This window comes from Companilactobacillus halodurans, from assembly GCF_009600985.1.
GTDB lineage: Bacteria > Bacillota > Bacilli > Lactobacillales > Lactobacillaceae > Companilactobacillus > Companilactobacillus halodurans.
On sequence record NZ_VDFP01000002.1, the window covers coordinates 114,831 to 172,501 of the forward strand.

Annotated in this window: 65 protein-coding genes (2 of these 65 cut by a window edge); 49 read left to right on the forward strand and 16 right to left on the reverse strand. The window is 34.0% G+C overall.

The window, feature by feature from the left end; genetic code table 11:
• Positions 1–61, reverse strand: partial view of an alpha-L-fucosidase gene (locus FHL06_RS01885; RefSeq protein ID WP_153384555.1) — the 5' end (the start) only. 1,202 nt of this gene lie to the left of the window's left edge; 61 of the gene's 1,263 nt are visible here — the first part of the coding sequence; its start codon is at positions 59–61; its stop codon lies off the left edge, out of view.
• 48 nt (positions 62–109) lie between these two features.
• A complete protein-coding gene (locus FHL06_RS01890; RefSeq protein ID WP_153384556.1) occupies positions 110–823 on the reverse strand; it encodes a GntR family transcriptional regulator in 714 nt (237 codons plus the stop codon).
• Positions 824–966: 143 nt separating this feature from the next.
• Here FHL06_RS01890 and FHL06_RS01895 point away from each other — a divergent pair, with 143 nt between their 5' ends.
• From FHL06_RS01895 to FHL06_RS01930, 8 genes are all read left to right on the forward strand, one after another.
• Positions 967–1,371, forward strand: a complete 405-nt coding sequence (locus tag FHL06_RS01895) for a PTS sugar transporter subunit IIA (protein ID WP_153384557.1) — start codon at positions 967–969, stop codon at positions 1,369–1,371.
• Complete coding sequence (locus FHL06_RS01900; RefSeq protein WP_153384558.1) at positions 1,371–1,871, forward strand: PTS sugar transporter subunit IIB; 501 nt, start codon at positions 1,371–1,373, stop codon at positions 1,869–1,871. Before FHL06_RS01895 ends, FHL06_RS01900 begins: the two co-directional genes overlap by 1 nt.
• Positions 1,872–2,690 carry a PTS mannose/fructose/sorbose/N-acetylgalactosamine transporter subunit IIC gene (locus tag FHL06_RS01905; RefSeq protein ID WP_153384559.1) on the forward strand — a complete coding sequence of 273 codons (819 nt, stop codon included), beginning with the start codon at positions 1,872–1,874 and terminating at the stop codon, positions 2,688–2,690.
• Positions 2,680–3,477, forward strand: a complete 798-nt coding sequence (locus FHL06_RS01910; protein ID WP_238333939.1) for a PTS system mannose/fructose/sorbose family transporter subunit IID — start codon at positions 2,680–2,682, stop codon at positions 3,475–3,477. The genes FHL06_RS01905 and FHL06_RS01910 overlap by 11 nt, the downstream gene beginning before the upstream one ends.
• Before the next feature lie 17 nt (positions 3,478–3,494).
• Positions 3,495–4,196 carry an SIS domain-containing protein gene (locus tag FHL06_RS01915; protein ID WP_153384561.1) on the forward strand — a complete coding sequence of 234 codons (702 nt, stop codon included), beginning with the start codon at positions 3,495–3,497 and terminating at the stop codon, positions 4,194–4,196.
• 116 nt (positions 4,197–4,312) lie between these two features.
• Entirely contained in the window at positions 4,313–5,341 is a 1,029-nt protein-coding gene (locus FHL06_RS01920; RefSeq protein WP_153384562.1) for a serine hydrolase domain-containing protein, read from the forward strand.
• Positions 5,328–6,407 carry a dipeptide epimerase gene (locus FHL06_RS01925; RefSeq protein ID WP_153384563.1) on the forward strand — a complete coding sequence of 360 codons (1,080 nt, stop codon included), beginning with the start codon at positions 5,328–5,330 and terminating at the stop codon, positions 6,405–6,407. Before FHL06_RS01920 ends, FHL06_RS01925 begins: the two co-directional genes overlap by 14 nt.
• Positions 6,397–7,167, forward strand: a complete 771-nt coding sequence (locus FHL06_RS01930; protein ID WP_153384564.1) for a serine hydrolase — start codon at positions 6,397–6,399, stop codon at positions 7,165–7,167. The genes FHL06_RS01925 and FHL06_RS01930 overlap by 11 nt, the downstream gene beginning before the upstream one ends.
• Positions 7,168–7,215: 48 nt before the next feature.
• On the opposite strand, the gene FHL06_RS01935 is transcribed toward FHL06_RS01930, so the two are convergent.
• Positions 7,216–7,815: a KpsF/GutQ family sugar-phosphate isomerase gene (locus tag FHL06_RS01935; RefSeq protein ID WP_153384565.1), complete on the reverse strand. Its 600-nt coding sequence runs from the start codon at positions 7,813–7,815 to the stop codon at positions 7,216–7,218.
• Positions 7,816–8,100: 285 nt separating this feature from the next.
• Between FHL06_RS01935 and FHL06_RS01940 the strand changes: the two genes are divergently transcribed.
• The 6 genes from FHL06_RS01940 to FHL06_RS01965 all read left to right on the forward strand — a co-directional run bounded on the left by FHL06_RS01940 (position 8,101) and on the right by FHL06_RS01965 (position 13,785).
• Positions 8,101–8,568, forward strand: a complete 468-nt coding sequence (locus tag FHL06_RS01940; RefSeq protein ID WP_153384566.1) for a PTS sugar transporter subunit IIA — start codon at positions 8,101–8,103, stop codon at positions 8,566–8,568.
• Positions 8,569–8,586: 18 nt separating this feature from the next.
• Positions 8,587–8,874 (forward strand): PTS sugar transporter subunit IIB, encoded by a 288-nt coding sequence (locus FHL06_RS01945; protein ID WP_153384567.1) that lies wholly within the window; start codon positions 8,587–8,589, stop codon positions 8,872–8,874.
• Between the two features lie 39 nt (positions 8,875–8,913).
• A complete protein-coding gene (locus tag FHL06_RS01950) occupies positions 8,914–10,173 on the forward strand; it encodes a PTS ascorbate transporter subunit IIC (RefSeq protein ID WP_153384568.1) in 1,260 nt (419 codons plus the stop codon).
• A 22-nt stretch (positions 10,174–10,195) separates the two neighbouring features.
• On the forward strand, positions 10,196–11,095 hold the full coding sequence (dapA, locus tag FHL06_RS01955; protein WP_153384569.1) for a 4-hydroxy-tetrahydrodipicolinate synthase: 900 nt from the start codon (positions 10,196–10,198) through the stop codon (positions 11,093–11,095).
• Positions 11,096–11,098: 3 nt separating this feature from the next.
• The gene (locus tag FHL06_RS01960) at positions 11,099–11,731 is read left to right on the forward strand and encodes a beta/alpha barrel domain-containing protein (RefSeq protein WP_153384570.1); all 633 of its coding nucleotides are present in this window, start codon (positions 11,099–11,101) and stop codon (positions 11,729–11,731) included.
• An 86-nt stretch (positions 11,732–11,817) separates the two neighbouring features.
• Positions 11,818–13,785, forward strand: coding sequence for a BglG family transcription antiterminator (locus tag FHL06_RS01965; RefSeq protein ID WP_238333940.1), 1,968 nt, complete (start codon positions 11,818–11,820; stop codon positions 13,783–13,785).
• Positions 13,786–14,001: 216 nt separating this feature from the next.
• On the opposite strand, the gene FHL06_RS01970 is transcribed toward FHL06_RS01965, so the two are convergent.
• Both FHL06_RS01970 and FHL06_RS01975 read right to left on the reverse strand, forming a co-directional pair.
• Positions 14,002–14,538, reverse strand: coding sequence for a hypothetical protein (locus FHL06_RS01970; protein ID WP_153384571.1), 537 nt, complete (start codon positions 14,536–14,538; stop codon positions 14,002–14,004).
• Between the two features lie 131 nt (positions 14,539–14,669).
• Positions 14,670–15,431, reverse strand: a complete 762-nt coding sequence (locus tag FHL06_RS01975) for a potassium channel family protein (protein ID WP_153384572.1) — start codon at positions 15,429–15,431, stop codon at positions 14,670–14,672.
• Positions 15,432–15,561: 130 nt separating this feature from the next.
• On the opposite strand from FHL06_RS01975, the gene FHL06_RS01980 reads away from it, so the two are divergent.
• Positions 15,562–16,341, forward strand: coding sequence for a TraX family protein (locus tag FHL06_RS01980; RefSeq protein ID WP_153384573.1), 780 nt, complete (start codon positions 15,562–15,564; stop codon positions 16,339–16,341).
• Here FHL06_RS01980 and FHL06_RS01985 read toward each other — a convergent pair.
• Positions 16,338–16,634 (reverse strand): hypothetical protein, encoded by a 297-nt coding sequence (locus FHL06_RS01985; protein WP_153384574.1) that lies wholly within the window; start codon positions 16,632–16,634, stop codon positions 16,338–16,340. The genes FHL06_RS01980 and FHL06_RS01985 overlap by 4 nt on opposite strands.
• Before the next feature lie 136 nt (positions 16,635–16,770).
• Here FHL06_RS01985 and FHL06_RS01990 point away from each other — a divergent pair, with 136 nt between their 5' ends.
• A complete protein-coding gene (locus tag FHL06_RS01990; RefSeq protein WP_153384575.1) occupies positions 16,771–17,118 on the forward strand; it encodes a universal stress protein in 348 nt (115 codons plus the stop codon).
• A 36-nt stretch (positions 17,119–17,154) separates the two neighbouring features.
• On the opposite strand, the gene FHL06_RS01995 is transcribed toward FHL06_RS01990, so the two are convergent.
• Together FHL06_RS01995 and FHL06_RS02000 are read right to left on the reverse strand one after the other, a co-directional pair.
• Entirely contained in the window at positions 17,155–17,682 is a 528-nt protein-coding gene (locus FHL06_RS01995) for a phosphatidylglycerophosphatase A family protein (protein ID WP_153384576.1), read from the reverse strand.
• 21 nt (positions 17,683–17,703) lie between these two features.
• A complete protein-coding gene (locus FHL06_RS02000; protein ID WP_153384577.1) occupies positions 17,704–18,360 on the reverse strand; it encodes an HD domain-containing protein in 657 nt (218 codons plus the stop codon).
• A 170-nt stretch (positions 18,361–18,530) separates the two neighbouring features.
• On the opposite strand from FHL06_RS02000, the gene FHL06_RS02005 reads away from it, so the two are divergent.
• The 4 genes from FHL06_RS02005 (at position 18,531) to FHL06_RS02020 (ending at position 22,223) form a co-directional block, all read left to right on the forward strand.
• Positions 18,531–19,094 carry a peroxiredoxin gene (locus FHL06_RS02005; protein ID WP_153384578.1) on the forward strand — a complete coding sequence of 188 codons (564 nt, stop codon included), beginning with the start codon at positions 18,531–18,533 and terminating at the stop codon, positions 19,092–19,094.
• Between the two features lie 449 nt (positions 19,095–19,543).
• Entirely contained in the window at positions 19,544–20,293 is a 750-nt protein-coding gene (gene pnuC / locus FHL06_RS02010; RefSeq protein ID WP_153384579.1) for a nicotinamide riboside transporter PnuC, read from the forward strand.
• An 82-nt stretch (positions 20,294–20,375) separates the two neighbouring features.
• Complete coding sequence (locus FHL06_RS02015; protein ID WP_153384580.1) at positions 20,376–21,290, forward strand: alpha/beta hydrolase; 915 nt, start codon at positions 20,376–20,378, stop codon at positions 21,288–21,290.
• A gap of 195 nt (positions 21,291–21,485) precedes the next feature.
• Positions 21,486–22,223, forward strand: a complete 738-nt coding sequence (locus tag FHL06_RS02020) for a MerR family transcriptional regulator (protein ID WP_153384581.1) — start codon at positions 21,486–21,488, stop codon at positions 22,221–22,223.
• Between the two features lie 59 nt (positions 22,224–22,282).
• Here the strand turns inward: FHL06_RS02020 and FHL06_RS02025 are convergent, their stop codons facing one another.
• The 3 genes from FHL06_RS02025 to FHL06_RS02035 form a co-directional block, all read right to left on the reverse strand.
• Positions 22,283–23,515, reverse strand: a complete 1,233-nt coding sequence (locus FHL06_RS02025) for a GH25 family lysozyme (protein ID WP_153384582.1) — start codon at positions 23,513–23,515, stop codon at positions 22,283–22,285.
• 151 nt (positions 23,516–23,666) lie between these two features.
• On the reverse strand, positions 23,667–24,050 hold the full coding sequence (locus tag FHL06_RS02030) for a YxeA family protein (RefSeq protein ID WP_162000238.1): 384 nt from the start codon (positions 24,048–24,050) through the stop codon (positions 23,667–23,669).
• A gap of 123 nt (positions 24,051–24,173) precedes the next feature.
• Complete coding sequence (locus FHL06_RS02035; protein ID WP_153384584.1) at positions 24,174–24,509, reverse strand: hypothetical protein; 336 nt, start codon at positions 24,507–24,509, stop codon at positions 24,174–24,176.
• Between the two features lie 334 nt (positions 24,510–24,843).
• On the opposite strand from FHL06_RS02035, the gene FHL06_RS02040 reads away from it, so the two are divergent.
• From FHL06_RS02040 to FHL06_RS02110, 15 genes are all read left to right on the forward strand, one after another.
• A complete protein-coding gene (locus FHL06_RS02040; RefSeq protein WP_153384585.1) occupies positions 24,844–25,791 on the forward strand; it encodes a LacI family DNA-binding transcriptional regulator in 948 nt (315 codons plus the stop codon).
• A 93-nt stretch (positions 25,792–25,884) separates the two neighbouring features.
• A complete protein-coding gene (locus tag FHL06_RS14995) occupies positions 25,885–27,546 on the forward strand; it encodes an alpha-amylase family glycosyl hydrolase (protein WP_153384586.1) in 1,662 nt (553 codons plus the stop codon).
• A 12-nt stretch (positions 27,547–27,558) separates the two neighbouring features.
• Entirely contained in the window at positions 27,559–28,854 is a 1,296-nt protein-coding gene (locus FHL06_RS02050; RefSeq protein WP_153384587.1) for an alpha-amylase family glycosyl hydrolase, read from the forward strand.
• A gap of 168 nt (positions 28,855–29,022) precedes the next feature.
• Positions 29,023–30,333 carry an ABC transporter substrate-binding protein gene (locus FHL06_RS02055; protein WP_153384588.1) on the forward strand — a complete coding sequence of 437 codons (1,311 nt, stop codon included), beginning with the start codon at positions 29,023–29,025 and terminating at the stop codon, positions 30,331–30,333.
• A gap of 28 nt (positions 30,334–30,361) precedes the next feature.
• Entirely contained in the window at positions 30,362–31,222 is an 861-nt protein-coding gene (locus tag FHL06_RS02060) for a carbohydrate ABC transporter permease (RefSeq protein ID WP_153384589.1), read from the forward strand.
• Complete coding sequence (locus FHL06_RS02065) at positions 31,222–32,034, forward strand: carbohydrate ABC transporter permease (RefSeq protein WP_153384590.1); 813 nt, start codon at positions 31,222–31,224, stop codon at positions 32,032–32,034. The genes FHL06_RS02060 and FHL06_RS02065 overlap by 1 nt, the downstream gene beginning before the upstream one ends.
• A gap of 22 nt (positions 32,035–32,056) precedes the next feature.
• Entirely contained in the window at positions 32,057–32,713 is a 657-nt protein-coding gene (locus FHL06_RS02070) for a hypothetical protein (RefSeq protein ID WP_153384591.1), read from the forward strand.
• 88 nt (positions 32,714–32,801) lie between these two features.
• Positions 32,802–33,905 carry an ABC transporter ATP-binding protein gene (locus FHL06_RS02075; RefSeq protein ID WP_153384592.1) on the forward strand — a complete coding sequence of 368 codons (1,104 nt, stop codon included), beginning with the start codon at positions 32,802–32,804 and terminating at the stop codon, positions 33,903–33,905.
• Positions 33,906–33,971: 66 nt separating this feature from the next.
• On the forward strand, positions 33,972–36,215 hold the full coding sequence (locus FHL06_RS02080; RefSeq protein ID WP_153384593.1) for a glycoside hydrolase family 65 protein: 2,244 nt from the start codon (positions 33,972–33,974) through the stop codon (positions 36,213–36,215).
• Positions 36,216–36,282: 67 nt separating this feature from the next.
• The gene (gene pgmB, locus FHL06_RS02085) at positions 36,283–36,969 is read left to right on the forward strand and encodes a beta-phosphoglucomutase (RefSeq protein WP_153384594.1); all 687 of its coding nucleotides are present in this window, start codon (positions 36,283–36,285) and stop codon (positions 36,967–36,969) included.
• 44 nt (positions 36,970–37,013) lie between these two features.
• Positions 37,014–37,997 carry an aldose epimerase family protein gene (locus FHL06_RS02090; RefSeq protein WP_153384595.1) on the forward strand — a complete coding sequence of 328 codons (984 nt, stop codon included), beginning with the start codon at positions 37,014–37,016 and terminating at the stop codon, positions 37,995–37,997.
• A gap of 31 nt (positions 37,998–38,028) precedes the next feature.
• On the forward strand, positions 38,029–38,412 hold the full coding sequence (locus FHL06_RS02095) for a VOC family protein (protein WP_153384596.1): 384 nt from the start codon (positions 38,029–38,031) through the stop codon (positions 38,410–38,412).
• 220 nt (positions 38,413–38,632) lie between these two features.
• Positions 38,633–39,214: an LbetaH domain-containing protein gene (locus tag FHL06_RS02100; RefSeq protein ID WP_153384597.1), complete on the forward strand. Its 582-nt coding sequence runs from the start codon at positions 38,633–38,635 to the stop codon at positions 39,212–39,214.
• 21 nt (positions 39,215–39,235) lie between these two features.
• Complete coding sequence (locus tag FHL06_RS02105) at positions 39,236–39,835, forward strand: sugar O-acetyltransferase (RefSeq protein WP_153384598.1); 600 nt, start codon at positions 39,236–39,238, stop codon at positions 39,833–39,835.
• A gap of 1 nt (position 39,836) precedes the next feature.
• Positions 39,837–40,460 carry a putative quinol monooxygenase gene (locus tag FHL06_RS02110; protein WP_153384599.1) on the forward strand — a complete coding sequence of 208 codons (624 nt, stop codon included), beginning with the start codon at positions 39,837–39,839 and terminating at the stop codon, positions 40,458–40,460.
• A 64-nt stretch (positions 40,461–40,524) separates the two neighbouring features.
• Here the strand turns inward: FHL06_RS02110 and FHL06_RS02115 are convergent, their stop codons facing one another.
• Positions 40,525–40,812, reverse strand: coding sequence for a hypothetical protein (locus FHL06_RS02115; RefSeq protein WP_153384600.1), 288 nt, complete (start codon positions 40,810–40,812; stop codon positions 40,525–40,527).
• 413 nt (positions 40,813–41,225) lie between these two features.
• Here FHL06_RS02115 and FHL06_RS14625 point away from each other — a divergent pair, with 413 nt between their 5' ends.
• From FHL06_RS14625 to FHL06_RS02150, 9 genes are all read left to right on the forward strand, one after another.
• The gene (locus FHL06_RS14625; RefSeq protein ID WP_238333941.1) at positions 41,226–41,444 is read left to right on the forward strand and encodes a hypothetical protein; all 219 of its coding nucleotides are present in this window, start codon (positions 41,226–41,228) and stop codon (positions 41,442–41,444) included.
• 6 nt (positions 41,445–41,450) lie between these two features.
• Complete coding sequence (locus FHL06_RS15000; protein WP_337692518.1) at positions 41,451–42,860, forward strand: PTS transporter subunit EIIC; 1,410 nt, start codon at positions 41,451–41,453, stop codon at positions 42,858–42,860.
• Positions 42,860–43,339, forward strand: coding sequence for a PTS sugar transporter subunit IIA (locus tag FHL06_RS02125; protein WP_153384601.1), 480 nt, complete (start codon positions 42,860–42,862; stop codon positions 43,337–43,339). The genes FHL06_RS15000 and FHL06_RS02125 overlap by 1 nt, the downstream gene beginning before the upstream one ends.
• Positions 43,340–43,406: 67 nt before the next feature.
• The gene (locus tag FHL06_RS02130; RefSeq protein WP_153384602.1) at positions 43,407–43,865 is read left to right on the forward strand and encodes a helix-turn-helix domain-containing protein; all 459 of its coding nucleotides are present in this window, start codon (positions 43,407–43,409) and stop codon (positions 43,863–43,865) included.
• Positions 43,862–44,194, forward strand: coding sequence for an IS3 family transposase (locus FHL06_RS02135; RefSeq protein ID WP_153384603.1), 333 nt, complete (start codon positions 43,862–43,864; stop codon positions 44,192–44,194). The genes FHL06_RS02130 and FHL06_RS02135 overlap by 4 nt, the downstream gene beginning before the upstream one ends.
• A gap of 56 nt (positions 44,195–44,250) precedes the next feature.
• Entirely contained in the window at positions 44,251–45,024 is a 774-nt protein-coding gene (locus tag FHL06_RS02140) for a DeoR/GlpR family DNA-binding transcription regulator (RefSeq protein ID WP_153384604.1), read from the forward strand.
• A 157-nt stretch (positions 45,025–45,181) separates the two neighbouring features.
• The gene (locus FHL06_RS14890) at positions 45,182–45,307 is read left to right on the forward strand and encodes a hypothetical protein (protein WP_272950435.1); all 126 of its coding nucleotides are present in this window, start codon (positions 45,182–45,184) and stop codon (positions 45,305–45,307) included.
• Positions 45,308–45,397: 90 nt separating this feature from the next.
• Positions 45,398–46,204 carry an HAD family hydrolase gene (locus FHL06_RS02145; RefSeq protein WP_153384605.1) on the forward strand — a complete coding sequence of 269 codons (807 nt, stop codon included), beginning with the start codon at positions 45,398–45,400 and terminating at the stop codon, positions 46,202–46,204.
• Between the two features lie 96 nt (positions 46,205–46,300).
• Positions 46,301–47,044 carry an SDR family oxidoreductase gene (locus FHL06_RS02150; RefSeq protein WP_153384606.1) on the forward strand — a complete coding sequence of 248 codons (744 nt, stop codon included), beginning with the start codon at positions 46,301–46,303 and terminating at the stop codon, positions 47,042–47,044.
• 72 nt (positions 47,045–47,116) lie between these two features.
• Here the strand turns inward: FHL06_RS02150 and FHL06_RS02155 are convergent, their stop codons facing one another.
• The 3 genes from FHL06_RS02155 to FHL06_RS02165 all read right to left on the reverse strand — a co-directional run bounded on the left by FHL06_RS02155 (position 47,117) and on the right by FHL06_RS02165 (position 50,382).
• A complete protein-coding gene (locus FHL06_RS02155) occupies positions 47,117–48,634 on the reverse strand; it encodes a YfcC family protein (RefSeq protein ID WP_153384607.1) in 1,518 nt (505 codons plus the stop codon).
• A 17-nt stretch (positions 48,635–48,651) separates the two neighbouring features.
• Entirely contained in the window at positions 48,652–49,800 is a 1,149-nt protein-coding gene (locus FHL06_RS02160; protein ID WP_153384608.1) for an ArgE/DapE family deacylase, read from the reverse strand.
• A 174-nt stretch (positions 49,801–49,974) separates the two neighbouring features.
• Complete coding sequence (locus FHL06_RS02165; RefSeq protein WP_153384609.1) at positions 49,975–50,382, reverse strand: iron-sulfur cluster biosynthesis family protein; 408 nt, start codon at positions 50,380–50,382, stop codon at positions 49,975–49,977.
• 261 nt (positions 50,383–50,643) lie between these two features.
• Between FHL06_RS02165 and asnB the strand changes: the two genes are divergently transcribed.
• Together asnB and FHL06_RS15080 are read left to right on the forward strand one after the other, a co-directional pair.
• Positions 50,644–52,557 (forward strand): asparagine synthase (glutamine-hydrolyzing), encoded by a 1,914-nt coding sequence (gene asnB, locus FHL06_RS02170; RefSeq protein WP_153384610.1) that lies wholly within the window; start codon positions 50,644–50,646, stop codon positions 52,555–52,557.
• Complete coding sequence (locus tag FHL06_RS15080) at positions 52,541–52,837, forward strand: LasU family protein (RefSeq protein ID WP_153384611.1); 297 nt, start codon at positions 52,541–52,543, stop codon at positions 52,835–52,837. Before asnB ends, FHL06_RS15080 begins: the two co-directional genes overlap by 17 nt.
• 96 nt (positions 52,838–52,933) lie before the next feature.
• Here the strand turns inward: FHL06_RS15080 and FHL06_RS02180 are convergent, their stop codons facing one another.
• A complete protein-coding gene (locus tag FHL06_RS02180; RefSeq protein ID WP_153384612.1) occupies positions 52,934–53,341 on the reverse strand; it encodes an iron-sulfur cluster biosynthesis family protein in 408 nt (135 codons plus the stop codon).
• A gap of 266 nt (positions 53,342–53,607) precedes the next feature.
• Here FHL06_RS02180 and FHL06_RS02185 point away from each other — a divergent pair, with 266 nt between their 5' ends.
• From FHL06_RS02185 to FHL06_RS02195, 3 genes are all read left to right on the forward strand, one after another.
• On the forward strand, positions 53,608–54,561 hold the full coding sequence (locus tag FHL06_RS02185; protein WP_153384613.1) for a GH25 family lysozyme: 954 nt from the start codon (positions 53,608–53,610) through the stop codon (positions 54,559–54,561).
• A gap of 383 nt (positions 54,562–54,944) precedes the next feature.
• Entirely contained in the window at positions 54,945–55,787 is an 843-nt protein-coding gene (gene licT / locus FHL06_RS02190) for a BglG family transcription antiterminator LicT (RefSeq protein WP_153384614.1), read from the forward strand.
• Between the two features lie 189 nt (positions 55,788–55,976).
• A protein-coding gene (locus FHL06_RS02195) for a beta-glucoside-specific PTS transporter subunit IIABC (protein ID WP_153384615.1) crosses the window boundary here: on the forward strand, positions 55,977–57,671 show its 5' portion. The gene runs 195 nt beyond the window's last position; only the first 1,695 of its 1,890 coding nucleotides appear in the window; it begins with the start codon at positions 55,977–55,979; the stop codon falls past the right edge of the window.

A 57,671-nucleotide genomic window follows, 5' to 3' on the forward strand; every position in this document is an offset into this window, starting at 1 on the left:
CACCCATATTTTCATAGTTTCGTATTCTTTTGATTGGTATGATTTTTGGATAGCTATTCATAATTAACACTCTTTTCATGATATTTAAAAAATAATTTAAAATTGTATATTAACTATTAAAATTGCCTCTGGATAGTATTTGATAAAAGAATTCTGTGTTTTTATAATCTTTTATAAACTCTAAAATAGATCCGTCATTTAAGTATGTTGTTCTTTCTTGAAGGAAACAGTAATTTGATTTCTTTGATTTGTCAAAAGAATTTATTAAAAAATGTGATGGTAGTGTTGTAATAGTGTTTCGTTGTGTAAAAGGAAGAACATATGCATTAATATTGAAATCACTTTTATAGAGTTCATAGATAGAATAAAAATCTTGAATTTTATTTAAATGCTTTTTATTTACATAATATTCAGGTATATAGGATAAATTAACATCTGAAATTATGTCATCACCAACAAAATAGATTCGTATTATTTCATAATAAAAACCTGTTATGTTTAATTTTTTTTGAATCTCTGAGTCTGATTTCTTTTTTACTGAGAGTACTTTAATATTTCTTATTAATTTATTTCTTAGAGGAATATCGGAAACTTGTAATAGTTCATTGTGGTTTAATTTATTGACATACGTTCCTTTTCCTTGAAATCTTTCAATTTTACCAAGGTTAACCAATGTTTCCATTACTTTTACTGCGGTAGTTGAACTGACATTATAGATAGATTTAAGTTGAGATTCACTATAAAATTTATCGCCCTTTTTAAAAATACCAGAATTAATTTTCTCTATTAAATCGTTAGAAATTATTTTATATTTGGGTTCCATAAAATCACCTCCACCTCTTTAAGTAATGATAAGGATATTAAGGTGTTAAGTCAATAATTAGTGAAAGCGCTTGCAACTATTTATTCATGGGGTTATCCTATAGTTGTTTATAAGTTAACACGTTAAGTCAGAGGGTGATAGAAATGAATTATATAATTAGTTCTCACGGGGGATATGCGATTGCTGCTTTACATAGCTGTGAGATGATTACTGGTGATTTACCAAACTTTTATACTTATTCATTTAAAGGTCAAAATAATATAAATGATGTTAAAAAAGATTATGAAGATATCATAGATAGAAATAATTTGAATTATAAAAGTACAATCATTTTAACGGACATTAATTCTGGCACACCAAATAATGCAGCAATAATGTTGGCAGCAGAAAAAAAGATTAAATCCATTTATACAGGTTTTTCCCTTAGTGATTTGGTCTTTATTGCTATGGGGGAAGAAATAGATAAAGTTTTTGAATCAAAACTTGAAAATTCAGGAAAAATTAAGATACCCGAAATTGATGAAAATGAAGAAGAGGAAGAAGACTAATGTCAGAAATTGAAGATCTTGGGATAAAGAACATTAGAATAGATGAACGTCTGATTCATGGTCAAGTGGCTACTATGTGGACCAATAGTTTGAAAGCTAGTCGGATTATGGTAGTGGGTGATGATGTCGTTCATGATAGTATTCAAAAAATGGCACTTAAAACAGCTGTTCCTGCCGGAGTTAAGTTGAGTATTTTAAAAGCACAAAGTGCTGCGGAAAAAATATTAAGTGGTAAATATAAAGGTCAAAGAGTCTTTATGTTAGTAAAGTCTCCGAAATGGCTAAGAATTCTTGTTGATAATGGACTTCCTATTGAAAAAGTAAATGTAGGAAATATGTCATCACGAGAGGGAAGTAAACAAGTGAAGAAATCAGTTGCTGTTACACAAACTGATATTGATGATTTTAATTATCTTAATGATCATGGTATTGAATTAATAGCACAAATGGTTCCTTCAGAAGATCCTGTGAAATTTATGAAGTTATTGGAGGATAGATAAATGCATATAGCAATTTGGCAAATTATAGTACTAACACTTTTAGCTGGCTGGATGATTATTGATCAATTAACTTTAGCAATTATTGGAAATTATCCTCTTTTGGTTGGTCTTGTAACTGGAATTATTATGGGAGATTATAAGACAGGTTTAGCCGTTGGAGGAACATTACAATTAATGGTTTTAGGAGTTGGAACATATGGAGGAGCAAGTGTTCCAGATTTTATGACAGGTTCAATTATTGGTACGGCTTTCGCTGTTGCATCAGGTAAAGGTCTAAGTTTTGCAATTGGACTTGCAGTTCCAGTTGGATTACTTATGGTTCAGCTAGATGTCTTAGCAAGATTTACAAACACGTTTTTTCAACATCGAGTTGATAAAAAAATTGACGAAATGGATGTTAAGGGTGTTCAAAGAAATATTTTATACGGTGCTATACCATGGTCATTTTCAAGAGCAATTCCAGTTTTGATAATGCTTACATTAGGTAACAGTATTATTAAAGTCATTTTGAAAGATATGCCAAAGTGGTTAACTAATGGATTAAGTGTTGCTGGAGGAGTTTTACCAGTTGTTGGTATTGCAATTTTATTGAGATATTTACCAACAAAACAATTCGTTACGTATTTGATTGTTGGTTTCGTTCTCGCAGCTTATATTAAAGTTCCTATGCTTGGAGTTGCCTTGGTTGGATTAGCAATTGCAATAGCATATTACAAAAATATGGAAAAATTAAATGAAAAAAACGTTGTAGAAACTGGAAATAATGTAGATACCAAATCTAATGAGGTGGATGACGATGACGAAGAGTATGAAGATTGATAAACAAAAGGCTAAAGAATTACATCAGGCAAATCGTAGATGGCTATGGGGAAGCCAAATAGGTTGGAATTATGAAAGAATGATGGCTTCTGGATTTCTATTTGCAATCCTGCCTACATTAAAACGTCTTTACAAAGACCCTGATGATTTAAAAGAAATGATGAAAATCCATAATCAGTTTTATAATACTAATCCGTTTGTGGGACCTTTAATTGTTGGTATGGATATAGCTATTGAAGAGGACAAAGGTGTCAAGTCTAAAGATGCTGTTATGGGGTTAAAAACAGGATTGATGGGTCCATTTGCTGGAGTTGGAGATACCATTTTTGGTGTTATCATACCTACAATTTTTGGATCAATTGGTGCATATATGGGATTACAAGGAAATGTATTTGGCGCTTTCCTTTGGATTCTAATGAATTTAGTGGTTTTATTTATGCGTTATCCATTACTTAGATTAGGATATGTACAAGGTGCAAAATTAGTTGGAGAATTTGGTGATAAATTAAATATGTTAACAAATGCAGCCATTTTGTTAGGTGTTACCGTGGTTGGTGCATTAATACCAACTGTTGTTAAAGCAAACGTACCATTCATATATAAATCCGGAAAAGTTACTTTGAAAATGCAAAGTATGCTTAATCAAATCATGCCTAGTTTAGTTCCTGTAGCTTTGGTTGCTTTGGTATATTGGCTATTAGGAAAGAAAAATATTACATCTACTAAGATGATCATTTTTGTTTTGATTTTATCCATCGTATTAGGTGCATTTAAAATCTTGGGTTAATAATAAGGAGAAAAGCGATGCTAGAATTTTTTGATGAGGTAAGTAGACTTGCTCAAGTTTTAGAAAAAGATGAATCTGATCACATTCATCAAGCTGCACAAATTGTTGCTAAAAGTATAATGAGTGGTGGCATAACTCAAGCATTTGGTAGTGGCCATTCTTATGCAGCAGCTATAGAAGTTAGCGGTAGAGCAGGTGGTTTAATACCTTCTAAGATTATTCAAGACCCTGCAGGAGGATATTATGAGACTTGCGAAGGGGTTGGAAAGCATTTAATGCATAGAGTTGATTTGAAAAAGAATGATGTCTTATTTTTGATTTCAAATTCAGGTCGTAATCCAGAAATCCTTGAAATTGCTGATGAAGCAAAAAAAATAGGAACGAGCATAATCGTTGTTACTGCTTTAAAATCTTCTAAGATGTCTACATCAAGGTCGTCATTAGGAACTTTATTATATCAATATGGTGATGTAGTTCTTGATAATCATTCAAAATTTGGTGATGCAGCTTTAAATGTTCCAGGATTTGATTCTAAAGTATGTGGAACATCAACTGTATCCGCTACATTATTACTTCAGCAAGTAATTTTTGAAGCGATTAAATTAATGGTGAAAAAGGGATTTAATCCGCCAGTTTATAAAAGTGCGAATATTGATGGAGGACCTGAATACAACGAGAATTTGGAAAATAAATATGCAGATAGGATTTTTCATAGTTGATGAATTGTTTGATTCATTAACTATGATTATCTTAAGTGATTATTCACGTTATATTATTGAAAAATAAAAGAGGTGGTTCTTTAGAACTACCTCTTTTTGAAAAGGATTGATTTTAAATGATTAGGAATATTATTCCAATAGAATGCTTAATAAAAGATTCTGTTAATAAAGGCGAAATACCTGGAGCTTCATATTCACTAATATCCTCGGATGAGATTGAAAACCATTATATTGGTTATAAGACTTTAGATACAACTGGAGAAGCTCTTAGACCAGATATGTTATATGATTTAGCATCATTAACTAAAGTCGTGGGAACAACGACTAGAATTTTCCAATTATTGGATAGTAAAACTATCTTGTTAAATGATCCAATATCTAAATTCATTTCAGGTACATTATATCCAGATGTAACGGTGGAACAATTATTAATGCATAGTAGTGGATTGCCAGGTGATGTAGAAGGAAAACATTCAATGAATGAATCTCAGTTAATTTCCAAAATAAAGAATGAAAAATTAATTACAGAACCTGGTAGTGAAATTAGATATTCTGATCTTGGATACATATTACTTGGAAAAATTATTGAAAAAATTGACGGAGGACTTCAAAAAAGTTTTGAGAAAAATATTTTTGAGCCATTAAAAATGTTTCATACAATGTATAATCCCTTTCGTCTAAATCCTTCTAAAATCATTCCAACAGAGATTCAATCAAGTAGGGGTGGTGTCATTCAAGGAACTGTGAATGATTATAAAGCCTATTTAATGAATGGCATTAGTGGTCATGCTGGTTTGTTTTCTACACTTAATGACTTAAATAAATTTGTGATTATGTATTTAAATAATGGAATATATAATGGAAAACAAATTATTCCAAATTCGGCTTTTGATTTGATTGAAAATAATTATCAAGATGGTAGAACGTTAGGATGGAAATCATGGACTTCTAATAATTTTTATTTATGGCATACAGGTTTTACTGGAACATCAATAGCCCTTGATTTAAAGAATAAACGAGGCTTCGTGTGTCTAACAAATAGAATTTACCCTGATAGAAGTAAAAAAGATTGGATTAATACTAGAAGATTGGCAATTGGATTATTTTTTAATAAACAGGAAGCGATAATAAATGAACGTAATTAGTAAAATTAAGTGTGAGGTTATTCGTAAAAAATTAAAAAGTCCTTTTATAACTGCTCTTCATGAAGTAGACGAAATGCAAGCAGTAAAGGTCTATATTAAACTAAATAATGGTTTGATTGGCATCGGGACAGCAACACCGAATGAGAAAGTAACAGGTGACACTTTAAAAAGCACTTATTGTATTATGGAGGATATTATAAAACCCCAATTGCTAAAAAAATCAATTGACGAATGGAATAAACTATTATATTTATTACAAAACATAATTGCAAATAATACACCAGCTAAAGCCGCTTATGAAATTGCCTTGTATGATTTAAGAAGTAAGTTAGAAGGCGTATCTTTAACTTATATGCTCGGTAATGGGAAATATGAACCGATAACTACGGATTATACAATTAGCATTAAATCACATGATCAAGTTATAAGTGACGCTAAAAATAAAGTTAAAGAAGGATTTCATTTTCTAAAAATTAAACTAGGAAATGGTAATTTCAATAAGGATGTTCAAATACCAATGGATTTAGCAATCGATTTGCCAAATGATGTCTCATTTAGAATTGACATAAATCAGGCTTGGACTGTAAAGGAGACTTTGTATGCAATAAAAGAATGGACTAAATTTGGTTTAAATATTGATTTTGTTGAACAACCGGTTAATAAATTGGATGTATATGGAATGAAATTGATTACAGAGAAATCTTCTTATAATATCATGGCTGATGAAAGTGTATTTAGCCCTAGTGATGCTTTGTTAATGATACGTAATCATGCATGTGATTTGATAAATATCAAACTTATGAAAACAGGCGGTATAAGCCAAGCCCAAAAGATAAACGATATAGCTGAAGCTTCAGGAATTAAGTGTATGATTGGCTGTATGATTGAATGTCCTGAAAGTATATCTGCAGCCATATCATTTGCTTCTTCAAATGAAAATGTAATATATGCAGATTTAGATTCTGTAAATATGATTGATGAAAAAGAAGACTTTGGCTTTAGTATTAATAAAGATAAATTAATACCCTCAAAAAAAATTGGATTAGGTGGTACCAATGAGAAATAGTAATTATTTGGTAAAAGAAATTAATGATTTAAAAAGACCACGAGAAATTGATTATGCCATAAAAATTCAAAATTCTAATTCAAAAATTATCTTTGAATATAATAGTGATTTAACATTTAATGCTGCTAGTTTAATAAAAATCGTAATTGTTGATTATTTATTAAACAACAAGATAAATAAATCAAGTTTTTTTAATAAGGTACTGCCGATAACATCTCAGGATATTGTTGGTGGAGCCGGAGTACTTAGAGGATTGAGTATTGATAAATTAAAGGTAAGAGATCTTATTTATCTTATGTTAAGTATTTCAGATAATACTGCTACTAATGTGTTATTAAAACAATTACAATTGCAAAATCTTTCTGAATGGTCAAAAAATAAATTTAAAAATATCAGAATTGAAAGATTTATGATGAATAATTCCGTCGAGAATAACATTATTAATTTAAAAGAATTTATGAATGTTTGGACTGAAATATTGAATAGTAATGATGAATTAGGTTCAATTGTAAGAGATGCTCTTAGTCATTCACTAACAAGGAGTAAATTACCAGCTTTGATTTCTAAAAGTGGATTTATTGGTGAAATATATACTAAAACTGGAGAATTAACTCATGAGGAACATGATGTATCAAGGTTTGAATATGATGATGAATTTATTGATTGTGCAGTTCTAACGCATTTTAATTATGAAAGTCAAAGAATAGATTGTATACGTTTTATTCAAGAAATTGGTCTTATTATAAGTGAAATTTTTTGACCAATAATAAAAGGCATTCCAATGATGGAATGCCTTTTATTATGTAATTTATTTTGTACTTAACAATTTTTTTCCTAATGCTCCTCCTGGATGGAATGTAGCAAAATCGTCTTTTGAAAAACCTTTTAATTCTGACAATGTACAGGCAATTGCATCTCCTACAACTAATACTGCTGTGGAACTATTGGTAGGAGCTAAATTAAGCTTGTCAGCTTCTTTATTAACATGAATCGTAAGAGTTAAATCACATAATTTAGCTAATGTGGATTCCGGATTTCCTGTAAAGGCAATGGTCTTTGAACCAATAGTATTTAGTGATTTTATCGGAGCAATGATTTCTTTAGTTTCACCACTATTAGAAATTAGAATAACCGTGTCATTTTCTTCAATCATGCCAAGATCCCCGTGAACACTTTCAGTTGCATGAACAAAAAATGATGGAGTTCCTGTGCTTGAAAAAGTTGCTGCTAATTTTCTACCTATTAATCCGGATTTTCCAACTCCCATAAATATTAATTTTCCCTTTATATTTAAAAGTTCATCCACTATGGGGTCAAATTCGTTTTCGGATTTTTCATTAACATTGTTTAATGCTGCAATTTCTTCACCTATAAAATTATGTATTAATGATGAATATGAATTAGTCATTATTGTTCCTCCTTAGTTGAGTATCTAAGGTTATTATTATTTCATAATGATTTTTAAACAATAACAATTGATTCCTATTTGTGTAAAGAAATCAACAAACATTAAAAGTAAGCGGTTTCATAAAATCTACTTGTCTACAGCAAGAGGAGTTTTGGAAGTAAAATGTTGATTTACAATTGTATTATTTGTTGAAGCAATAACAAAATATGATAGCAATAGCAATTGAAGCGCTTACATAAATAAACATATAATAATTCATGTAAAAGAGATTAGGTGGTGTTGTCAATGATTGAAAAAATTATAAAACAAGATTTGATAAAATTGCATGTTAAAGCTGATGATTGGAAAGATGCAATAAGGTTATCGGCACAGCCATTATTAGATGATGATATTGTTACATCTAATTATGTAGATGAAATTATTAATTCCGTAAAAGAATATGGTCCATATTTTGTAATAGCACCACATGTAGCATTGGCACATGCACCTGGTAAAGCTGGGGCTAAAGAATTAGCAATGGGAATTACAGTTTTAGAACCCGCGATTAAATTCCATAATGAGGATAATGATCCGGTTTCTTATGTATTCACATTGAGTGCACCTGATAATAATTCTCATCTCAAAGCAATGCAAGAATTGGTTGGTTTATTAACAGATGAAAAATTTTATCAAGTATTATCTGATTCTAATGAATCCAGTGAGATTTTACAGTTTATTCAGGATTCGGTATTAAAAAATAAAGTCGAAAAATAAAGAGAGGAAGTATTTATTATGATTAAAGCTTTAGTAGCATGTCGTGCAGGAGTAGGTTCAAGTTTAATGTTAAAAATTAAGTTGAATGAAGTTATTGATGAACATAAATTGCCTGTTCAAGTTGAACACTCATCTTTGGATGGATTACCAAGTTTTAATGGACCAATTGTTATTGCCTTGAGTGACGTGGCACAAGAATTAAAGGATCAGGGAATCGACAAGGTTGTCGTTGGTATCAAGAACATTCTTGATAAAGATGAGATTTATACAAAATTATCCGAAGCATTAAAGCAAGTACAATCTTAATTTTTTAAATATTACAAAATTTGAGGGGAGTAAATTAATATGCACTTTATAGTTAGTTTATTATCAAATCCCGCTATTCTATTGGCAATAGTTTCTTTTATAGGATTGGTGGCACAGCATAAAAAAGCAACAGATGTTTTAAAAGGAACATTTAGAACTGCTATCGGTTTTCTGATTTTTGGTGTCGGAGCTAGTACCATGACAACGGCTCTTCAAAATTTTAACGTGATGTTTCAAAAAGGCTTTCATTTAACAGGTGTTATCGCTTCGCCTGAAGCAGCAACTGCTTTAGCACAAGGAAAATATGGATTCGTAGTTTCAGTTACTCTTATCGCTGGATTCATTATGAACCTTGTCTTTGCAAGAATTACACCATTTAAGAACGTATTCTTTACTGGTGGTCACAGTTTATTCTTTGCCTGTGTTTTAGCCTTAATTTTAAAGGCTCACGGTATTGGAAATACTTGGGCAATTATTGTTGGTGGAACAATCTTAGGATTTGTTTCTGCTGCTTTGCCTCAATTGTGTCAGCCATTTATGAGAAAAATTACTGGTGGAGATTTTCAGGCCATTGGTCACTTTAACATGATTGGTTATGCTCTATCAGGTTTATTAGGCAATACATTTAGTAAACATAAGGATGAAACAACAGAAAATATTAAGTTCCCAGAATGGTTGTCATTTTTTAAAGACTTCCTAATGGGTGTAGCGGTCGTTATGATTGTAATCTTCTATATTGCTGCCCTAGCCGCTGGTAAAGTAGTTGTTACAAAATTGGCCGGAACAACTGATTGGCTAGTTTATCCAATGATTCAAGCTTTGACATTTACAGCTGGAATTTCAATATTGATGACAGGTGTTCGTATGTTTCTTGCTGAAATCACTGCAGCCTTTGTTGCAATTTCAGAGAAGTTTATTCCAGGATCACGTCCAGCTTTGGATGTACCAACAATTTTTCCATTTGCTCCAACAGCCGTTTTAGTTGGATTTTTAAGTTCATATGCAGCAGGATTGTTAGCAATTGTAGTTATGGTTTTACTCAAATTTCCGATTGTAATTATTCCAGCCGCTCATATTTGTTTCTTCTCAGGTGGCACAGCAGGTATATTTGGTAACTCTACAGGTGGTTGGAGAGGAGCAATCCTTGGATCCTTTGTAGTTGGATTATTATTAGCGTTCTTACCAATATTACTTTATCCAGAATTCTCATCATTAGGTATCACAGGTTCTACATTCCCTAACGTCGATTATAACGTTGTTGGATCATTATTAAATTGGTTCTTAGGAATCTTTCATTAATCATTAGAAAGGAGATTGTATTTTGGCAGATGTTTCAGGGATTATTGTTGCAATGGTTACACCATTGGATGATGAACAGAAAATTAGTTATTCAAAAACAGATAAATTATTAAATAAACTTTTATCATATGATATAAATGGAATATTTATATTAGGAACAAATGGGGAAGCATATTCATTCACAGAAGATGAGAAATATGGTTTCGCAAAGCATGTCATTGATTATGTGGGTAATAAAACTCAAATTTTCGTTGGTACTGGTTTGAATAGTACTTCTGAAACTATTAGTTTTAGTCAAAAAATTTCTCAATTGCATCCTGATGCATTATCAGTTGTTACTCCATATTTTGTTCCAAATACACAGGATGAATTAATAAACCATTTTAATGATTTAGCTAATTCAGTAGATGTACCAATTATTCTTTATAATATGCCCGGTAAAACAGGAGTAAATATTGATCCCAAAACTGTCGCGGAATTATCTAAAAATCCGAATATTGTTGGAGTAAAAGATAGTTCAGGTGACATTGAAAATATGCGTGGATACTTGAAGTTAAGGAATAATAATAATTTTGGAGTTTTATCAGGCTCTGACTCTAAAATCCTAGAATTATTGGAAGCGGGTGGTGATGGTGCAATCGCTGCTACAGCGAATCTCTTAACTCAAAATGATGTTAATATTTATAAATACTTTAAAGATGGAAATATAGAGAAGGCAAAAAAGAATCAACAGAATATTGAACCTCTAAGGAAAATTCTTCATACCGGAACTACACCATCATCTTTGAAAGCTTCTGTAACATTGAGTGGAATCGATGTTGGCTCAGCTAAAAAACCAGTTATTATGCCAGATAAAGAAGAATTAAAAGAAATAAATAAAATGATTGAATATTACAGAACTAATAAAATCATTGAGGGGTAGTTTATGAAAAAATTAGATTACATGAATAGAATTTACGATAGTGGTGCTTTAGCGGTAGTTCGAGCTGATACGAAAAGGGTACTTGAAATTGCTGAAGGAATTGTAAAAGGTGGAGTTGACGTTATGGAGGTCAGTTACACAATTGATAGCGCAGCTGATTCTATAATAATTCTCAGGAAAAAATTTGGAGATAAGTTACTTGTAGGAGCTGGAACAGTTTTGGATGGTGAAACCGCTAAAGATGCTATTAAATCAGGTGCACAATTTATATATTCTCCAATGTTTGATAAGGAAGTTGCAAGACTTTGTAATCAGTATCAAATACCATATGCTCCAGGTTGTACATCAGTAACTGAAGCCGTTAATGCATTACGAGAGGGTGCGACGTTTATCAAAATTTTCCCTTACGGAGGAATAGTTGGCCCAGATTTAATTAAAACGATTAAAACTCCAATCCCTTATTTACCACTTATTGAGTCCGGTGGTGTCAATACTGAAAATATCATAGACTGGTTAAAGGCTGGAACTGATATTGTAGGTATAGGTGGAGCGTTATCAAAAGGAAATATTGATGATATTGCTGATAATGCAAAACAGTTTAGAAATAAAATTGATGAGTATCGTAAACAAAAGTAAAATAAGATTGAAAAGGTTGATAGTCAGAAGGCTAGCAACTTTTTTGGCTTTATTTTATAAAATGGACTTTCTGGGGGGGAAAAATAATGTTAGATAGAAAACAGCTTATTATTATAGATAGATTGATTCAGAATCCGATTTTAACCAAGGATGAACTAACCGAGAGATATTCATTGTCAGATCGACAAATTGATTATTCTATAGATAAGCTTAATCAGTATTTGGAGTCAAACAATAAGGAAAAGATAGATGCTGATGGTGTCTATATTAGTGTTCCTAGTAATACATATGAATACTTGTTAAAAACTAGAGTATCTAAAAATTTAACATCGTTAAAAAGCTATGTCTTAAGTACAAAGGAACGACAACTTTTTTTGATTTTACTTTTGTCTACGAGTAATAAATATTTATCATTAATTCATTTACAGGAATTATTGCAAGTCAGCCAATCTACAGCATCAAAGGATTTAAAACGATTAGAGTATTTCTTATTATCTAAAAAGTTAAGAGTAAGTTATGACCGAAAAACAGGATACCGGATTGTTGGAAGGGAAGATGCAATAAGAGGATGTCTGATAAAAAGTATATCTGATGAATTAATTGAAAATAAATCAGAGCTGCTAAATGACTTTATAGATTCAAATTGTAAATATGGTCTTAAAGAAGTTATCAATTTAGTAACCGGTTTAAAAGAGAAGTTTCATATAGATTTCGTTGAGAATAGGCTTAGAGAATTTTGCTATATTTTGACTATTGTTATTAATAGAGTTTCGAAAAGGCCGAATTATGTTCCAACAAATGTCAAAAAATTTTCAATAAAGGAAACAAACGAGTACAAGTTTACGGAAGAATTATTAAAGGATTTAGGTTATACAAATTCAAAGACCATTTTATATTTTTCAACCGTTGTTTTGTGTTTGAGTATTGGTGATAATAAAGATCTTCAAGTTGACGATCATATCTATAAAATAACTGAGCAGCTAGTTAATAGATTCTCTATTATTTCCGGTGTTAATTTCTCGGATAATAAAAAAGTTATTAGTCAGATATTTACACACTTTAGATCAATGTATTTTAGACTTCAATTTAAATTTCCAATCACAAATCCATTAACAAAGCAGGTAATTAAAGAATATAATGCAATATTTAAATTGTTATCGCAAACGATTGATTCTTTTAGTAAAGAATTAGGAAAAGTTCCTGATGAGGAAATAGCATATTTAACAATCCATTTAATAGGATTTATTTATGAAGCTAATCAAACTAAAAAAAATTATCTAACTGCCGCAATAGTTTGTCCTAATGGAATAGGTAGTTCAGCGTTAGCTTACTTACAATTAACCAGTATTTTCCCTAATATTAAATTTTTAATGCCTTTTCCTTATACAGATTTAAATGAACATTTGGATGAAATAGATATGATTTTTTCAACTTTTTATCGCAGTGATCTTTTTACATTAAATAAACCTTGCTTTGTGATAAATCCGGTTCTATCAAGTGAAGAAAGATATTCAATCATCCAAAAAGTGAATAGCAAATTTTCAGCAAATAACTTTGTTTCACCAACATTAGATGCTGTAATGAAAGTTGTTAATAATAATGTTCACAATGAGATTACACTTAAACGAATTAGAAAGAGCCTTTCTGAAGAAGTTTTTCAAACACATCCAGTTTTCGATGTAAAAAAGCTTTCCTTAAAGGATATTATTGTTCCAGAATTTGTTCAATTAAATTTGAATTGTAATAATTATAATGAAGCTATAAATAAAAGTTTTCAACCTTTTTTGAATGATAAGATTATTTCTTCAAAATATCTATCAGCAATTATTCATGAAGTGGAACATGGGGCGAGTTTTTTAATTGCACCTGAAATCTCATTACCACATGCTAATCCTAAAAATGGAGCAAAAAAGATTGGAATTGGAATTACAACATTAGCAAATCCAATTAAATTAATGAATCAGGATGAAAAAGTTAAATATATCTTTTCGTTAAGTGCCATTAACTCTACTGATCATCTAAATGCTTTAAATGATTTAATGAATTTTATTTAAGATGCAAAATTTATTAAGTTACTTGATGATAAATCAACTGAGGTTGAAGATGTTTTAAAATTTATTAAACAAAATAGTAAATGATGTTAAAAATATGACTTGAATAAATTAAATGTTTTTAGAACAATTAAAGGCCCAACATAAATAATTAACCGAGTAATAATTATGTTGAGCCTTTTTGAGTAAATAAAATTTTAAATATCTTTTTAGGAGCAGCTAATCGTGCCAAATCAAGTCTTTATGATTCAAAAATTCAGTTCGTCCTAATGCAGTCCCATCACAAAAAATATGAGCGAATAAGCCTTCAAGATGTTCTTCTCGTGTGACAGCCCGATAACTTTCTAAGCAGTCTAAGGTTAAATGCTGTGCCATTGCTATCACTTCACGTCGACTATTTTGCGACAGTTCTTTAAAATTAGATGTTACATAAATTTCTAATTGAGAATTCTTCAAATAATTAATTTTCTTAACAAACTGAGACCAATACTGTTGAATATTAGAGAGCTTCTTTTTGGAGAGGCTCTTTTCCTCGTCAAGAACTTTTGTGACAGCATTGACATTTTTGTATAATCGGCGATTGATAGTTTGATTGATCTTCTTCGTTTGATTAGAAATTTGTGCTGATTTTTTCATGTTAGTGGCGGTTAAATAATTTTCAATCGGATTATTAGCCGCAGAAACCGAGGTTGTTTTACAATTTACAATTACAATTAAGGCTAATGTGACAGTTAAAAAGAGCATTTTCTTTTTCATTGAGACTCCCAAAATATTTTTTCTAATTATATCTGAGATGTCTCAAAGAATTCCACTCGGATTTGATATAGATTAGAATTTAAAAAGCTTTATTAGTTTGCTTTCAAAATTTTTACTACATTATTAAAAATTTATTTAAATTTTTGGTGAGCTTTCAAATCATTAATTTCTTGACGCAGTTGTTTATTTTCCGACTCGATTTTATCTAACTTGACTAAAATTTTATCCAATTTATCTTCACTTTCGACGTTATTTTCTTGCGTGAAATAACTCGTTATGGTACTAGTTAAAGTTCCAATAAATCCAATGCCAATAATCATCAAAGAAATGGCAGCTAAACGTCCAACGAGAGTTTTTGGAGCAACATCGCCATAACCAACCGTTGAGGCGGTGACGATAGCCCACCAAAATGAATCGCTCAAAGAAACGTTTTCGGCCAAAGAATACATGATAGTGGCAGTAACTAAAACGATGCCACAGATGATTATTAAATAGAAGAAACCGTTTATTTTGAGAATTTTTTTGGCATTTTTTTGTAGTTTTCCAGCTGTCCCAATAAAACGGATGAGCGTAAATATTTTGGTAAGGCTGATAATATTGACTACCCGAAAGATTCGAAAAGCATTGAAGATGGTATTGAAAGGCAAAATTGCTAATAAATCGACAATGTTTTTGCGTAAGAATTTGACCTTATTAGGTGCTAAAAATAATCTTACAAAATAATCGAATGAAAAAATTACTAAGGTCAAAATATCGATTTGCAAATAGGGGAATCTGGAGACATCAAATCCCGGCAAATAACTTAAGACAAGGACGACTAGAGATGCTAGTCCAGTCACGACAATAAGTATGTAATAACCATTTGAGTGTAAAAGCCTTTTGATTTTTTTCATTATATTATTAATCTCTATTCATTAATAATCTTACTGATTTGTAATGCCGTACTAACACTTATGTCAGGTATATTTACAGTTGATTTCTTTTCCTAGATAATCAATTCATAACAGTAAAGGAGAAGAAAAAATGCAACAATTCACACCCAATCTTACATCGAAATCGATTAATCGGGAAACGTTTAAAATCATCTTAATGCTCTTAATGGTCCTAGATCATATTGACGTTTTTATTTCACCATATTTAGCAGATTTCTTTCACATTATTACTCGTGTTGTGGCGGTCGGATTTGCCTATTTAGTAGTTGAAGGTTTGCATTATACCCACAGTCGGAAAAATTATTTAAGTCGATTATTACTTTGGGGAGTGGGGATGTCAGTTGGTAACTGGTTACTTAATTTATTTGTTTTACGAAAACATAACGTGATGTCTATCCTTGGAGACAATATTTTCCTAACTCTTTTTTTAGGTGCGATAGTTTTGATATCTTGGAATAATCAAAATAATAATCCATCTTTAAAAAAAGTTTTGAAAAGTTTGGCAATAGTTTTATTGATTGCAAGTTTAATAATCCCTTTGGAAGGAAGTTTCGTGGTTGTTCCCTTCATGTTTATTACACAATTGACTTATGGAGACGTCAAACGAAGAAATCGAGCATATCTAATTTTGATGATGGTATTTGCTTTGATTGAATTACCAATGGCTTTAACAATTCCTAATTTAAATGGCATTATGATTTTTGATACGATTGCGATGAATGCGAGTGATATCTTTTTTATTTTGATTATTCCATTGCTACACTATTATAATGGCAAGATTGGATCTCTTAATCAAAAATTAAAATATGGATTTTATTTATTTTATCCCTTGCATTTGTGGGTGATACATCTGATTGCTAATGTCCTTTAAATTTCAACTGCTTTATTTTGATGATAATCCTTTCCAGCATAGTCGAGCATTTCCTGCCATGAAGAGAAAATAGTAGTTTTGTGGACTTGTTTTTCCAAAATTGCCTGACCAATTCTTTCTAATGAATTTCGATTGATTATCCCTAATGACTTTAAAAAATCTTCAATGCAAAAAAATTGTGTATATTTTTCCATAAATCGGTTGCTGAAATAGTGCGTGAATTCTATTTTTTTAAGATTATTTCTTATTTGACATTCATGTTGAATCAAAGCTGAACGTTCCTGACTTGACATAATAATCCCTCTTAACAAAAATAATCATTTCTACCGATTAGTATATCAAATGTATAGTCTTTTGATAGCATATAAATGTCTTATTTTTTCCTAAGTTGCTAGAATTTGGCTAAAGCTATTAGGAGGTGCATTCACGATGTATGAAAAAATTTTAGTTGCTATCGATGGCAGTCAAAGTTCGTATAATGCTTTGAATTCCGCTATTTCATTAGCTAAGCACTTTCAATCAGAATTATATTTAGTTTCGGTTGTCAATACAGCCAATTTACCAATGAACGTGGGAGTCTCATTTGCACCTGGTCTGACTAAGGATTTGGAAGATGGTGCTAGGCATGATTTGAAAAAAGCTGAAGATATCGTTAAAGAAAGCAAGTTAGATTACCATGTGAGTTTGTTGAATGGCGAACCTAGGGAACAATTGACGAAATATCCATACGAATATCAATGTTTTACTAGTAGTATAAAAAAAATTCAAAAGTCTTAATAACTGATATTTCAGTCAAAGATTTTTGAATCCTTTTTATTTATTTTCTTTTTTCAATAACTCTTGAACTTCGCGTTCATTATGAGCTAACCAACCACAAGCAGCTGCAGCGATGGCACCGACTAAATCGTCCAAGAAGACATTGATTTTTCCAGTTGACTTGTCGTTTAACTTGCCTAAAACGCCATATTTGATTTTATCGACATAACCATAATTAGTTACGGAAACTGAACCATAAAGACTTGCTAAAGTGATAGCAATATTTTCGTCAATTCCATATGTTGACTCGTCAGTTTCCATGATTCGTTGCATAGGCTTTGACAAAAGACCCTTTTCGGCCAAAATATCGAGGTCGATTCCAGTCATAATAGCATTTTGGGCCTCACGCTTGTGCAAAACTTTATTGATAGCGTGAATAGAAATCTCCTTATCAAGCCCAGGAACATAATCTTTTTCCAAAAAAATCACGATGTCCGCAATATCGGTTAACTTAACGCCACGTTCATTTAAATTTCTGATGATGTGATCATAATATTGTTTATCTTGTTCTTCAAATGAAACCAAAATTTATTACTCCCTTTATGATTATTTTTTTGCATCCCATTCCGCTTTAAACTCCGCTAAGAAGCCCAACATATATTGATTTCGACTTTGAGCAATTTTCTTAGCAGATGACGTATTCATCATATCAGTTAATTTCAATAATTTCTCGTAAAAATGATTGATGATCGTCTCATTATTCAAATTACGATATTCTTTCTTATTCATCTTTTCTCTTGGCAAAATTTTAGGGTCGTAGATAGTATCTGAATTAGCGCCACCATAGTAAATTGCACGAGTAATACCAATAGCACCAATCGCATCCAGTCGATCAGAGTCTTGAACGATTTGACCAGCGAGTGAAAGTTTAGGAGGATTGGATCCCAAAGACTTGCTAAATGACAGATTGTGAGTAATAAAAATGATTTCTTCAATTTGTGTGTTGCTGAATTGATTATCTTTGAGAAAATCTCTAATTTCTTTTTCGAGTTCAGCAGGATCACTGACTAATTTATCATCTGCCACATCGTGCAAATAGGCTGCACTTAAAGTGATAAGTGGGTCGGCAGCTTCAGTCACCAAAATTTTTTTAGCAGTTTTGACGACCCTTTGGATGTGATCGAAGTTATGTCCGGTAGCGTCGCCGCTCATTTTTTGATAAGAAAAATCTTTTACAGCTTTTAGTTGTTCATCATGTGTCATAATTTCAAGCCTTTCCTAATCGAATAGTTATATTGTCACATAAAGGGCTTTATTTTTAAATTAAAACTAAATTTCTGTTAAGATATAAATGTTTAAACAAATATTATGAAATGTTGACGTTTCATATGTTTTAGAATTATAATTAAGACATAATTTAGGGAGGCCTAAGAATGAACTATATTAATAAAGAAATACCAGAGTTCAATGTTAATGCATATCAAAAGGGTGAATTAAAGACCTTTAACAAAGCTGATTTGTTAGGAAAATGGTCAGTAATGTTTTTCTACCCAGCAGATTTTTCTTTCGTATGTCCAACCGAATTAAGCGATTTTGAAGATTCCTATAAAGACTTCAAAGAAAGTAATGCCGAAGTCTATTCCGTTTCAGTCGATAGCCAATTTTCGCACATGGCATGGGCTCAAGCAACTGATACCATTGGAAAGGTTGAATATCCAATGTTGTCAGATCAAAAGCATCAATTGACTGATTTCTTCAATATTTTAGATGAGAAGAGTGGTCAAGCTTACCGTGGCGTCTTCATCATTGATCCTAAGGGTATTATCAAGTCATATACTATTAATGACATGGGAATAGGTAGAAATGCTAAGGAAATTCTCAGAACGCTCCAAGCAGCCCAATTCGTCGAAGCACATGGTGACAATGTTTGTCCAGCCGATTGGCACAAGGGTGAAAAGACTATCAAACCTAGTGGCGATTTAGTTGGTAAGATTTAACTAATAACTTTAAAGTATAAAAACATAAAGACTCAGTAATCGAAAAATGATTGCTGAGTTTTTTGTTTTGAAGCTTAAATATATTAATGTGCCAAAAATTATTTTTATCCTGAAACTATCTTTTATAAATATCTATATTATGACGATATCTAGTGGTGCATTTCGTCCGTTATAACAATATATAGTGATATGAATTCAAAAAAATCTATATCTTGTATCAGATGATAAACTTCCCATTTGACAGGAGGGGTAAGCGTTTTACACCGATATGGCTTCCGTATACTTGAAATCATCATTAACAAATCTATCAAAAAAGGTGGTATGATTTTAGCTGTCGGTTAAATTGATATTTTAATTAATACAATTTGAGGGATAAATAAAATTTGATTAATTATCAATATAATGAACTACAATCGTATATTGATGGTTAGTCCAGAGGAGAAGAAACAATGAGTATTTTCAACCCAAAATGGTATGTTGAACAAATGAAACATTGGAGTTTCAGAAGTTACATGCTATTAATGTTTGGTTTAGGGGCCATAACAGCTTCAACACTTTCACATTCAATTAACGCTATCGCTATTTGGACATGGCTAGCCGCAATTTTAGGATTCACATGTACTGTCGCTATTACCAATGCCAAGCCTTTAAATGGTGTTTTAGGATTAGTTTCCGCACTTATTTATATTTACGTCGCTATCAATGCTAAGAACTTCTCAGATGTTGTTCTTCAGTTAAGTTACATCGTCTTACTAGATATTCCTGTTTTGATCAGTCCACAATGGGCTAAGGATGCTGAAAAGCATATTCATGGTTTAACAGGTCTTAAATGGCTTCTAACAGCTGTTTTCTTCTTCGTTGCTTGGGGATTGTTGTATTTGATGGATACAAACCTATTCATCAGTCCACGTCCTGTAATTGATTCAGTTTCAGCTGCTATTGGTTTCACAGGTGCATTATTATGTACTTTGCGTTTCCGTGAACAATATTATTTCTGGACAGCTCAAGGTATTATGTCTATCGTTCTTTGGGGCGTTACAGCTACTCAAGGAGATGCTAGTCCAGTCTTGTTCTTGACATACATTATGTACTTCATGAACGATATGATTGCCTTTTTCGATTCACATATTCACTGGTTCCACAGCAATGCTACTGAGAACCGTGTGCGTGACGAAAAGCTTTCAAACCAAGAAATATAAAAATTTTAATTTGCAATTAGTTTACCCGGAAGCTTATGATTATTTAGCGACACTAATTTTTAAGTTCTAAGTAGGGTAGATTATGAGAGTAAAAAAGTATATTAAAGTAATTCTTTTGGTAGTGGTCAGTTTAGCTTTAGTGGCTGATATTGCTGCCAGTGGCTACATGTTTAATTTTGCTTTTAGCAAGAGCGGATATGGGAGTCAGCTCGGTGGACCAATGACCAAAGATGATCATTGGTTTGCTAATCAAAAGACACAGATTTGGCAACAAAAAAGTAAAGACAACTTGAAATTGAAAGCTCGCTATTTACCCGCTGCACATAAAACAGCCAAGACGGTTGTTGTAATACACGGTTACGGAAGTGCAAGTAAGTACATGGGTTCTTATGCTAAGATGTTTCATAAAGCAGGCTATAACGTTTTAACACCTGACAATCGATCATTTGGAATGAGTCAAGGTGAGTATTCAGGTTATGGTTGGAAAGACCGTAACGATATTGCCAAGTGGATTCAAAGAGTTAATCAAAAGAATGGTTCGAAATCTGAGGTTGGATTATTCGGTGTCAGCATGGGGGCTGCCACAGTAATGTATACCTTAGGGAAGCAGTTGAAGAATGTTAAATTTGCGATTGCTGATTGTGGATATTCAACGATTGCCGGAGAATTGAAGTATGAATTGAAGGAAAAATTCAATTTGCCAAGTTTCCCAATCGTGCCAACAGCTAGTTTGTTCGCCGATGTACTTGCAAAATATAACTTCTATCAAGCAGATACTAAGGATACTCTGAAGAATAATAAAGTTCCGCTCTTTATCATTCAGGGATCAATAGATCACTTTGTTCCGACTTCCAATGCATATAAGAATTATAGCTACGACCACGGTCCTAAGAAATTATGGATTGTTAAGGGCGCAGCGCATGCTGAGTCAATGAAAGTTGCTGGCCAAAAGTATATTAATAAGACAATTAATTTTGCCGAAACTTACTTTAAATAGAAAAGATTGCAGAGGTCGTTGGTTCGATCCTCTAGTATAAAAAATCCGATGATGAAATTTTTGATTTCATTCATCGGATTTTTTTGTATCATATAAATGACAATATAACGGCGTTATTATAAAAAAATGGTAAAAAGCCTTGCTAACGACCTAACGTAATAGTCTATAAAAGAAGTATCAAAGGAAGTGAAATCTATGTCAGAATACACAACTGGTGAACTTGCAAAAATTGCTGAAGTATCTGTTCGGACGTTACAGTACTACGACAGAAAAGAATTACTTAAACCGAGCCAAGTTTTAGATAATGGCAAGAGAATTTATGATGATAATGATTTACAACGTTTAAAGATGATTTTGTTATTAAAGGCGTTAGGAATTTCTTTAAAAGCAATTGCCGAGATTCTTGAAAGTCCTAATTCAGTGACAATTTTGAATCTTTTGTTGGAACAGCGACAAAAAGAATTGAAGGCTACTATCAAAGATTCTAAATCCAAATTGAAGACGGTCGAAGATCTGCAACGTAATTTACCACAAATCAGTCAAATCCAAATCGAGACGATCGATGACATAGAAAAGATTATGGACAATAAGAAAAAATTGCGTAAGGTACATTTAATGATGATTTTATACGGTATTCCCTTGGACATTTTGGAATGGGGCAGCTTATTTTGGGGTGTTTTTAAAGGAGTCTGGTGGCCATTTATTGTAGCAATTGTAATTGCAATCATTGTAGCTAGTGCTTTGACCTATTTTTACTACAAAAATAATGCTTACATTTGTCCCAATTGCAATTCTCAAATCAAGCCAAGTTTTAAAGAGATCATTTTTGCCAAACATAATTTAAAAACGCGTAAATTAACCTGTCTCGTTTGTGGTAAAAAAGATTACTGCGTTGAAGTTTATGATGATAGAAATTTTTCAAAACAAGCGTAAAAAAATATCTTGAAACCTCAATTGATTTCAAGACATTTTATATTTATTTTATTAAATTATTAACTAATGACATAAGTTGAAGCGACCCATTCGTTAGTAGCAACACGATAATAAGTTACGCCATCAACAGTTTTAGTTTGATCAGTAACCCAAGAAGTATTGTTACCTAAAGCACGGTTAGAAACAGTCTTCATTGTGCCATCGTCTTGTAAAGCCATCAATGTGACATATGCAGAAGATGAATCACTGACTTTGATTACGTCAGTATCACTTGAAGCTGAATCAGTCGAACTGCCTGAATTGCCACTAAGATATTTAGCATTGACCCATTCATTAGTAGCAACACGATAATAAGTTACGCCATCAACGGTCTTTGTTTGATCAGTAGCCCAGGAAGTATTGTTACCCAAGGCACGATTAGAAACAGTAGCCATTGAACCATCATTTTGCAAGGCAACTAGTGGAACGTAACTGCCGGATGAATTTGAAACGGTGATTGAACCTGTACCAGAGTTTGAGCCACTGTCAGTTGTAGCAGAAGAATCTGAGGAACTAGAATCTGAACTATTATCACCAGTTGTTGTAGTAGTTGATCCAGTAGGTGATTCATAACTAGTAAAGTAATCGTCATAAAGTTCAGAAACATCGAAGTTACCGTAACTGCCACTAAATTGATAAGTACTTGACCATTGCCATGCGTGATAGCCGGTATACCATTCTTGACCAGCTGGATTGTAAGGATAAGATGCAATCCAACCGTCATCGACGGTCATTTTTGAACCGACCCATGAGCCCATAGTGTAGATACATGAACGGTACCCGTATTTAGCAATTTCTGTCATAAAGGCTTTATTATTAGCGTCATTTTGAGCTGTTGTTAAAGAACTCTGTTCAGAACTCTCCACATCAGTAGCTAAGACAGCTCCTGTTGGCAATCCATCAGCCTGAGCTGTCTTACCAGCAAAATCAGCTTCAGCAATGGCACCACTGACAGTACTATATCTAGCGTAGTGATAGCCATTGACATAAAGTCCAGCTGCTTGTGCATTCTTGATTGCAGTTGCAGCATCAGCATCTTTATAAGAAGACCCTTCACTAATTTTAGTAACCATTGACTTTACGCCGTAGTTACTATACATATCTTGAAAATTTGCGAGTGTCATAGAACCATTGTTGTTAGAGACATCGACCATATCTGTACGTGCAGCGTCAACATTGGTTGCACAAAAGAACAACGTGATCATTGACATCATCATAGCAAGAGCTACGACAAATTTTTTCTTAAAAACCATAAACCCTTTCTCCCTTTTGTTGCTTTAGCAACATAAGAAAGTATAGTCATTATTTAGATCAAATATAATGAAAGTTACACAATTGTTCTCAGAAATTAACATCGTAATAAACGTGTAATCAAAAAGTAAAAAAATCTATTGAAATTTGTAACTAATTTGTGGCATTATTTATAAGTCTGTCTAAAGTTTTCCGAGGTACTTGATTTTTTTTGACCTTCTCCCAAGACAAGACGCGCTTGCGATGATCATTATAAGAGATTTTTATATAATTATTTGGTTTAATCGGACGACCAATGGCACTATCAAATTTTAGTAATTTTTTGGTTCCGTTTCTATTGAAAGAATCCTGGTTGTAATAATAAGTTGGAAGTTCATTACCTGAATCATCTTTTTCAATAACTTCTTTATAAGATTTACCAATATAGGTGTAATAGTCATCCCCAGTGTAGTTAGGAACATACCACAATTGATAAATTAAAATAGGAATTAATAAAACAATTATGATACTTAATCCGCTTAATAATTTTTTACTCATAAAATAATCCTCCATGATTCTTAAAAAGGATATCATGCACCTTAATGACTTGATACTAACGTTTTTGTAAGGTTTGTAAGATATCGTAAGAAAAACTGTTTACAGAGGGTTAAGTAATGTTAGTTATAAAGGAAAATTGTTTTCGTATTGTCCAATATCATCATGATATTTGATTAGAGCATTTATGGCAGAATTTGGACCTATATTATAGAAGAAAGATTGTCCAATTGGAATAATTTTTCCGTCTAAAGGAATAGTTTCTTGATCGATAATGAGTTGGTCTAATTTGATTGGAATTTGACCAATATTTCTAATTTCCAATTGTTGCTGATTTCTCAAACAAACTAAATAAGGGCGACTGGATTGAAAAAGCATTTTATTTCGCAATTTAACAGCCTTGGCCATTTGAAAGAGCGTGATGCTGACTAAGATAGTACCAACAATTAATGTTATTGCCATAATGATTCCAGAAATTATCAGAAGAATCTGGGTGGAGTGATCCATGATTTTGTTCCTTTCACATTTAGTCTTACGTTTTTGTCACATTTTGCTAACAATTTAGTCATAGAACTAAAAAGATATTTACAACTAATATTTTAGCATTGATAATGAAATTCGATAGATGTTAACAGCATCTACCTAATAAAAAACACACCAATAGTTACTGGCTCCGTAACTGTTAAATCATCCATTTTATAATGGGTGATTTTTTTTCTTCCAAAAAATAATAAAAATAGCGTTGAAAGGGGTTTAAATTGTTATAATTAAATTGTGATATATGGGGGGAAAGAACATGACTACTTTACTTGATGTAGCTAAAAAGACCAATGTTTCTAAAATGACAGTATCACGCGTTATCAATCATCCAGAAAAGGTCACAGATGAACTGAAAAAGTTAGTTTATCAAGCGATGCATGATTTGGACTACCATCCAAACATGATTGCTAAGGCCTTGGTCAATAAAAATACGCGGATTGTCAAACTCTGCATTTTGGAAGATATTGATACAACAGAACCATATTATATGAATTTAATGATTGGAATTGCGAAAACTTTGGATCTACATCAATATTCTTTGCAGTTAGTCACACGTCGGAATTTCGATATTGGTAATTGCGATGGCTATATCATCACAGGTATGCGTGAACATGATGTCGACTGGATTAAGAAATTAGAAAAGCCAGTGATTATGTTTGGTGAGAACCGCTATGGGTTAGATTATGTTGATACTAACAATAAAGCGGGAACTTATTTATTATCGCAATTAGCTTTAAAAAAGGGTTATGACAAATTAGTTTATATTGGCATCGATAGTAAGGAATCGTTTGAATATTCTCGTGAAGCTGGTTATTTGCAACAGGTTCAGGAAAAAAGAATGATGCCCGAATTGCATCGATTTGAGAATCATAGTCATTTGGCTTCAGATTTCATCAAGGATAATTGGCAAAAGATTGAAAAGAATACTGCTTTTATCTGTGCTTCAGATCGATTGGCAATCGGAGTTGAACGGGGAATCATGCGCTGTGGAGGTGATATCCCCAAAGATTTTGGCGTTACTGGTTTTGATGGAGTATTTTTGAATCAGGTCGCTTCGCCTAAAATCACGACTATTAAACAATCAATCATTGAGATGGGCAGTGCTTGTGGTGAGAATCTGTTAGACAAGATTGATGGCAACGAAACTCAAGGTTCCTTAATTTTTCAGCCTAAGTTGAGCTTAGGCGGTACGCTTCGAAAGTAAACTGTTACCGATAACATCAGTTAAAACCTTGCTAGTGTGAGGTTTACTTTTTTATACTGAGGTGTAAGGGCTTACAAAGAGGGGGAATGTATTGTGAATTGGTACGACAAAGCAATCATTTATCAAATCTACCCCAAAAGTTTCCAAGACACCAACAATGATGGTATCGGAGATCTCAAAGGGATAATCAAGCGTTTAAATTATGTAAAGGATATGGGTTTCAACACGATTTGGCTCAATCCTATCTTCGTTTCACCACAAGTCGACAATGGATATGACGTTTCAAATTATTTTGCGATTGATCCTATTCTCGGGGATACGAATGATTTTTCAGAAATGATAGAAAAGGCTCATCGTTTGGGTTTGCATATCATTTTAGACTTGCCGATCAATCACACATCTGATCAGCATCCTTGGTTTCAAGATGCTGTAGAAAAAGATAATAGTATTTTTAAGGATTATTATATTTGGCATAAAGAAGTAAATGGCCATGAACCTAATAATTGGGGCTCTTTTTTCGGCGGCAGCGTCTGGGAAAAGAATCCTCACAATCCTAAAGAATATTATTTCCACTTATTTGATAAGAGAATGCCTGATTTGAATTGGAAGAATCCAGAGGCGCAAAAGTCAATCGCTGATATTGCTAAGTTCTGGATTGAAAAGGGCGTCGATGGTTTTAGATTAGATGCCTTTATTCATGTTGCGAAGGCAAATTTTGCTCAAAATTCACTCGATAACTCGACCAAGTTTCCAATCGATGATCAATTTTATGCAAAATTACCGAAAGTTAAGAACTATATGGCAGGTTTTGTTAAAGAAATCAAGCAAATAAAGCCGGACGTCTTCTTATTTGGGGAAGCATCTTCAGCCACTGCTCGCGATGCCGCTGAATATACTCGACCAAACGAACATGTCTGCGATGTGGTTGTTAATTCAGATAACTATGGAGAAATTTTTGACGATAGTAATGCCGATATACCTAGATTTTTCCAATCACGAAAATTATCGCTTGATTCTTTGAAGAAAACCTATGTAACTTGGGAAAGCGTCTTAGATCAAGTTAGTTTGCCAACGTTGACTTGGGGCAATCATGATATCAGTCGGGTATTGGATCGCTTGAATTTACCAGTTAATGATTCGAGAGTAACTAAGTTATTAGCTACCTTATTATTCCTTCAAAGGGGCATCCCTGTAATTTACTACGGCGAAGAAATTGGGATGCATGGATTAAAATATGAACATATTAGTAATTTTCATGACCAAAGAGCTCTTGATTTAATTAAGACATTACGTCAAAAGGGATATAAAGATTCAAATATTTTGCAATTATTGAACAATCAAGATGAGATGACGGCACGTGGTCCAATGCAATGGGATACCTCGAAATATTACGGCTTCTCGAAAAAACAACCATGGAATTGGGCAAAAACTGAACCAATTTGTGTTGATGAGGAGATAAAAAATTCCAATAGTATTATGATGTTCTATAGAGAACTGTTGAAAATCAAACAGCATGACTGTTTTACAAATGGGAACTTTCAATTATTGATTACTAAACCGCAATTTTATGCTTATTTGAGAAAGACTCCGCAACAAAGTGGATTAGTTGTCGTTAATTTTTCAGATCAAGAGAGTAATTTCAATTTGCCAGTTGGCAAGTGGCATACAGTTCTGGCCAACTCTGACGTCCAAGTAGTCGATGGCGTTTTGAAAATTCAACCATGGGGAAGTTGTGCTTTTGAAACTAAATCATAGAGGGGTGTAAAAATGGCAAGTCAGACAGATATAAAATTAAGAAAAATGCAAATTTATAGTATTTTTGTCAGAAATCATACAAAAGAAGGAACTTTAAAAGCAATTGAACCAGATTTACAACGAATCAAGGATTTAGGGACAGATTGTATTTGGCTGTTGCCTATCTATCCGATCGGTCGCAAAGACAGAAAGGGTAAATTAGGCTCACCATACTCAGTTAAAGATTATCGTGCTGTCGATCCTAAATTGGGAACATGGCAAGATTTTCTGGAATTAGTTAAGAAGATTCATGAATTAGGGATGAAAGTGATGCTTGATATCGTCTATAATCACACATCACGCGATTCAGTCTTGCTACAAGTTCATCCAGAATGGTTTTTACACGATCACAATGGAAATTTGATCAATAAGAATCCCGATTGGACTGATGTGGCTGAATTAGATTATTCTCACAAAGCACTTTGGAATTATCAAATTGAGACGTTAAAACGTTATGCCAAAATCGTCGATGGCTTCAGATGCGACGTTGCTCCCCAAGTGCCAATCGAATTTTGGAAAGAGGCTCGTAAAGAAGTTGCTAAGGTTAACCCCAAGACGATTTGGCTAGCAGAATCAACAAGTAAAGACTATATAAAAGAACTTGGCCAAAAGGGCTATCACGTCTCATCAGATAGCGAATTATACAGTGCTTTTGATATGACGTATGATTACGATATCGATTCAATTTGGAGAAGCTATGTGAAAGGCGACATCACCTTAAAGAAGTACGTTGATGCTTTGAATACTCAAGGTGTTATTTATCCTGCTAATTATATCAAGATGCGGGGCTTAGAGAATCACGATCAGCCAAGAGTTCACAGTATTTTCATTAACGAAAACGATATGTACAATTGGACAGCTTTTTCAGCTTTCCAAAAGGGTTCAACTTTAGTTTATGCTGGGCAAGAATATGGCTTCAAGCATACGCCAGATTTGTTCAACAGCGATAAATTAGATTGGGATTCACCTAAGATGGATTTAACAAATCTGATTAAGACGATGCATGAATTAAGTCAAAGCGACATTCAAACATCTGGTTTCTATCGGATTACCGCACTTTTTGACGATATTGTGGAAGTTACTTATCGTTTAGGGAATATTTTGAGAGTTGGTCTCTTTTCACTTAAGGGTGGTTCAGGTGAAGTACCTGTTAATCTACCAAGTGACAACTATACCAATATGATAAATGATTCCTTAGTTCAGGTCCAAGATGGTATTTTACAGATTGACTATGACCCAATTATTATTCAAGGAGAACCATTAAGGTAAGACTAAAACAGCAATCCATTAGGATTTAGCTGTTTTTTTTTGCTCAAAATTGGGCAATTTTAAATTGTGTTATCGGTAACATTCTGAAAACGGTTGCAAATAAACCATTTGGGACCAATAATAAAAAGTGTAGTAAAGATATAATAATTTTTATAGGGGGCTTTGGAAATGAAGAAGAACTTCTGGAAGCGTTTAGGAAAACGCCTAGGAATTGTTGCTTTAGCTGCTGGGGCAGCGTTTATGTTAGCCGGTTGCGGAAACAGTTCGTCTTCGGGCAAGAACGTTAAGATTACGATCCTTCAAGGGAAGGTCGAGAATAACAAGCAATTCAAACAAATTGCTAAACAGTACGAGAAGAGCCATCCAAATGTAACTATTGAAGTCACATCTATCGGTGGTGGTACTCAATACGATCCTGTTTTAAAGACCAGAATTTCATCTGGTAATGCACCAACAATTTTCAGTTTGGCTGGTCCTGCTGATGTCAAGCAATTCAAGGCACATGAAGCAGATTTGTCAGATACAAAAGCTGCTAAAGCAGCTCAACCTGGAACATTGGATGCCGTCAAGAACGACCAAGGTAAGGCCGTTGGACTACCATTCAACGTTGAAGGTTATGGATTCGTTTATAATAAGAAGGTCTTTGAAAAGGCTGGTATCGATCCAGAAAGCTTGACAACAGTTGACAAACTTGAAGCTGCTGTTAAACAATTGGATGCTCAAAAGAGTGAATTAGGCATTAAAGGCGTCTTTGCTTTACCTGGTAAAGAAGCTTGGATCATGTCTGATCACTTGGCAAATCTTTATATTGCACAAGATTATAATGGCAATGCACAAAAACTTTACAAATCAAAGAAAATGCCATTTACAAAAAATGCTGATATGAAGACAATGCTTGATCTTCAAAAGAACTACTCAATCAAGCCAGTTATGCAATTGGATTATTCTGCACAAGTTAACCAATACTTCTCACAAGGTAAGACAGCCATGATTCAACAAGGTGACTGGATTTATCCAACAGTTGAAGGTATTGATAAGAACTTCGCACAAAATGACATCGGTATGATTCCTATTCCTGTACCTGGTGAAGAAGGCAAATTGCCAGTTGGTACATCATTGTACTGGGCTGTTAATAGTCAAAAGTCAAAGACAGAACAAAAAGCTGCTAAAGACTTCTTAGATTGGCTATACACATCTAAAGCTGGTAAGAAAGATGTTGTTAATAAATTGCACTTCGTACCTGCTTACAAAGGTTTCAGCAACTACAAGATGAGTGATCCATTAACATCTGTAGTCTTCAAATATACTCAAGAACACAAGACAACAGGCTGGGCATTCCCAGGATACACTGGTACTTCATGGGATCCAGACGTTGCACAACCAAATCTACAAAAGTACTTATCTGGCAAACAAAGCTGGGATAAGACAGTACAAAATATGACTGATGGTTGGGCTAAACAACAAAAATCATCTAATTAACTAAGAGTTACAAAAGAGGGCAATGAATATGAAAAATAGAAGTCTTTCGTTTTGGCTATTTTTAACGCCAACCCTCGTTGCGTTAGCTTTGGTAGTATTTATTCCGGTAATTGAAGGGCTGTTCTATTCATTTACCGACTGGGACGGTTTAACTTTTACCAAAATGGTAGGATTTCAAAATTACATTACATTGCTTCACGATAAGGCGTTTGTTAACGCCTTTTGGTTTACAGTGGGGTTTGTAATTGTCACTGTCATAATGCTGAACGTAATAGGCTTGGGATTAGCACTATTAGTTACACAAAAGTTTAAGGGAAACAACTTTTTACGTACGATTTTCTTCATGCCAAATATTATTGGTGGTTTAATTTTAGGTTTCATCTGGCAATTCATTTTTACTCAAGGCTTCCAGGCTTTAGGTAATGCTTTGCATATGGATTGGCTACAAAATTGGTTGACTAATGAGGTCACTGGTTTTTGGGGCTTAGTAATTGTTACGGTATGGCAAATGAGTGGTTATATCATGATCATTTATATCGCCTATCTACAAAATATTCCTGGTGAAATCATTGAAGCTGCAAAGATTGATGGAGCTTCTGCATGGCAACGTTTCACAAAGATTACGTTCCCAATGATCGCTCCAGCATTTACAGTTTGCATGTTTTTAACATTATCAAACGGTTTTAAGATTTATGATCAAAACTTGTCATTGACAAATGGTGGTCCATACAATTCAACACAAATGTTAGCGATGGATATCGTTAATACCGCTTATAATTCAGCTAACTTCTCCTTGTCAGAAGCTAAAGCTATCGTGTTCTTTGTCATTGTTGCCGCAATTTCGCTTTTGCAAGTTGCTTATAACCGTAAGAGGGAGGCTGATCTCTAATGACTAAGAAAGGTAGAACTATCATTGGAATCATCGGACTCTTAATAGGTATCTTATGGCTGTTCCCATTTTATTTAATCGTGACGAACTCATTTAAGACACCTAAAGGGATTTTCGCTTCAGTACTATCGTTACCACATCCTAGTACCGGCGATAACTACGTCAATTCATTTCAGGCTTTGCACTTTATCGCTTCATTGACGAATTCGCTAATTATTACCGTTTGCAGTGTATTGGTCCTCATTTTATGTTCTTCGATGGCTGCATACGCACTTCAAAGAAATCACAGTAAATTGAGCAGTGGATTGCTTCTATTGTTTATTTCCGCAATGTTGATTCCATTTCAATCAGTTATGATTCCTTTAACAGCAAACTTCGGTGCTGTACATTTTCTAAATATGTGGGGCCTAGTTATTATGTATCTCGGATTTGACTGCAGTTTGTCAGTCTTCTTGTATCAAGGTACATTATCAAGTATCCCTATCGCAATGGATGAATCAGCTGAAATGGAAGGGGCAAGTCGTTGGCAGATCTTTACCAAGGTAATCTTCCCAATGCTTAGTCCCATCACAGTTACAGTTGCAATCTTGAACATCATTGCTATCTGGAATGATTATCTATTGCCATCACTAGTATTGCCACAAGCACAATACACGATTCCACTTCAGATGTTCAATTTTTTTGGTGAATACACAAAGCAATGGCATTTGGCCCTAGCTGGTATCACCATCTCCATCATCCCAGTTATCATCTTCTATCTATTTGCTCAAAAATGGATTATCAAAGGTGTTACTGATGGTGCTGTTAAGTAATTAAAGAAAGGACGAAATTATTGTGATCAATTTAAAATCTAAGAATGGTCAAAAATTAATGGCGAGTGGGAATTGGCTTTGGTCGTTGTTTACGATTAATTTCTCATTCTTCATTCTGAACTTTTCGTTAATTTTAACCGCAATAGTTTTGTTCAATTTAAAATTATCAGTCATGTTTTACATGATGTTATTCATTCTTTGGTTAATGTTTTCTGTTTTCACGATGCCCGGTCTGACTGCAAGTTTTGCGACAGTTCAAGAGTGGCAAGTGAACGGCAGCGTAAGTTTCTTCAAGTATTTTTTTAAAAAATGGTTTGATTTTCAGAAAAACTATCGAATCAATTTTGGATTAGGATTAGTTGCTAGTATCTTCATTGTGTTGAATAAGATTACTTTTGGAAATACTCAGTGGCACACAGTTGTTTTAACTTTTACCTTTGTATATTTCATGGTATTGGTAGCGACAAACTTTCAACTGGCGACCCACAAATTTAACAACATTTTGACTTTACTAGTTTCTAAACCCCTACCAATCATAGTTTCCGTAATTGTATTTTTAATCTTGATCTTGATGAATTTTGTTTTGCAACTGGCTTTTCTAAGCGCGGTCTGCAGCGTATCGCTTGCAACATACATATCTTACAGATTGCTTGGTGGTCAAATAGCTAAAAAGGATTGACTTTGGGTGTGGGTTACACATCTAGATTGATTAGTAAGATTAAACTTATTAGTTAACTGGAAGTCAAAAAATAAAAGGAGCGTTAGAAATGGTAAAAATAAATTTGGAACACATTTATAAACGCTATCAAGGTAATACTGACTATTCAGTTAGTGATTTCAACCTAGACATTAAAGATGGTGAATTTATTGTCTTCGTTGGACCTTCCGGGTGTGGTAAATCCACCACATTGCGCATGATAGCGGGTTTGGAGGATATTACAAAAGGCGACTTCAAGATGGACGGCAAAGTCATGAATGAAGTCCAACCAAAAGATCGTGATATCGCGATGGTTTTCCAAAATTATGCTTTGTATCCACATATGACCGTTTACGATAATATGGCCTTTGGTTTGAATATCCGTAAAAACGATAAAGCAGATACTAAAAAACGTGTTGATGATGCTGCTAATATTTTAGGCTTGACACCTTATCTAAAACGTAAACCTGCTGCTCTTTCAGGTGGTCAAAGACAACGTGTTGCCTTAGGACGTGCGATTGTCCGTGATGCAAATTTATTCTTGCTCGATGAACCATTGTCAAACTTGGATGCTAAATTGAGAGTTCAGATGCGTACTGAATTGGCTCAATTGCACCAACGTTTGGGACGTAACTTTATCTATGTTACTCACGACCAAGTTGAAGCTATGACTATGGCGGATCGAATCGTCATTATGAATGATGGTAAGATGCAACAAGTCGGAACACCTGCTGAATTGTACAGCAAGCCAGCTAACAAGTTCGTTGCTGGGTTCATTGGTTCACCTGCAACTAACTTCTTTGATGTCAAAATTCAAGACGGCAAAATTGTCAATAATGGCGGTTTAAACATTGCTGTTCCTGAAGGTCAATATAAAGTTCTCGAAAAGAAAGGCTATGTTGGTAAGGAAGTTACTTTCGGTATTCGTCCAGAAGACGTTCATGCTGAAGAAGTTGCTATTCAAGCTTTCCCTGATGCCTTAATAAATGCTAAGATCCAAGTTTCAGAATTACTAGGTGCTGAATCAATTCTTTATTCAAAAGTCGGCGGAACTGACTTTGTTGCAAAAGTTGATTCACGTGATCATCACAAACCTGGCGATGACGTTCAAATGGCTTTTGAAATGACAAAAGCACATTACTTTGACAAAGATACAGACGAAACGATTCTTTAAGGATTTTTAAAAGGTAATTGGGTATTGTTTACCTGATTACCTTTTTTAGTAGGAAGGTGTAAATTAATGCAAAGAATTTTTGAGGTCGATCCTTGGAATATTGTGACCCACAAATTAGATAAGAAAAATAAACGACTCCAAGAGAGTATGACCAGCCTTGGAAATGGCTACATGGGCATGCGTGGTAATTTTGAAGAAGATTATTCTGGTGATAGTCTTCCTGGAACTTACCTTGCTGGTATTTGGTATCCAGATAAAACCCGTGTCGGCTGGTGGAAAAATGGCTATCCAAAGTATTTTGGAAAAGTTATCAATGCTGTCAACTTCATAAAAATGAATTTTTTAATTAATGATTCAAAATTAGATTTAAATAAAGATACGATCAGTGATTTTAAATTAGATTTAAATATGCAAAACGCCACCTTGACGCGTAGTTTTGTCGTTGAAAAAGGCGATGCCAAAGTTAAGTTTAATTTTAGAAGATTTTTAAGCAGCGCTCAAAGAGAGTTATCGATTCAAAAAGTTAGTTTTGAAAATTTATCTAAAGACCCAGTCGATATTAAAGTTATTTCTGCTTTAGATGCTGATGTCAGAAATGAAGATGCTAATTATGATGAACGCTTCTGGCAAGTATTAGAAATTACTGACGACAGTATCATTGCAGAAACCAAACCAAACGATTTTGGAACGCCTAGATTTACTTCTGGCATGCAAGCAAGTTATGTTACTGACCTCACGCAAGTTGGACATGAAACAACCGATTTAGAAACCAGTCAAATCTTTTTAGATACCTTGCAGCCTAACGAGACTAAAACTATTGAAAAGCGTGTCGTTGTGGTAACTTCTCGTGATTATGACTCGGTCGACGATCTGCGGGATGCAATGGAAGGCATTTCTGCAAAAATTTCCAAAGTTTCATATGATGATTTATTTGCATCTCATCAAAACGTTTGGGAACAACGTTGGAATCAATCAGATATTAAAATTGATGGCGATGTTGATGCTCAACAAGGGATGCGGTTTAATCTCTTCGGATTATTCACCACATACTCTGGAGCCGATTCACGTTTGAATATTGGCCCTAAAGGATTTACTGGCGAGAAGTATGGCGGTGCAACTTATTGGGATACTGAAGCATTCTGTATTCCAGTTTATCTAGGAATCACTAATCCGGAAGTATCGCGTAATTTGTTGATGTATCGTTATAATCAATTGGATGGAGCCTTTGTTAACGCCAAGCAACAAGGCTTAAAGGGTGCTCTATTTCCAATGGTCACCTTCAATGGTATCGAATGTCATAACGAATGGGAGATTACCTTTGAGGAAATCCACCGTAACGGCGATATAGCTTTTGCAATTTATAATTACACACGTTATACCGGCGACAAGTCTTTCGTATTAAAGGAAGGCAGCAAGATTTTGACAGAGATATCACGCTTTTGGGCTGACCGGGTCCACTTTAGCAAACGTAAGGGCATGTACATGATTTATGGCGTTACAGGTCCTGACGAGTATGAAAATAATGTCGACAACAACTGGTACACGAATTTCTTAGCTAAATGGACTTTGAAATATACCTTAAAAGTTCTTGGCGAAGTTTCTGCAGAACAAGCTAAAAAGTTAAATGTCTCTGATGAAGAAAAAGCTCAATGGCAAGATATTATCGAGAAAATGTATTTGCCATTTGACGAAGATCTCGGAATTTTCGTTCAACAGGATGGCTTCTTGGATAAAGATATCAAACCTGTTAGCTCCATTCCTAAGGATCAATTGCCAATCAATCAACATTGGTCCTGGGATAAGATTTTACGTTCGCCTTATATCAAACAAGGAGATGTTCTTCAAGGCATTTGGGACTTTATTGATAAGTTTACTGAACGTGAGAAGAAACGTAACTTCGATTTCTATGAACCATTGACAGTCCATGAATCCAGTCTTTCACCTGCAATTCATTCTGTTTTGGCATCTGATTTGCACTATGAGCAGAAAGCGGTTGCATTATATGAGAGAACCGCTAGACTAGACTTAGACAATTATAATAATGACACCGCAGATGGTTTGCACATTACTTCAATGACCGGTGGATGGCTCGCAATGGTTCAAGGGTTCGCTGGAATGCGTGTTCATGATGATGGAACCTTGAGTTATAAACCATTTTTACCAGAAAAATGGAATGGTTATTCATTTAGACAAGTCTTCAGAGGACGTGTAATTGAAGTTTGTGTTCAAAAGGATGGATCTCACTTCAAACTTATTTCTGGAGAACCACTTCAAATTGAAGTGCATGATAAGCCACTTTTGCTTAAATAATTGTAAAATAAGAGTGTCTGGATAGATATATTCAGGCACTCTTTTATCAAAGGAGCTAATATAAAATATGGGAAAATTCGAACAGATCAAGGGATTTATCTTCGATTTAGATGGTGTGATTGCTAATACATCAGTCTACCACGCCAAAGCTTGGCACCAATTAGCTGATAAAGTAGGAGTTAGTTGGACAACAGATTTGGCAAACCAACTTAAGGGTGTTGGCAGAATGGATTCATTGAATCTTATTTTAAAATCAGGCAATAAGGAAAATGACTATTCTGACGAGCAAAAGGCAAGTCTAGCTGAAGAAAAAAACGACAACTACTTGCAGCTTTTGAAGTCACTAGACAAATCTGAAATTTTGCCTGGTATGGAGAAGTTCATTGAAGATTTGTCGGCTCATAATTATTTGATTTCTTTAGCTTCATCTTCAAAGAACTCGCCTCGAGTTTTGGAAGCTTTAGATTTGAATAAATATTTTGATGCGCGTGTCGATCCTGCTACTTTGAAACATGGCAAGCCAGATCCAGAAATTTATGTTCGTGGAGCTCAAGTTCTTAATCTTAAGCCAGAAGAATGTATTGGTTTAGAGGATGCTGTTGCCGGTATTACTTCGATTAATGGTGCTGGTGAAATTTCAGTTGGTATTGGCGATCCTGAAATTTTGAATGAAGCTGATATTAACTTCAAAGACACATCAGAAGTAACTCTAGAGAATATTGAGTCAGCAATGAAACGTAAATTAAATGTCTGATTCAATAGAAGATATTAGATAATTGTAGAGAAGCGAGGGTAAATATGTCAGTAACGAAAACAACTTTTGGAAAAATAGGTACAGAACCAGTCTACCTTTATAAAATAACGAATCAGAATCAAACTAGTATCAGCGTTTTAAGTTATGCTGCAACCTGGCAAAATTTTGAAGTTGTTGAAGATGGTGAGAAGCATTCACTGATTGAACACTTCGATAATTTGACCGATTACATCAAGACGCCTTATCAAGTAGGTAAGACGATTGGACGAGTTGCTGGTCGAATCAAAAATGCTGAATTCTCGATTGATGGTATTGATTATCAAATGAAACCTAATGAAGGTCAAAACTTGCTGCATGGTGGAGAAAATGGTTTACAATATCAAAACTTTAATGAAGCAGCAGTTGATGATAATTCGGTCTTTTTAAGTCATACTGTTAAAGGAGAGGATGGTTTTTCAGGTACTCTAAAAGTTGAGGTTCGTTATAGTCTCAGTGAAGATGACGAAGTTTCTATTACTTATCATGCTAAGACTGATCACGATACATTATTTAATCCAACTTGCCACGTTTATTTTGATGTTGGTTCAGAAAATATTCGTCAGCAACAATTACAAATTAATTCCAAGCATTTCTTGGATGTTGATGAAGGCAAGGTGCCAACTGGGAAACTATTAACAACAACTAATGCTTATGATTTCAACGATTTTAAGACAATTGGTCAAGGCTTGAAACAACTGAAGCCATTGCGTAAATATGAATTCGATGACGTTTTTGTAGTTAGTGATAAAGCAGCAACAATTAAATCTGATAAACGCGCCGTTGACCTTTATACAGATCGAAACGGCATGGTTATTTTTACAGCCAATCCAAAAGATGAGGCAAAGAACAAAAATTATGATTATAGTTCTTTAGCTATGGAGTTACAGACCTTACCTGACGCTATCAATCACGATGATTTCGGCAATACTGTTTTGAAAAAGGGTGCAGAAGTAAGTTACACTAATAAATATCAATATCGTAAATTATAATCGGTAATTAAGAATGAAATAGAGGGGTTTTATGCAAATCGAACATGTAGGTTTATTCGTTCACGATTTAAAAAAGACAGTCGACTTTTATGAGACATTTTTTAAAGCTACTGCCTCAGCTAAATATCACAATCCGGTAACGACCTTTTCGTCACAATTTTTGACTTTTCCTGATGGAGCAAGACTAGAAGTCGGGACTCGGGAAGATCTAAATAAGCATCGGGTTTCTGGTTATCCAGTTGGCTACATGCACATTGCCATGTCACTAGGCTCTAAGGAAGAAGTTGACAGCTTGACTAAAGAAATTGAGGCTGCTGGCTATAAACACCTTAGTGGTCCACGTGTCACCGGGGATGGCTATTATGAAAGCGTAGTTTGTGACCCTGAGGGAAATCAAATTGAATTAACAGTTTAAACGAAAGCAGGATATAATCTGGTCAGCTTTCGAGCATTAAGGAAAATAAGCTAAGGTAATCGATTTTGATTGCCTCGGCTTATTTTGTTTTAAGTGGGAAAAAAGTTAATTTCCATTCGCTTTTTATCATATTCATTAATTGAATAACTGCCAATGTGATATAAGTATTAGACAAGTCCAACAGATGCGATTAGTCTTGGAATATAGGAAGTGTTAAAAAATGGATGAGTCAAAAAATTCTACGCTGGAAAAAGCTCTCAAAGGTGGGAAACTAGATTATACGCAAACGGATTTTGAAATAATCGATCGAATTGTTGAAGAGAATTCCAAAATTATTACTAAAATCAATCAAACCTATCATTCTAAAAATGAAAGAAGACAATTATTCAGTCATTTGTTTGGTTATCAAATTCCTAGCACAACCGATATTAAAGCACCATTTAATGCCGATTTAGGTTGTCATACTTTCGTTAAGGATAATGTTTTTATTAATAAGGATTGTTTCTTTATTGATTTGGGTGGAATTTGGATTGATTCTAACGTCAAATTAGGACCAAGAGTAAATCTAATAACAGCTAATCATGATGAGAATCCTAGTAAACGGCAGAATTTAATCACTCATGCTATTCACATTAAAAATAATGCTTGGTTGGGCGCTAATGTAACCGTCCTACCGGGTGTAACGATTGGCGAGAATTCTATTGTTGGAGCTTCTTCAGTTGTGACCAAAAATGTTGAACCCAATAGTATTGTTGTTGGAAGTCCAGCTAAAAAGATTCGCCAAATTAATTTTGAAAAATAACTTTTTAAGGGAGCATCTAGTATGTCAATGACTGAACACGAAAAACTATTAGCAGGAAAAGATTATGATTATCGCGATAAGGAGTTGCAACAGATGATTGCTAAAGGTAAACGATTAGTTCAAGCAATCAATACAGAAACAGATCAAGCAACTCGAGAAAAAGATATTAAAGATTTGTTTGGTAAAGTTGGGCAACGTTTGACAATTAATGGAACTTTTGGAGCTGTCTATGGTGCACATATCAGTTTTGGGGATGACGACTTTATCAATGGCAACTGTTACTTTCAAGATTCTAATCGAATTACTTTTGGCGACCGCGTAATCGTTGCTCCAGATGTAAAATTTTATTGCGGCGAACATAATATGGACGCTACTAAACGTTTTGGGACTAGAGAAGATGGCAGCCATTATTTGATTAGTTATACGCAACCCATTTCAATTGGCAATGATGTGTGGATTGGTGGCAATGTCACTATTATTGGTGGAGTTCATATTGGCAATAACGTCATTATTGGAGCAGGAGCTGTTGTGGTAAAAGATGTACCTGATAATACAGTTGTCGGTGGCGTTCCAGCCAAGGTTATTGAAAAATTGCCAGCTTTAAAAAGTGAAGGTGATTAAGATGGAATTACAAAAGATACCAATTTTTCGAATGTATCGTCTGATAACTAATGAAAAAGATCGTGATGATTTTGTTGCAGAAGGCGTCAATAATTTACTCACTTCACATCAAAATGAAGCAGGAACTTTGGCTATGTATGCTACCCATGCTGATAAAAGTGGCACCATCAATTACATTTTTGAAATGTACCAAGATCAAGCACATTATCAAATCCATGCTGAGTCGCCGCAATTTAAGCATTTTGCTAAAGTTGCTCAAAAAATCGTTACTGGACGTGATGTGACAGAATTACAGCCGGAAAGCTTGTTAAGTGGAAATAAGGGCTTTTCCGTTAGTGGGGAAAATCCCTATTTGGCCCGATTGGTTGAATTCTCAACTGATTCAGCAAATAAATCAAAAATTAAAACGGAATTATCAAAGTTAAATAGTCAAATAACCAGCTATAAAGCTACTATCAAAGATCAGCCTAATCAGTTTGTTTTATTCGATATTTATAAGAATCAAAACGATTTAAATGAAAGCCTTGATCAACTTAAGAAAATCCTAATCGGAGTTTCTGATTTGGAAATCAAGACTTTAAAAGTTGATACAATGGTCAGTCAAAAAAATATTAATTTAAATTAAAATAATAGACCCCTACTACCTAAAACAATAATAGATAGTAGAGGTCCTTTTTGTTGTTCCATAATTATGCCAAAATACTTTGCATAAGATGCTCTTTGAGATAATCAAATTCACCGAAACCGCTATAAATAAAGGAATATTGCTCTTTGTTATAAGTAAATTTAATACGATTCCAACTGTAATAATTATCTTCTGAAATATCAGAAATTTGTGATATTGGAATCTTTATAACAGGTGAATGTTTCATACCTTTTAATGTAGTAATGGATAAGACGTCGTTGGAGAAAGCAAAATTGACATATCCATAAGAAACTTTATTTTGACTATCAATAATTTGAATATATGCAAACACGTTTTCCACGCACCTTTCTTAATTCATCTTTATAGTAGTTTATCGAACGCGTTTCACAGCAAGTGTAAATGCTCAAAAATATGAAAAAATGTAAAATAACTGGCCCAATTCCTAGAATCTGAAAATATTACAGGCAATTAATTGTTTAAAAGAATTGAATCAGCATTTAAAAAAGTTTAAAAACGCTGCTACATAAGCATTCATTGAATAAAATTGAGCTAATGCTTATTTAAAATAAGCGTTAAATTCTTCAAATGCTAAAAAGTACTGAAACAGTTTTCAGAAATACAATCGTTTTAAGTATCTTGGCGATGAATCATGCTAGTATAGAAATTGTTAATTAACGAATGAAAACATGTACATTGAAATTTTACTTGGTTATCGATAACCGTCTTAAATAAGAGGGTTTGAATATGTCAAAAAATAAAGGTGGAAGTAAAACTTTTGCAGCGTTGCAAAACGTTGGTAAAACATTTATGCTTCCGATTGCTTTATTGCCAATCGCTGGATTGTTCCTAGGGGTTGGTGCTTCATTTACAGGTGCTTCGTTTATTAAAATGTATCATTTACAAGCAATTTTAGGACCAGGTACCTTTTTAAATAGTTTATTAACAATCTTCAATGATTGTTGAAGTTTTATTTTTAATAATTTAGGTCTACTTTTTGCTGTTTCAGTTGCATTAGGTCTAGCTAAAAGTGAAAAGGGTGTTGCTGCTCTTTCAGCATTAGTTGGTTACTTTATGATGTATGCCACAATGACTAGTGCCATTACTAACTTTGGTGAATTGGAACGTTTGAAGAAGATTGGTGGACTCTTAACTAATATGCTCGGTTTCACCAATACTATGGATACAGGTGTTTTCGGTGGTATCTTTATCGGATTGATCTGTGTTTGGTTACACAATAAGTATTACAAGATTAAATTTCCTGATGCCATTTCATTCTTTGGTGGGACACACTTTAGTCCTATTGCCGGAGCTTTAGCTGGTATCGTTGGTGGATTTTTGATGGCTTGGTTATGGCCATATATCGCCATGGGGATTTCTGGTTTAGGATATTTGATTGGTAAAGCTGGCTATGTAGGAACATTCTTCTATGCTTACGTTTACCGTGCACTGATTCCATTTGGTTTGCACCACGTCTTTTATCTACCATTTTGGCAAACAGCCGTCGGTGGAACAGCACATATTGCTGGTAAAACAGTTGTTGGAGCTCAAAACATTGTCTTTGCACAATTGGCTGCCGGACAACATATCTCATGGCAAGCTGCTAGATACTTTGCCTTTGAATTCCCAGTTATGATTTGTGGTTTCCCAGCTGCAGCTTTAGCAATGTATCACTGTGCTAAAAAGAACAAGCGTAAGGATGTTAAAGGATTGTTGCTTTCATCATCTTTGACATCAATTTTAACTGGTATTACTGAACCACTAGAATTCACTATTTTGTTTGCTTCACCATTCTTATTCTGGGGCATTCACTGTGTACTCTTTGCATTTTCTGCAGTCTTTGTTTCACTATTAAAAGTTGGTGTTGGATTCACATTCTCTGGTGGCTTGCTAGATATGATTCTTTACGGAATTTTACCTGGTCAAGCACGGACTAATTGGATGGCTTTGATTCCAATTATGATTTTCTATTTTGCTTTGTATTACTTTGTATTCAGATTTGCGATTCAAAAATTCAATCTCAAGACTCCTGGTCGTGAAGATGATGATGAAGAAGCAACTCTACACACAAAACAAGAATATGTTGATGACAAAAAGTCAGACAACGCAGTTTCAACTGGTTCAAATAACTCTGATGATGCTATTTCAGCAACTATCGTTGAAGGCTTAGGTGGAAAGACGAATATCAGTACACTGGAAGCTTGTGCCACACGTTTACGTGTAAGCGTAAAGGATCCATCGAGCGTTAAGAAGAATTTACTTAAGTCAACTGGAGCTGTCGGAACAGTAATTCACGGCACTGGTGTCCAAGTTATCTATGGAACGAAAGTTTCGACTATTGGACCCGAAGTCGAAGATTATTTAGGAATTGAGGACGAATAATGGGATTGTTTAATTTTAAAGGAAAAACTGATTTCTATGCACCTGTCACTGGTGAATTAGTGGATTTAAAGGATGTTAGCGACGAAGTTTTTGCAAGCGGTGCCATGGGTGAAGGCTATGGCGTTAATCCTAAAGACTCAACGATTTATAGTCCAGTAAAAGGGCAAATCAGCCAATTATTTCCAACTAAGCATGCTGTTGGTTTGCAATGCGGAAAAATGGAAGTGTTAGTTCATATTGGGATTGACACTGTTGATTTGAAAGGAAAACCTTTTGAAACTTTAGTCAAGGTCGGCGATAAAGTTGATAACAGTACTCCTTTAGTAAAAGTCGATTTTGACCAAATCAAACAGGCTAAAAAAGATCCAGTGACTTTAGTGATGATTACTAATTCAAAGGATGTCATTAAAAACTTTCAATCTCTAGTTGCTGCTAAAACTGAGGTTAATCACGATACCAAAGTTGCTGAAACGAAATAATATCTTAAGGTAGTAGATATTTGAGGTAATCCTCCCGTAATCAAAAGAGATTATAGGAGGCGTTACTTTGACAAAATTTAATTTAGATTTGAAATTAAAAGTTGTACATGAATATTTGAATGGTGAAGGGTCAGTCGTTTTGGGCCGAAAATATCAAATCAGCAGCTTCAGTATTTTCAATTGGGCGCAACGTTATCAAAAGTATGGTGTCGCTGGATTGAAAAAAAGAACCTCTGGATACGATTATGATGGCGATTATAAGCTAAAGGTTTTAAAATGGAAGAGTAAGCATAATGCTAGTTATTCCAAAACTGCTTTGAATTTTGATATCAGTAATCCTGGTACGATTGCCAATTGGCAAAAGAAACTGAATATTGGTGGAGTCAGTGCACTGTATAGTCAGCGGGATAAAAAGAGCAAGAATAAATTTGAATTCGACAAATTAGATAAATTAGAGCAAGAAAATCGTAATTTACACATTGAGAATGCTTATTTAAAAAAACTTCACGCCTTAATTCAGCAATGAAAAATACTGAATTAGAAATTAATGCCGTCAAAGAATTAAGGCGTGAATCAGACTTCAAGGTATACGAGATTTTGCCATTTACATCTATTAATAGTGAGATTTATTACGCTGATAATTTAAATGACCATGTCGAAGAAAAAGTCGAGTTTGATGAAGAGATTTTAAAACAAATCAGAAGAATCAAAACTAAACACCCTGAATACGGCTACCGGACTGTCACCAATGAGCTTCATAAATCTGGCTATCAAGTTAATCACAAACGAGTTTTTAGACTTATGAAAAAAGATAATTTAACTGTTAAGAAAAATGAATATCAAGTTGATTACTAGTTAGGATTACTTCAAAAATACTACTTTTTATTAATGAACTGGAAGGAGAATCGTCCATGATTCCAAGAGAAAAACGAGAAGCCCAAATCATGGAAAAATTAGAAAGCGATGGATGGTTGTCGACTAAACAAATAGCTGATTACTTTAATGTTGCTTTTGATACGGCTAGAAGAGATATTTTACATTTAACCTCTACTGGTCAAGCTTTAAGAGTCCATGGTGGCATCATGGTCAATACTGAAAATGAGGTCCCTGAATTTTTAAACCGGAAACACATTCTTTCTCCAGTCAAATCCGAAATGGCAAAAATTGCTGCTTCATATATTCTCCCAGGAAGATTATATTTCATCGGTTCATCGACAACCTTGGTTCAATTGTGTGATTTGTTAGGACAAGTTGACACAACTATTGTTACTCATGGCATTGACAATGCTGAACATTTGATGGCTAATAAATTTCCTAAAATTGAACTTTTAGGTGGTGTCGTTGATCGAATCAATCGTTATGCTTCTTCATTAGATACCTTAGTAAGACTAAACGATTTTGTCTTTGATGGAGTCTTTATCGGTGCTTCAAGGATTACCGATGAAGGCGATATTACGGTGATGGGTAAAGCTGATGCGGCAATTTTAAGAAAAGCTATTCAACGGGGTAAAAAAATAGTATTAGTAACCCAGGAATACAAGTTTACTACCACTAAAACTTCGCCTTATGTTGTAACTAACTGTCAACAAGTTGATGTTTTAATAACGGATAAAGAATTGAATCCTAAATTTAAAACTTATTTTCGTGACAGCGCCGTTTTTCGTGTGATTAAAAATTCTAAATAAGATAAGAAATAAGGATACTCCCTAGTAAATGGAAGTATCCTTTTTGAGTTAAAAAAATTAAAGTAAGTTCATTAAAATTGATACGGCTGTAAGTGCAAATATGTACTTATGTTAAAATTGATTCAGGATTATTAGAATTTTAAGGAGGATGAATTTTATGAAAAAGGGCAAAAATATAAAAGCATCAGACCTAAAAGATGATTTGGAAATTATTTTTTACATCGTAGGAAGTATAATTGGCTTAATAGTTTTGATTGGTCAATGGACTCACCATACCGATTAGAGTATTATTCTCAAAATAAAAAGTAATCGGTTTCAATAATTTGCTACAATAGAAGGTATAATTATCTAATATATTATGAGGAAGATAGCTATGCCAAAATATTTAGTTTTTATGGATCTTGATGGAACGCTGTTGTCAGCTGACCATAAACATATTTCTAAGCGAACGAAATCGGTCATTGAAAAGTTACAAAAACAAGATGTGCAATTTTATATTGCCACTGGCAGAATGTATGAATTGGCAAGGATTACTCAGGAATTGTTGAATCCCAAAGTCAAGATGATTACTTCTAATGGAGCAGTCTTTGACGGTAGGAATGGTCAAGAAATTACTAAATTGGGTGGAAAAGTTGTTGAAATGGCCTATAAGATTACTCAGGTCAATAAGTTGCCAATGATGTTGTTTACACCTAAAAAGGCCTACTTTACTGAAAGAATCCCTGATTTTATTGCTCAAAATGCTGGTAATTTTGACGATTCATTTGGTTATAGGGAAATCAATAATTTGTCAGAACTTAAAGAGATTGAGGATGAAATTACCAATGGCGTCGTATTGAGTCGTGGGAAAGATTCTGAATTAAAAGAAGCGCACGACAATTTGTTGAAAACAAAGATGTTGCGAATCTCATCGTCAAATCCTCGTAATTTAGAAATGATTCCACTTAAAACTGACAAAGGAACAGCTGTTAGACAAATTCAATTGGAGCAAAATGTAGATTCCAATCACACCTTCGTTTTTGGCGATGGCATGAATGATGTTGGGATGATGCAAGAGGCTAAATTATCAGTCGCCATGGGTAACGGCCTAAAAGAAGTTAAAAAACAAGCTAATTATGTGACGGAAGCTAATGTAAATGACGGATTGGCTATCTTTTTGGAAAATTATTTTAAATTATAATTAAAAGTTATCAATTACCATAGAATATAAGTATTTAACTATTTTTGAAAGGGCTCTTACAATTAATGTGAAAACAAAATTGGAGGGCTTTTTTATATGATTAAAGATAAAGTTGTTATTATTACAGGCGCATCCTCTGGTATTGGTGAGGCTACGGCTAAAAAGTTGGCTCACGAAGGTGCGAAAGTTGTTTTGGGTGCTAGAAGCACTGATAAATTAAGTAAAATTGTTAGTGAAATCAAGGATGCTGGCGGTCAAGCAGTTTATCAAAAAACGGATGTGACCAAACGTGAAGACAGTCAAAAGCTGGTCGATTTTGCTAAAGAAAAATTTGGTCATGTCGATGTCATCTATCTAAATGCTGGCGTGATGCCAAATTCTCCATTATCAGAACTTCGTGTTGAAGATTGGGATTTGATGATTGACGTCAATTTGAAAGGCGTTCTTTACGGAATTGCTGCTATCTTGCCAGAATTTCGTAAACAACATTCTGGACAAATCATTGCCACATCTTCAGTTGCTGGCATAAAGGCCTATCCAGGCGGTGCCGTTTATGGTGCCACTAAATGGGGCGTCAAAGATTTGATGGAAGTTTTGAGAATGGAATGTGCCCAAAATAATGAACACATTCGGACTTCAGTTATTTACCCAGCTGCCGTTCATTCAGAATTAACTAGTCACATTCCTGATAAAGCAGTTGCTAAAGGTGAAGCTGAAGTGAGAGCTCAAACTGAACTCTCAGCTGATAAAGTGGCTAATGTCGTTGCTTTTTCTATCGATACGCCAGAAGACACAACTGTCAATGAATTTACTGTTGGTCCTGTTGATCAAGCTTGGTAAAATAAAAAATTTATCAAAAAATCATCTATTTTGTGAATTTTCACAGAATAGATGATTTTTTTGATTATTTGATTAAATGATTGAAACGATGGTTAAGAAAGCAAAGACGACTAAGAATAGTACCAACATTGGCTTCCAAACCCATTTATACCAAGTAATTAAACTAACATGAGCTAGTGCAAGGGATGCCATGAGCACAGCTGAAGTTGGAGTCAAACCGGTGACAATACCAGTTGCAGCTTGAAATGCAGAAACTACGACACTGGAATGGACATGAGAGAAGACCGCTAGTGAACCCATTATTCCCATAGTTGCAGCAGCTAATCCTGAACTAGATGGTATCAGGATTGAGAGCACACAGAAGAATATGAAAGCAAGAATCGCAAATAATGGTTTGGGCATCCCTGTTAGAGTGGATTCTCCAAAGTGAAGAATTGTACCAGTGATTAGACCACTATTCATGGTTACTTGAATACCACGGGCAACGGCTACGATAATAGCAACGCTTAATAAGTCGGACATTCCCTTAACAAAAGCATCAATAAAATCGCTTTCTTTCATCTTAGCCACAAACATTACAACGACTGACATAAAGATGAATAGCATGGAAATCTCATTAAAATACCAAGATCCTAGTGGCACGATATCTGTCCCAAAAATTGTTCCTAAGATTGAATTACCAGTTAACCACTTAGTAAATGTTTCAAAAAAAGTCCAGTTCTTATTGATACTGGTCCAAGGGACCAAACCAACAATCATGATTCCAAAAGTTAATCCAAAAATCCACATTACAACGGTTTGACGTGTAGTCATTTTTTCAGGAACTGTTTGTTTAGAATCAACGTTGAATTCTTTCTTCATTTTTTCACGTTGATCGTAAATCAAAGATTTCGTAGGATCCTTTTTAACCGTTTCAGCATAATGGATAACGAAAAGGATAATAATTGTAGTAGTAATAATTAATAGAATAATTCTAGAAAATAATCCAACTCCTGGTGAGATATTGACAATAGCTGAAGCAACGCCGGTTGAAAATGGATTGACGGTTGAAGCCAAATCACCAATCCGCGTGCTTAGCAAAATAATTCCAACAGGAACTAAAGCATCATAGCCAACGCCCATCATAATTGGAATCAGCAGTGGGAAAAAGGCCATGGTTTCTTCACCCATACCATAAGTCGACCCGCCGATTGCAAAGATAACCATTAAAATAACGATTAACCTTTTTTCTTTACCAGTGTAACGAGTAACGATTGACTGAATACCAGTATTTAAGGCGCCAGTTTTGTTGACAACACCTAAGAAACCACCAATGACGAGAATGAAAACTGATATTTCAATGGCACCAGTAGTTTGCTTGTTACCAATCATCCCAAGGATAGGAGCCATAAAGACGTCCCAAATACCTTGAGGATTTTTGGCGACTTCACGATAAGTTCCGGCAATGATATTGCCAGCCTTATCGGTTGAATAAGTACCAGCAGGAATAATCCAAGTCAAAAGGGCAATGACGATAATACAGAAGAAAAGAATCGTAAAAGCAGAGGGTAGAGTGAAGTGATGTTTTTTAGGTTCGTTTATTTTTTCCATTTTATAACAACCTCACTTTATTTAAAGAAATCAAAAGCAGCCTGTTTGTAGAAATCAACTGATTTCAAAAAGACATCGACATCACAATTTTCATTGCTTTGATGCATAGTGTCATTTCCAGGACCAACTATAACGATGTCAAAGTCATTTTTGGCATGCAAGAATTCAGAGGCATCGCTTGCCCCAGCTTGTCCAGCAACACTTAATTCCTTTGAATAAACTGTTTGATACGAATTTTTCAAAAGTTTAACGAAATCTGAATTAGGATTACCAGGAACGGCTTCTTCAGGATAGACGTATTCAATCTTTAAATCATAACCTGGTTTTTTATTTAAACGTGCTATCAAATCATTAATTGCATCAAAAATCATTTGATTATTATAAGCTGGAATGCTGCGAATATTTCCCTTGATGATGGCTTTATCTGGAACGCTATTTGTTTGTTCTCCGCCTTGGAAAACACTTTGAACATGTGTTAATTTACCAAGAACTGGATCAACTTTGTCAAAGGTAGCCATTAATTTTCTGACTTCATCGGCAAAATCAATTAAGTGGTCAATTGCATTGATGCCTTTCTCGGGAGTGGAACTGTGAGCACCCTTGCCGACAGAGGTGACGACATAGTCGATGACACCCTTGCCAGTGTAAATGAGATTTTGCATTTCTTCAGTAGGTTCAGCAATGATTAATCCTGAGAGGTCATCTGCATAGCCTTTTTTCGTCAATTGAGCAGCGCCGTATTCACCGGTTTCTTCGCCAACTGTGGCCAAAAGCTTGATTCGACCAGGGACTGCATCATTTTCTAACATTTCAAGCATTGTGATGATGATTGCGGCTAATCCGGACTTCATATCACTGGCACCGCGGCCATAAATCTTGTTGTTTCTAATTTCAGCTTTAAAAGGATCACTGTCCCAAGAATCAAGATCACCAGTAGAAACGACATCTTCATGACCAGTGAATCCCAAGGTCTTTTTGCTATCACCAATTGTGACGACTAAATTGTCGCGACCAGGAGAGTAGGAGACTCGATCGATTGAAACTCCCTTATTTTTGTAAGGTGCAAAGAGTGAACTAATATAATCTGCTACCTTTGCTTCATTATCATTGACTGTATCAATCGCAATCAAATTTGAAAGAATTTCAAGCTTTTCTTCCCGTTTCATAAAATATCATCCTTTCCCTAAAACTATTGTTATGGCCAATTGTAAACCATTTCAACTAATATTTGTGGATGAGATATGAAAATAAAAATAAAAAGTCTTCACATGGACAAGTAGGAAGAAAACTTCTGCAGACCACATGAAGACTTTTTTTATTACATTATTTTAAAAATTTAATTAGCAAATTTTATCGCCAAGTGAAAGCATTTTTTCACGACGTTGTGCAGCTGTTTCTGGTTTTACATTTCTCCAGTCAACAACTGATAAAGCACCGTCAAGAATTCCACTATTGTCCTTTAGAGCAAGGGCATTGTGCCAAAGATCAATATTTAGACCATTTGTAAGTAAGTCCTCATCTTGAGGTGAAGTGCTTAATTCATAACCGGCGTTGTTTTCTAAAGGAACGGTATATTTAGGGTCAGCGTCTTTTAGGATTACCAATTGGAATTTATCACCAATAGAACAGCTACCGCCTAAACTAGAATACTTATTTGAACCATCATCAGTTGTAAGAATGATTCTGCTTCCTGCTGGGATTTTCTTGGATAGATATGCTTGTGCTGCTTCTTTAATATTGATTTTCATAATTGACATCCTTTCTGTTACTAAAATAAGATTTGTACAAAATTAATTTGTGTACAACTCTTTATTACAGTTATAACTATAACCGGTATTGATAAAGTAATCAAGTACATTGCTTAAAAAATAGAATAATTTTTTACATTTGTTTTTACTGAAAATTTACTTATTATTTACCGAAAATTTACACAAATTAAACAATCTTTACATTCTGTTCCGATATACTGATTGAGCGTTTAAATATAAAGGAAATATGAGGATTTTTCTATGTGTGGAATTGTTGGCTTCGTTGATAAAAATATTGCAGAAAAACAAACTGTAATAACGGATATGATGGATACGATTAAACATCGAGGACCCAATAGTTCTGGAGAGTTATTCGGTAATGATACAGCAATAGGGTTTAGAAGATTAAGTATTATTGATGTTAGTAAAGGTATGCAGCCAATTTATAACGAAGATAAATCAAAAGCGATTATCTTCAATGGTGAAATTTATAATTATCAAGATTTAAGAATTGATTTGTTAAAAGCTGAACATAAATTTTTAACTGAGACTGATACAGAAGTTTTATTGCATGGTTTTGAAGAATGGGGGATTGAGAAACTGCTCAAGATGGTCCGAGGGATGTTTGTTTTCGTTATCTATGATTTCAAAACCGGCGATATTACTGGGGCAAGGGATTTTTTTGGAATCAAACCACTCTATTATTATCAAAATGAAGGAACATTTATTTTTGGTTCTGAAATAAAGGCTTTTTTGAAAGAGCCTAATTTTAAAAAAGAGTTGAATAAGAGAGCGTTAAAACCTTATTTGACTTTCCAATATTCTGCAATGAATGAAACCTTCTTTAAAAATGTCTATCGAATTCCTGAGGGGCATTATTTTACTTATAAAAATAATAAATTAACTATTAAAAAATATTGGGATATGGAATTTAAAGAAAATCATCTTTCTTTTGAAGAAACTGTTAAAAGGATTGACGATGCCATGCACGATTCTGTTAAAAAGCATGAAATCAGTGATGTTCCGGTGGGTTCACTCTTATCTAGTGGTGTCGATTCTAGTTATGTGACTGCTATCTTTAAGCCACAACATACTTATTCAATTGATTTTGACACTAGTACCTATGAAGAAGGTAAAGCTGCTAAACAGTTAGCTGATCAGTTGGGTTTAGATAATACTCGAGGAATAGTAAACAAAGAAGAAGCAATGAAAGCTATTCCTTTGATTCAATACTATATGGACGAACCGGAAGCTAATCCATCGTGCGTTCCACTATATTTTTTGACTAAATTGGCTAGTCGTGACGTGACAGTGATTCTTTCTGGAGAAGGTGCAGATGAACTATTTGCTGGTTATGCTAACTATGGATTCCATTCTCATTCAAAAATTATTCGTATGGTGGCTGAAGATTTAAAGAAATTACCCCAGGGAGTGAAATATAGTTTGGCACATGGTTTAAAGAAAATGCCCAATTTCCCGGGAAGATTACACTTATATGAATCAACAGCAAAAGCTGAAGAGTTCTTTATTGGACAAGCAAAAGTCTTTAGTGAAGTTGAGGCTAGTAATTTAGTGAAACCTGAATTCAACCACTCCCAATCAGTTGAAGAAATTGTTATGGAGAATTACCAAAAGGTTAGTGGTTATGATGATGAGGTCAAAAAGATGCAGTATTTGGATTTACACCAATTCATGGCTAAAGATATTCTTCTGAAAGCTGATCGCATGAGTATGGCTAACTCGATGGAATTACGGGTACCATTTTTAGATAAAGAAATGGCACAAGTGGCTAGTGGCATTCCTACGAAATATTTGTTGAATAGTAAAGACAGTAAATATGCTTTACGTGTAGCAGCTCAAAGAGCTTTGCCAAAAGAATGGGCTAAACGAGAAAAATTGGGATTTCCCGTTCCTATTCGCGATTGGATTAGAACTAAAGAAGTTTATGAAGATTTCCGCAAATTATTTTGCGCCGATTTTGTAAGTGAATTCTTTGATCAGGACGCTATTTTAAACATGCTAGATGGTTGTTATCGTGGTGAAAATGATGATCGACGTAAAGTTTGGACGATTTACACATTTTTAATTTGGTATCAAGTATTTTTTATCAATAATGGTGAAAAGCCAGAAGTCGACCCACAGGTTATTACATCTCAAAATGGAGGAGAATTATGAGAAGGATATATTTAGTAGCTCCCATTGCTGTTTTATAATTTTGCTTATATATGGAATATGTCAAAAATACTTTTTGGGTGGAAGTTGGATTAATTATTTTGTTATTGGTTTAACTGGTTTATCAGCATATCCACCTGTTCTACTTTTTATTGATGGGATGGCAATTGGATTTAGAGAAGATAATTCTAAGAAAAAGCAAAATAAATTATTTTATGGGATTATTATTGGCCTTTGGGTTATTTCAGTTTCATTTTTTATTTTCTTAATGGGTCATAATTGACAAATCACAATAAAAAAGTCCTTCAGAATACAGAAGGACTTTACGATAAAACTATTAATCAATCTATGTTTGCTGGAGATTTATAAATTGAAATCACTAACAAATTTGGTCGCCGATTTTTTGCATTTTTTTGCGAAGCTGTTCCTCAGTTTCTGGTTTGACATTTCTCCAATCGACCACAGCTAAAGCACTATCAAGAGCTCCACCGTTGTCGCTCAAAACTAGAGCATCGTGGCTGAAATCAATGTTTAGACCTGATCCAAATAGGTAATCTTCAAAAGGTAGGATATTCATCTGATATCCGGCATTGTTTTGTAGTGGTTCATTAAAATCTTTATCTGGCTTATTCAAAATAATTAGTTGAAACTTATCAGCTAATTCACAGGTAGCACCAATACTTGAATAATTGTTCGAACCATCATCAGTCGTCAAAATAACTTGACTGCCGACAGGGATTTTATCAGCTAAATATTTTTTAGCAGGTGCTTTGATATCAATTTTCATAATAAAATACCTCCTGATTAAAATTGTGGAAAATTGATTTGCATAAAACCAATTACATTATTAATTTACAATGTGATTGGTTACCTTACAAGCGATTTGCTTATATTTTTTAATAAACAAAAATTTACTTTGGTTATAGTTATTCAAAAATTAAGCAAAAAAACAATTTCTTTAAAAATTGATAAAGTTCTAAACACAAATAATTTTCATTAATCAAATAAGATATAATATCAAGAAGTTATGATAAAAAGGGGAGTATATTTTTTATGAATTATGGGAAGAGAATAGTTGCATTTGTCGCAACAATATTATCACTGCTGGTATTATTTTTTACAGCAACTAACGTCGATGCAGCCAGAATGGATATGGTTGATGTTTCAAATCATAATGGTTCAATGACAGTTGCTAATTTTACTGACATGCGTGATAACTATGGGGTCAAGGCTGTTGTAACAAAAATTAGTGAGGGAAGCTCTTATAAGGATGCCTATGCAGCTAATAATATTAAAACTGCACAAGCTGCAGGACTTTATATCAGCGGCTATCATTTTGCTAGATATAACACAGTTGCACAAGCAAAAGCAGAAGCTGACTTTGCAGCTCAAACAGCTAAAGCAGATGGTTTGCCAGCAGGTGCAGTTTTAGTTGCTGATGTTGAGAGCACAGAGCAACAATTTATTTCAAAAGATAAGAATGATGCTAATAATACAGCCTTTATGAATGAGGTTGCCAAATATGGCTATCGCTCTGATATTTATACGATGGGTTCTTGGGTTGGAGCCGTTATGACCGTTGATAAAGGTTGGGTAGCTGAATATCCAAACGATGCGACTGATTTATACTTGCATCCCAATGCTCATGGTTGGCAATGGACTAGTTCATATAATTTTGGTGGTAGCTATGGTAATTTTGACGTTTCCCAATTATATGATAATTTCTTTACCAGCTATCAAACACCACAAACATTTAATCCAGGAAATACTAATAGTAATTCCACAACTAATAATGTTAGTAAGGGTGTAATTAAGGTTGCTGATTCTTCTTCGTCTTATGTACCTTTAATGGCATTGCAAAGTGACGGCAGCATGTCACGAGTAACTAATCGTGCATTAGCAAATAATACGCCATGGGTAACGGATCAAACCAGAACTGTTAATGGGATTACTTACCATCGAGTGGCCACAAATGAATGGGTCGATGCTAAATATATTATTGGATAAAAATAAGAATCGAAAATTCCTTTAAAATTGGAATTTCGGTTCTTTTTTGTTTCTGAAAAATTAAAGCTAATTTTAGATTGAGATACTGACTTGTTGAAGTAATTGTATGAAAAAAGAGGAATTAAATTTGATATCTTGCCAATAAAATTCGTAAAACATAGTAAAATCTTTTTATTTATTGACAACGCATACATAAATGACTACAATATTTTTATGTCGCGTGCAGGATAAGATAATATCAACATTAGCGATATTTAAAGTAAGATTAAAAATATTAAGGTAATGTATTAATGATAAGGTGTTATCGATTTAAGTAATTGAGCATGACTTATTTGTTCCTAGATATCTAATATTATTAAGTCTTTTTTGATAGAGGTGACTATTTGAAGGTCAAACGGACACTTAATAATAATGCGGCTATTGCTACAAATCATAATGGAATCGATGTTTTAGTCATGGGTCCAGGGGTTGCATTCGGTAAACAGCCCAATGATTCGCTCGACATGAAAAAAGTTGAAAAAACATTATTTTTAAAGAACGAAAGTACTATGAATAAATTTACTGATTTAGTAATTGACGTACCAATGGAACAAATTAATATTGCCGAAAGAATTATCAATTTTGCAAAAATGAAGATTGGTAAAAAATTTAATGAAATAATTTATGTTAATTTGACCGACCATATCCATATGGCTATTCAACGTGCAAAAGATGGAATTTTATTAAATAATCCTATGAAATGGGATATAGCTCGATTTTATCCAGATGAATTTGCAGTAGGGAAAAAAGCCGTCGAGGTAATTAATAATTCTGAACAAGTAACTTTAGGTGACGATGAGGCTGCATTTATAGCAATTCATTTTATCAATGCTGAGAGTGAAGATAGTGCACAACAAAACCAAGCATATGAAATAACCAAGATAATCAAGAAGTGTGAAAGCATCGTCAAGGACTTCTTTAATACTGAATTTGATGAAGAATCCTTGAATTATTATCGCTTTATTACGCATTTAAAATTTTTTGCACAACGTGTTTTGGAGAATAAGCATTATGATGATGAAGAGGATGCAGATTTATTGAATACCTTGGAGCACCGCTATGCAGAACCATATAAATGCGCAAAAAAAATAAAGGATTTCATTTTTGAAAAGTATAATTTTACGATTACTAGTTCTGAATTATTGTATTTGACAGTTCATATTAGAAGATTAGTAAAGAATCTTTAGTATTATTTTAATAGGGTGCGATCACAGATGTGAGCATGACTTAATTTACTTCAACTGATTGAAGCGGATTAGGTCTTTTTTTGTTCAAAATAATAGTAATTTTCTTTTATTAATGAAATATTTTTAATACTAAAAAGATAAGCATTTTTTGGAATTGCTTAAATAACAAAAAAATTGGGAGATGTGAAGATGAGTGTAAAAGATTCTGCCAAACAGATTTATGATGCTGTTGGTACAGATGCCAATATCAATTATTTAACTCATTGTGTAACAAGATTAAGATTTCGATTAAAAGACGAAAATAAAGTTGATGATGGAAAGGTAAAGCAAATACCAGGCGTAATGGGGATAAATCATCAGAATGGTCAGTATCAAGTTATTATTGGAAATGGTGTGTCCGATTACTATAGCGAAATCGTTAAGTTAGGAAATTTTCCAACTGATGAAAGTGGCGATAATACTGACGAAAATGCTAATGAGGAGAAGGGAAATTTATTCGATCAATTTACCAGTTTTATTTCTTCATGTATGTCTCCTCTAATTCCGGCATTGATTGGTGGCGGAATGATCAAGGTTGTTTTGATTCTTTTGACTACTTTGAATCTTATGAGTACTAAGAGCCAAACTTATACAATTATCAGTGTATTCGGTGATGCACCATTTTACTTTTTGCCAATTGAATTAGCCATTACGGCTTCGAAATATCATAAGGTTAATCAAATGATGGCCATAATTGCAGGTGCAATTTTGATACATCCAGATTTTATTTCACTAGTAAATTCTGGAAAGGCCATCCACTTAATGGGATTGCCAGTGACTGCTGCTAGTTATTCTAGTTCAGTTATTCCAATCTTATTGATCGTTTGGGCTATGAAGTATTTGGAAGCATTTTTGGACAAAGTGGTTCCATCTAGTTTTAAGAGTATTTTGAAACCATTATTAGAAATATTTATCGTAGGTGTCGTATCTTTAGTTATTATTGGACCAATCGGAACTTGGGCTGGAGAATTACTTTCAAGCATCGTGTTATTGATTCAAAAGCATGCCGCTTGGTTAGCAATGCCAATCATGGCAGCGTTTATGCCATTGATTGTTATGACAGGTATGCACTGGGCATTTTCACCAATCTTTTTAGCCGCATCAGTTGCAAGTCCAGATAGTTTGATATTACCTGCAATGTTGGCTGCTAATATTGGCCAAGGTGCTGCTTGTTTGGCTGTTGCCGTAAAGACTAAAAATAAAAATACCCGTCAAATTGCTTCAGCTGCATCTATTTCGGCTTTTCTTGCCGGAGTAACCGAACCAGCACTATATGGTGTAACTTTGAAGTATAAGAAGCCATTGTATGCTGTAATGATTTCTGGTGCAATTTCTGGATTATTTATGGGAATCGTTAATTTGAAATCATTTGCCTTTGCAATACCATCCCTTCTTTCAATTCCACAATTTGTTAACCACAACATACCTAATAACTTTATCTATGCAGTCATCGTTGTTGTTATTTCATTAGTTTTGACTTTCGTTTTGACATTGATTTTTGGATTTGATGAAGGAACTACAGCAACAACAGCTAGTGAAACAAGTTCAACAACTGCTGCCACACCTAAAATTGATGCTGGTACTAAGGAAACTAAAAAAGTTTTCAGTCCAGTCAAGGGTGAGCAGATTACATTAGACAGTGTTAACGATCCAACTTTTGCCCAAAAGATGTTGGGTGATGGTGTCGCAATTATTCCTGAAGAAGGCAAATTCTATGCACCTTTTGATGGCGTAGTTGAAACTGTCTTTCCAACAAAGCATGCGATTGGTTTGAAGAGTGATACGGGAATTGAAGTTTTGATTCATATTGGATTGGATACTGTAGAATTGAAGGGTGCACCATAT

Excerpts from the sequence above, each read along its gene's own strand:
- FHL06_RS02185 (WP_153384613.1), top strand. The coding sequence starts at position 53,608 with ATGAATTATGGGAAGAGAATAGTTGCATTTGTCGCAACAATATTATCA.
- FHL06_RS01960 (WP_153384570.1), top strand. The coding sequence starts at position 11,099 with ATGAAAAAATTAGATTACATGAATAGAATTTACGATAGTGGTGCTTTA.
- FHL06_RS01990 (WP_153384575.1), top strand. The coding sequence starts at position 16,771 with ATGTATGAAAAAATTTTAGTTGCTATCGATGGCAGTCAAAGTTCGTAT.
- FHL06_RS02090 (WP_153384595.1), top strand. The coding sequence starts at position 37,014 with ATGTCAGTAACGAAAACAACTTTTGGAAAAATAGGTACAGAACCAGTC.
- FHL06_RS01920 (WP_153384562.1), top strand. The coding sequence starts at position 4,313 with ATGATTAGGAATATTATTCCAATAGAATGCTTAATAAAAGATTCTGTT.
- FHL06_RS02030 (WP_162000238.1), bottom strand. The coding sequence starts at position 24,050 with ATGAGTAAAAAATTATTAAGCGGATTAAGTATCATAATTGTTTTATTA.
- pgmB (WP_153384594.1), top strand. The coding sequence starts at position 36,283 with ATGGGAAAATTCGAACAGATCAAGGGATTTATCTTCGATTTAGATGGT.
- FHL06_RS02075 (WP_153384592.1), top strand. The coding sequence starts at position 32,802 with ATGGTAAAAATAAATTTGGAACACATTTATAAACGCTATCAAGGTAAT.
- FHL06_RS02160 (WP_153384608.1), bottom strand. The coding sequence starts at position 49,800 with ATGAAACGGGAAGAAAAGCTTGAAATTCTTTCAAATTTGATTGCGATT.
- FHL06_RS01970 (WP_153384571.1), bottom strand. The coding sequence starts at position 14,538 with ATGAAAAAGAAAATGCTCTTTTTAACTGTCACATTAGCCTTAATTGTA.
- FHL06_RS02035 (WP_153384584.1), bottom strand. The coding sequence starts at position 24,509 with ATGGCAATAACATTAATTGTTGGTACTATCTTAGTCAGCATCACGCTC.
- FHL06_RS02165 (WP_153384609.1), bottom strand. The coding sequence starts at position 50,382 with ATGAAAATCAATATTAAAGAAGCAGCACAAGCATATCTATCCAAGAAA.
- FHL06_RS02080 (WP_153384593.1), top strand. The coding sequence starts at position 33,972 with ATGCAAAGAATTTTTGAGGTCGATCCTTGGAATATTGTGACCCACAAA.
- FHL06_RS02055 (WP_153384588.1), top strand. The coding sequence starts at position 29,023 with ATGAAGAAGAACTTCTGGAAGCGTTTAGGAAAACGCCTAGGAATTGTT.
- FHL06_RS01945 (WP_153384567.1), top strand. The coding sequence starts at position 8,587 with ATGATTAAAGCTTTAGTAGCATGTCGTGCAGGAGTAGGTTCAAGTTTA.
- FHL06_RS02140 (WP_153384604.1), top strand. The coding sequence starts at position 44,251 with ATGATTCCAAGAGAAAAACGAGAAGCCCAAATCATGGAAAAATTAGAA.
- FHL06_RS01935 (WP_153384565.1), bottom strand. The coding sequence starts at position 7,815 with ATGACTAATTCATATTCATCATTAATACATAATTTTATAGGTGAAGAA.
- FHL06_RS02180 (WP_153384612.1), bottom strand. The coding sequence starts at position 53,341 with ATGAAAATTGATATCAAAGCACCTGCTAAAAAATATTTAGCTGATAAA.
- FHL06_RS01910 (WP_238333939.1), top strand. The coding sequence starts at position 2,680 with ATGAAGATTGATAAACAAAAGGCTAAAGAATTACATCAGGCAAATCGT.
- asnB (WP_153384610.1), top strand. The coding sequence starts at position 50,644 with ATGTGTGGAATTGTTGGCTTCGTTGATAAAAATATTGCAGAAAAACAA.
- FHL06_RS02040 (WP_153384585.1), top strand. The coding sequence starts at position 24,844 with ATGACTACTTTACTTGATGTAGCTAAAAAGACCAATGTTTCTAAAATG.
- FHL06_RS02065 (WP_153384590.1), top strand. The coding sequence starts at position 31,222 with ATGACTAAGAAAGGTAGAACTATCATTGGAATCATCGGACTCTTAATA.
- FHL06_RS02005 (WP_153384578.1), top strand. The coding sequence starts at position 18,531 with ATGAACTATATTAATAAAGAAATACCAGAGTTCAATGTTAATGCATAT.
- FHL06_RS02155 (WP_153384607.1), bottom strand. The coding sequence starts at position 48,634 with ATGGAAAAAATAAACGAACCTAAAAAACATCACTTCACTCTACCCTCT.
- FHL06_RS02020 (WP_153384581.1), top strand. The coding sequence starts at position 21,486 with ATGTCAGAATACACAACTGGTGAACTTGCAAAAATTGCTGAAGTATCT.
- FHL06_RS02110 (WP_153384599.1), top strand. The coding sequence starts at position 39,837 with ATGGAATTACAAAAGATACCAATTTTTCGAATGTATCGTCTGATAACT.
- FHL06_RS01915 (WP_153384561.1), top strand. The coding sequence starts at position 3,495 with ATGCTAGAATTTTTTGATGAGGTAAGTAGACTTGCTCAAGTTTTAGAA.
- FHL06_RS01890 (WP_153384556.1), bottom strand. The coding sequence starts at position 823 with ATGGAACCCAAATATAAAATAATTTCTAACGATTTAATAGAGAAAATT.
- FHL06_RS14625 (WP_238333941.1), top strand. The coding sequence starts at position 41,226 with ATGTCAAAAAATAAAGGTGGAAGTAAAACTTTTGCAGCGTTGCAAAAC.
- FHL06_RS02050 (WP_153384587.1), top strand. The coding sequence starts at position 27,559 with ATGGCAAGTCAGACAGATATAAAATTAAGAAAAATGCAAATTTATAGT.
- FHL06_RS01940 (WP_153384566.1), top strand. The coding sequence starts at position 8,101 with ATGATTGAAAAAATTATAAAACAAGATTTGATAAAATTGCATGTTAAA.
- FHL06_RS01925 (WP_153384563.1), top strand. The coding sequence starts at position 5,328 with ATGAACGTAATTAGTAAAATTAAGTGTGAGGTTATTCGTAAAAAATTA.
- FHL06_RS01900 (WP_153384558.1), top strand. The coding sequence starts at position 1,371 with ATGTCAGAAATTGAAGATCTTGGGATAAAGAACATTAGAATAGATGAA.
- FHL06_RS02135 (WP_153384603.1), top strand. The coding sequence starts at position 43,862 with ATGAAAAATACTGAATTAGAAATTAATGCCGTCAAAGAATTAAGGCGT.
- FHL06_RS01930 (WP_153384564.1), top strand. The coding sequence starts at position 6,397 with ATGAGAAATAGTAATTATTTGGTAAAAGAAATTAATGATTTAAAAAGA.
- FHL06_RS02105 (WP_153384598.1), top strand. The coding sequence starts at position 39,236 with ATGTCAATGACTGAACACGAAAAACTATTAGCAGGAAAAGATTATGAT.
- FHL06_RS01980 (WP_153384573.1), top strand. The coding sequence starts at position 15,562 with ATGCAACAATTCACACCCAATCTTACATCGAAATCGATTAATCGGGAA.
- FHL06_RS02095 (WP_153384596.1), top strand. The coding sequence starts at position 38,029 with ATGCAAATCGAACATGTAGGTTTATTCGTTCACGATTTAAAAAAGACA.
- FHL06_RS01950 (WP_153384568.1), top strand. The coding sequence starts at position 8,914 with ATGCACTTTATAGTTAGTTTATTATCAAATCCCGCTATTCTATTGGCA.
- FHL06_RS02145 (WP_153384605.1), top strand. The coding sequence starts at position 45,398 with ATGCCAAAATATTTAGTTTTTATGGATCTTGATGGAACGCTGTTGTCA.
- FHL06_RS15080 (WP_153384611.1), top strand. The coding sequence starts at position 52,541 with ATGGAGGAGAATTATGAGAAGGATATATTTAGTAGCTCCCATTGCTGT.
- FHL06_RS02150 (WP_153384606.1), top strand. The coding sequence starts at position 46,301 with ATGATTAAAGATAAAGTTGTTATTATTACAGGCGCATCCTCTGGTATT.
- FHL06_RS02125 (WP_153384601.1), top strand. The coding sequence starts at position 42,860 with ATGGGATTGTTTAATTTTAAAGGAAAAACTGATTTCTATGCACCTGTC.
- FHL06_RS01985 (WP_153384574.1), bottom strand. The coding sequence starts at position 16,634 with ATGTCAAGTCAGGAACGTTCAGCTTTGATTCAACATGAATGTCAAATA.
- FHL06_RS02000 (WP_153384577.1), bottom strand. The coding sequence starts at position 18,360 with ATGACACATGATGAACAACTAAAAGCTGTAAAAGATTTTTCTTATCAA.
- FHL06_RS01895 (WP_153384557.1), top strand. The coding sequence starts at position 967 with ATGAATTATATAATTAGTTCTCACGGGGGATATGCGATTGCTGCTTTA.
- FHL06_RS02015 (WP_153384580.1), top strand. The coding sequence starts at position 20,376 with ATGAGAGTAAAAAAGTATATTAAAGTAATTCTTTTGGTAGTGGTCAGT.
- FHL06_RS01905 (WP_153384559.1), top strand. The coding sequence starts at position 1,872 with ATGCATATAGCAATTTGGCAAATTATAGTACTAACACTTTTAGCTGGC.
- FHL06_RS01965 (WP_238333940.1), top strand. The coding sequence starts at position 11,818 with ATGTTAGATAGAAAACAGCTTATTATTATAGATAGATTGATTCAGAAT.
- FHL06_RS02100 (WP_153384597.1), top strand. The coding sequence starts at position 38,633 with ATGGATGAGTCAAAAAATTCTACGCTGGAAAAAGCTCTCAAAGGTGGG.
- pnuC (WP_153384579.1), top strand. The coding sequence starts at position 19,544 with ATGAGTATTTTCAACCCAAAATGGTATGTTGAACAAATGAAACATTGG.
- FHL06_RS01975 (WP_153384572.1), bottom strand. The coding sequence starts at position 15,431 with ATGAAAAAAATCAAAAGGCTTTTACACTCAAATGGTTATTACATACTT.
- FHL06_RS02060 (WP_153384589.1), top strand. The coding sequence starts at position 30,362 with ATGAAAAATAGAAGTCTTTCGTTTTGGCTATTTTTAACGCCAACCCTC.
- FHL06_RS02025 (WP_153384582.1), bottom strand. The coding sequence starts at position 23,515 with ATGGTTTTTAAGAAAAAATTTGTCGTAGCTCTTGCTATGATGATGTCA.
- FHL06_RS14890 (WP_272950435.1), top strand. The coding sequence starts at position 45,182 with ATGAAAAAGGGCAAAAATATAAAAGCATCAGACCTAAAAGATGATTTG.